Annotated in this window: 58 protein-coding genes (2 of these 58 only partly in view); 28 read left to right on the top strand and 30 right to left on the bottom strand. The window is 57.6% G+C overall.

Going from position 1 to position 55,291, the window contains the following annotated elements:
- Window positions 1-1,895, bottom strand: partial view of an ATP-dependent Clp protease ATP-binding subunit ClpA gene (clpA, locus tag RCI20_RS06960; RefSeq protein ID WP_306603848.1) — the 5' portion only. The gene continues 364 nt to the left of window position 1, outside the view; only the first 1,895 of its 2,259 coding nucleotides appear in the window; it begins with the start codon at window positions 1,893-1,895; the stop codon falls past the left edge of the window.
- A complete protein-coding gene (gene clpS, locus RCI20_RS06955) occupies window positions 1,895-2,203 on the bottom strand; it encodes an ATP-dependent Clp protease adapter ClpS (protein ID WP_306603847.1) in 309 nt (102 codons plus the stop codon). Before clpS ends, clpA begins: the two co-directional genes overlap by 1 nt.
- Window positions 2,204-2,470: 267 nt before the next feature.
- On the opposite strand from clpS, the gene RCI20_RS06950 reads away from it, so the two are divergent.
- A complete protein-coding gene (locus RCI20_RS06950) occupies window positions 2,471-2,674 on the top strand; it encodes a cold-shock protein (RefSeq protein ID WP_306603846.1) in 204 nt (67 codons plus the stop codon).
- Window positions 2,675-2,763: 89 nt separating this feature from the next.
- Here the strand turns inward: RCI20_RS06950 and soxZ are convergent, their stop codons facing one another.
- From soxZ to moaC, 3 genes are read right to left on the bottom strand one after another with little or no spacing between them, the layout of a single operon-like run.
- The gene (soxZ, locus tag RCI20_RS06945; protein WP_306603845.1) at window positions 2,764-3,075 is read right to left on the bottom strand and encodes a thiosulfate oxidation carrier complex protein SoxZ; all 312 of its coding nucleotides are present in this window, start codon (window positions 3,073-3,075) and stop codon (window positions 2,764-2,766) included.
- A gap of 1 nt (window position 3,076) precedes the next feature.
- Window positions 3,077-3,550, bottom strand: a complete 474-nt coding sequence (gene soxY, locus RCI20_RS06940) for a thiosulfate oxidation carrier protein SoxY (RefSeq protein ID WP_306603844.1) — start codon at window positions 3,548-3,550, stop codon at window positions 3,077-3,079.
- A 19-nt stretch (window positions 3,551-3,569) separates the two neighbouring features.
- The gene (moaC, locus tag RCI20_RS06935; protein ID WP_306603843.1) at window positions 3,570-4,052 is read right to left on the bottom strand and encodes a cyclic pyranopterin monophosphate synthase MoaC; all 483 of its coding nucleotides are present in this window, start codon (window positions 4,050-4,052) and stop codon (window positions 3,570-3,572) included.
- Between the two features lie 64 nt (window positions 4,053-4,116).
- Here moaC and RCI20_RS06930 point away from each other — a divergent pair, with 64 nt between their 5' ends.
- The 3 genes from RCI20_RS06930 (at window position 4,117) to pabB (ending at window position 7,586) form a co-directional block, all read left to right on the top strand.
- Complete coding sequence (locus tag RCI20_RS06930) at window positions 4,117-5,577, top strand: M48 family metalloprotease (protein WP_306603842.1); 1,461 nt, start codon at window positions 4,117-4,119, stop codon at window positions 5,575-5,577.
- 45 nt (window positions 5,578-5,622) lie between these two features.
- A complete protein-coding gene (locus RCI20_RS06925) occupies window positions 5,623-5,850 on the top strand; it encodes a sulfurtransferase TusA family protein (RefSeq protein ID WP_306603841.1) in 228 nt (75 codons plus the stop codon).
- Between the two features lie 146 nt (window positions 5,851-5,996).
- Complete coding sequence (gene pabB, locus RCI20_RS06920) at window positions 5,997-7,586, top strand: aminodeoxychorismate synthase component I (RefSeq protein ID WP_306603840.1); 1,590 nt, start codon at window positions 5,997-5,999, stop codon at window positions 7,584-7,586.
- Window positions 7,587-7,619: 33 nt separating this feature from the next.
- Here pabB and RCI20_RS06915 read toward each other — a convergent pair whose 3' ends face one another.
- The 6 genes from RCI20_RS06915 to RCI20_RS06890 form a co-directional block, all read right to left on the bottom strand.
- Window positions 7,620-8,963 (bottom strand): fused MFS/spermidine synthase, encoded by a 1,344-nt coding sequence (locus tag RCI20_RS06915; RefSeq protein ID WP_306603839.1) that lies wholly within the window; start codon window positions 8,961-8,963, stop codon window positions 7,620-7,622.
- Window positions 8,964-9,051: 88 nt separating this feature from the next.
- Window positions 9,052-9,552 (bottom strand): hypothetical protein, encoded by a 501-nt coding sequence (locus tag RCI20_RS06910; protein WP_306603838.1) that lies wholly within the window; start codon window positions 9,550-9,552, stop codon window positions 9,052-9,054.
- 3 nt (window positions 9,553-9,555) lie between these two features.
- Complete coding sequence (locus RCI20_RS06905) at window positions 9,556-12,381, bottom strand: valine--tRNA ligase (protein WP_306603837.1); 2,826 nt, start codon at window positions 12,379-12,381, stop codon at window positions 9,556-9,558.
- Window positions 12,382-12,460: 79 nt separating this feature from the next.
- Window positions 12,461-12,805, bottom strand: a complete 345-nt coding sequence (locus RCI20_RS06900) for a hypothetical protein (protein ID WP_306603836.1) — start codon at window positions 12,803-12,805, stop codon at window positions 12,461-12,463.
- Window positions 12,806-12,815: 10 nt separating this feature from the next.
- Window positions 12,816-13,238 carry a DNA polymerase III subunit chi gene (locus RCI20_RS06895; protein ID WP_306603835.1) on the bottom strand — a complete coding sequence of 141 codons (423 nt, stop codon included), beginning with the start codon at window positions 13,236-13,238 and terminating at the stop codon, window positions 12,816-12,818.
- A complete protein-coding gene (locus RCI20_RS06890) occupies window positions 13,235-14,731 on the bottom strand; it encodes a leucyl aminopeptidase (RefSeq protein WP_306603834.1) in 1,497 nt (498 codons plus the stop codon). Before RCI20_RS06890 ends, RCI20_RS06895 begins: the two co-directional genes overlap by 4 nt.
- Before the next feature lie 71 nt (window positions 14,732-14,802).
- On the opposite strand from RCI20_RS06890, the gene lptF reads away from it, so the two are divergent.
- Window positions 14,803-15,885, top strand: a complete 1,083-nt coding sequence (gene lptF, locus RCI20_RS06885; RefSeq protein ID WP_306603833.1) for an LPS export ABC transporter permease LptF — start codon at window positions 14,803-14,805, stop codon at window positions 15,883-15,885.
- Window positions 15,885-16,970: an LPS export ABC transporter permease LptG gene (gene lptG / locus RCI20_RS06880; RefSeq protein WP_306603832.1), complete on the top strand. Its 1,086-nt coding sequence runs from the start codon at window positions 15,885-15,887 to the stop codon at window positions 16,968-16,970. The genes lptF and lptG overlap by 1 nt, the downstream gene beginning before the upstream one ends.
- On the opposite strand, the gene RCI20_RS06875 is transcribed toward lptG, so the two are convergent.
- The 4 genes from RCI20_RS06875 to RCI20_RS06860 are packed head-to-tail and all read right to left on the bottom strand — an operon-like array spanning window position 16,926 to window position 18,838.
- Window positions 16,926-17,384: an RDD family protein gene (locus tag RCI20_RS06875; RefSeq protein ID WP_306603831.1), complete on the bottom strand. Its 459-nt coding sequence runs from the start codon at window positions 17,382-17,384 to the stop codon at window positions 16,926-16,928. The two genes, lptG and RCI20_RS06875, sit on opposite strands and share 45 nt — an antisense overlap.
- Window positions 17,385-17,400: 16 nt before the next feature.
- Window positions 17,401-17,913, bottom strand: coding sequence for a DUF3106 domain-containing protein (locus tag RCI20_RS06870; protein ID WP_306603830.1), 513 nt, complete (start codon window positions 17,911-17,913; stop codon window positions 17,401-17,403).
- Window positions 17,883-18,284, bottom strand: coding sequence for a DUF3619 family protein (locus RCI20_RS06865; protein WP_306603829.1), 402 nt, complete (start codon window positions 18,282-18,284; stop codon window positions 17,883-17,885). Before RCI20_RS06865 ends, RCI20_RS06870 begins: the two co-directional genes overlap by 31 nt.
- Window positions 18,281-18,838: an RNA polymerase sigma factor gene (locus RCI20_RS06860; RefSeq protein ID WP_306604024.1), complete on the bottom strand. Its 558-nt coding sequence runs from the start codon at window positions 18,836-18,838 to the stop codon at window positions 18,281-18,283. Before RCI20_RS06860 ends, RCI20_RS06865 begins: the two co-directional genes overlap by 4 nt.
- 118 nt (window positions 18,839-18,956) lie before the next feature.
- Between RCI20_RS06860 and ilvB the strand changes: the two genes are divergently transcribed.
- The 5 genes from ilvB (at window position 18,957) to RCI20_RS06835 (ending at window position 24,687) form a co-directional block, all read left to right on the top strand.
- The gene (ilvB, locus tag RCI20_RS06855) at window positions 18,957-20,657 is read left to right on the top strand and encodes a biosynthetic-type acetolactate synthase large subunit (RefSeq protein ID WP_306603828.1); all 1,701 of its coding nucleotides are present in this window, start codon (window positions 18,957-18,959) and stop codon (window positions 20,655-20,657) included.
- A gap of 18 nt (window positions 20,658-20,675) precedes the next feature.
- Window positions 20,676-21,167, top strand: coding sequence for an acetolactate synthase small subunit (gene ilvN, locus RCI20_RS06850; RefSeq protein WP_306603827.1), 492 nt, complete (start codon window positions 20,676-20,678; stop codon window positions 21,165-21,167).
- Between the two features lie 24 nt (window positions 21,168-21,191).
- Window positions 21,192-22,208: a ketol-acid reductoisomerase gene (ilvC, locus tag RCI20_RS06845; protein WP_306603826.1), complete on the top strand. Its 1,017-nt coding sequence runs from the start codon at window positions 21,192-21,194 to the stop codon at window positions 22,206-22,208.
- Window positions 22,209-22,378: 170 nt separating this feature from the next.
- Window positions 22,379-23,128, top strand: a complete 750-nt coding sequence (gene pssA, locus RCI20_RS06840; RefSeq protein ID WP_306604022.1) for a CDP-diacylglycerol--serine O-phosphatidyltransferase — start codon at window positions 22,379-22,381, stop codon at window positions 23,126-23,128.
- A gap of 17 nt (window positions 23,129-23,145) precedes the next feature.
- The gene (locus tag RCI20_RS06835; RefSeq protein ID WP_306603825.1) at window positions 23,146-24,687 is read left to right on the top strand and encodes a 2-isopropylmalate synthase; all 1,542 of its coding nucleotides are present in this window, start codon (window positions 23,146-23,148) and stop codon (window positions 24,685-24,687) included.
- 31 nt (window positions 24,688-24,718) lie between these two features.
- Here RCI20_RS06835 and RCI20_RS06830 read toward each other — a convergent pair whose 3' ends face one another.
- From RCI20_RS06830 to RCI20_RS06820, 3 genes are read right to left on the bottom strand one after another with little or no spacing between them, the layout of a single operon-like run.
- The gene (locus RCI20_RS06830; RefSeq protein WP_306603824.1) at window positions 24,719-25,084 is read right to left on the bottom strand and encodes a DUF2069 domain-containing protein; all 366 of its coding nucleotides are present in this window, start codon (window positions 25,082-25,084) and stop codon (window positions 24,719-24,721) included.
- The gene (gene wrbA / locus RCI20_RS06825) at window positions 25,081-25,677 is read right to left on the bottom strand and encodes an NAD(P)H:quinone oxidoreductase (protein ID WP_306603823.1); all 597 of its coding nucleotides are present in this window, start codon (window positions 25,675-25,677) and stop codon (window positions 25,081-25,083) included. Before wrbA ends, RCI20_RS06830 begins: the two co-directional genes overlap by 4 nt.
- 32 nt (window positions 25,678-25,709) lie before the next feature.
- A complete protein-coding gene (locus tag RCI20_RS06820; protein WP_306603822.1) occupies window positions 25,710-27,227 on the bottom strand; it encodes a hypothetical protein in 1,518 nt (505 codons plus the stop codon).
- A 152-nt stretch (window positions 27,228-27,379) separates the two neighbouring features.
- Between RCI20_RS06820 and rpsP the strand changes: the two genes are divergently transcribed.
- Genes rpsP through rplS form a run of 4 tightly spaced genes read left to right on the top strand, consistent with a single transcriptional unit; the run spans window position 27,380 to window position 29,338 of the window.
- Window positions 27,380-27,634, top strand: a complete 255-nt coding sequence (gene rpsP, locus RCI20_RS06815; protein WP_306603821.1) for a 30S ribosomal protein S16 — start codon at window positions 27,380-27,382, stop codon at window positions 27,632-27,634.
- Window positions 27,635-27,641: 7 nt separating this feature from the next.
- Complete coding sequence (rimM, locus tag RCI20_RS06810; RefSeq protein ID WP_306603820.1) at window positions 27,642-28,160, top strand: ribosome maturation factor RimM; 519 nt, start codon at window positions 27,642-27,644, stop codon at window positions 28,158-28,160.
- A gap of 19 nt (window positions 28,161-28,179) precedes the next feature.
- Window positions 28,180-28,944 (top strand): tRNA (guanosine(37)-N1)-methyltransferase TrmD, encoded by a 765-nt coding sequence (gene trmD / locus RCI20_RS06805; protein ID WP_306604020.1) that lies wholly within the window; start codon window positions 28,180-28,182, stop codon window positions 28,942-28,944.
- Window positions 28,945-28,966: 22 nt separating this feature from the next.
- Complete coding sequence (gene rplS, locus RCI20_RS06800) at window positions 28,967-29,338, top strand: 50S ribosomal protein L19 (RefSeq protein WP_306603819.1); 372 nt, start codon at window positions 28,967-28,969, stop codon at window positions 29,336-29,338.
- A gap of 124 nt (window positions 29,339-29,462) precedes the next feature.
- On the opposite strand, the gene folE2 is transcribed toward rplS, so the two are convergent.
- Genes folE2 through xseB form a run of 4 tightly spaced genes read right to left on the bottom strand, consistent with a single transcriptional unit; the run spans window position 29,463 to window position 33,314 of the window.
- Window positions 29,463-30,260 (bottom strand): GTP cyclohydrolase FolE2, encoded by a 798-nt coding sequence (gene folE2 / locus RCI20_RS06795; RefSeq protein WP_306603818.1) that lies wholly within the window; start codon window positions 30,258-30,260, stop codon window positions 29,463-29,465.
- Window positions 30,257-32,158, bottom strand: coding sequence for a 1-deoxy-D-xylulose-5-phosphate synthase (dxs, locus tag RCI20_RS06790; protein ID WP_306603817.1), 1,902 nt, complete (start codon window positions 32,156-32,158; stop codon window positions 30,257-30,259). Before dxs ends, folE2 begins: the two co-directional genes overlap by 4 nt.
- A gap of 2 nt (window positions 32,159-32,160) precedes the next feature.
- A complete protein-coding gene (locus RCI20_RS06785; protein WP_306604018.1) occupies window positions 32,161-33,027 on the bottom strand; it encodes a polyprenyl synthetase family protein in 867 nt (288 codons plus the stop codon).
- 20 nt (window positions 33,028-33,047) lie between these two features.
- Window positions 33,048-33,314, bottom strand: a complete 267-nt coding sequence (xseB, locus tag RCI20_RS06780) for an exodeoxyribonuclease VII small subunit (protein WP_306603816.1) — start codon at window positions 33,312-33,314, stop codon at window positions 33,048-33,050.
- Between the two features lie 103 nt (window positions 33,315-33,417).
- Between xseB and RCI20_RS06775 the strand changes: the two genes are divergently transcribed.
- The 4 genes from RCI20_RS06775 (at window position 33,418) to RCI20_RS06760 (ending at window position 36,711) form a co-directional block, all read left to right on the top strand.
- Entirely contained in the window at window positions 33,418-34,554 is a 1,137-nt protein-coding gene (locus RCI20_RS06775) for an aromatic ring-hydroxylating dioxygenase subunit alpha (protein WP_306603815.1), read from the top strand.
- A gap of 82 nt (window positions 34,555-34,636) precedes the next feature.
- Window positions 34,637-35,488 carry a DMT family transporter gene (locus RCI20_RS06770; RefSeq protein ID WP_306603814.1) on the top strand — a complete coding sequence of 284 codons (852 nt, stop codon included), beginning with the start codon at window positions 34,637-34,639 and terminating at the stop codon, window positions 35,486-35,488.
- Between the two features lie 30 nt (window positions 35,489-35,518).
- On the top strand, window positions 35,519-35,869 hold the full coding sequence (locus RCI20_RS06765; protein WP_306603813.1) for an STAS/SEC14 domain-containing protein: 351 nt from the start codon (window positions 35,519-35,521) through the stop codon (window positions 35,867-35,869).
- Window positions 35,866-36,711, top strand: a complete 846-nt coding sequence (locus RCI20_RS06760; RefSeq protein WP_306603812.1) for a sulfurtransferase — start codon at window positions 35,866-35,868, stop codon at window positions 36,709-36,711. The genes RCI20_RS06765 and RCI20_RS06760 overlap by 4 nt, the downstream gene beginning before the upstream one ends.
- 42 nt (window positions 36,712-36,753) lie before the next feature.
- Here RCI20_RS06760 and queG read toward each other — a convergent pair whose 3' ends face one another.
- Complete coding sequence (gene queG / locus RCI20_RS06755) at window positions 36,754-37,803, bottom strand: tRNA epoxyqueuosine(34) reductase QueG (RefSeq protein WP_306603811.1); 1,050 nt, start codon at window positions 37,801-37,803, stop codon at window positions 36,754-36,756.
- Here queG and tsaE point away from each other — a divergent pair.
- From tsaE to RCI20_RS06740, 3 genes are all read left to right on the top strand, one after another.
- Window positions 37,798-38,313: a tRNA (adenosine(37)-N6)-threonylcarbamoyltransferase complex ATPase subunit type 1 TsaE gene (gene tsaE, locus RCI20_RS06750; RefSeq protein WP_306603810.1), complete on the top strand. Its 516-nt coding sequence runs from the start codon at window positions 37,798-37,800 to the stop codon at window positions 38,311-38,313. The two genes, queG and tsaE, sit on opposite strands and share 6 nt — an antisense overlap.
- The gene (locus RCI20_RS06745) at window positions 38,247-39,578 is read left to right on the top strand and encodes an N-acetylmuramoyl-L-alanine amidase (protein WP_306603809.1); all 1,332 of its coding nucleotides are present in this window, start codon (window positions 38,247-38,249) and stop codon (window positions 39,576-39,578) included. The genes tsaE and RCI20_RS06745 overlap by 67 nt, the downstream gene beginning before the upstream one ends.
- Before the next feature lie 154 nt (window positions 39,579-39,732).
- On the top strand, window positions 39,733-39,939 hold the full coding sequence (locus RCI20_RS06740) for a hypothetical protein (RefSeq protein ID WP_306603808.1): 207 nt from the start codon (window positions 39,733-39,735) through the stop codon (window positions 39,937-39,939).
- Between the two features lie 111 nt (window positions 39,940-40,050).
- Here the strand turns inward: RCI20_RS06740 and RCI20_RS06735 are convergent, their stop codons facing one another.
- The gene (locus tag RCI20_RS06735) at window positions 40,051-41,094 is read right to left on the bottom strand and encodes a GGDEF domain-containing protein (RefSeq protein ID WP_306603807.1); all 1,044 of its coding nucleotides are present in this window, start codon (window positions 41,092-41,094) and stop codon (window positions 40,051-40,053) included.
- A 144-nt stretch (window positions 41,095-41,238) separates the two neighbouring features.
- On the opposite strand from RCI20_RS06735, the gene RCI20_RS06730 reads away from it, so the two are divergent.
- The 6 genes from RCI20_RS06730 to rpsT all read left to right on the top strand — a co-directional run bounded on the left by RCI20_RS06730 (window position 41,239) and on the right by rpsT (window position 47,161).
- On the top strand, window positions 41,239-42,171 hold the full coding sequence (locus tag RCI20_RS06730) for a bifunctional riboflavin kinase/FAD synthetase (protein ID WP_306603806.1): 933 nt from the start codon (window positions 41,239-41,241) through the stop codon (window positions 42,169-42,171).
- Window positions 42,164-44,962, top strand: a complete 2,799-nt coding sequence (ileS, locus tag RCI20_RS06725; RefSeq protein ID WP_306603805.1) for an isoleucine--tRNA ligase — start codon at window positions 42,164-42,166, stop codon at window positions 44,960-44,962. Before RCI20_RS06730 ends, ileS begins: the two co-directional genes overlap by 8 nt.
- The gene (lspA, locus tag RCI20_RS06720) at window positions 44,931-45,449 is read left to right on the top strand and encodes a signal peptidase II (protein ID WP_373691486.1); all 519 of its coding nucleotides are present in this window, start codon (window positions 44,931-44,933) and stop codon (window positions 45,447-45,449) included. The genes ileS and lspA overlap by 32 nt, the downstream gene beginning before the upstream one ends.
- Window positions 45,446-45,877, top strand: coding sequence for a peptidylprolyl isomerase (locus RCI20_RS06715; protein ID WP_306603803.1), 432 nt, complete (start codon window positions 45,446-45,448; stop codon window positions 45,875-45,877). The genes lspA and RCI20_RS06715 overlap by 4 nt, the downstream gene beginning before the upstream one ends.
- Window positions 45,877-46,800, top strand: coding sequence for a 4-hydroxy-3-methylbut-2-enyl diphosphate reductase (ispH, locus tag RCI20_RS06710; protein ID WP_306603802.1), 924 nt, complete (start codon window positions 45,877-45,879; stop codon window positions 46,798-46,800). Before RCI20_RS06715 ends, ispH begins: the two co-directional genes overlap by 1 nt.
- 85 nt (window positions 46,801-46,885) lie before the next feature.
- On the top strand, window positions 46,886-47,161 hold the full coding sequence (gene rpsT / locus RCI20_RS06705) for a 30S ribosomal protein S20 (RefSeq protein ID WP_306603801.1): 276 nt from the start codon (window positions 46,886-46,888) through the stop codon (window positions 47,159-47,161).
- A gap of 120 nt (window positions 47,162-47,281) precedes the next feature.
- Here the strand turns inward: rpsT and RCI20_RS06700 are convergent, their stop codons facing one another.
- The 6 genes from RCI20_RS06700 to RCI20_RS06675 form a co-directional block, all read right to left on the bottom strand.
- Entirely contained in the window at window positions 47,282-47,581 is a 300-nt protein-coding gene (locus RCI20_RS06700) for a DUF3579 domain-containing protein (RefSeq protein WP_306603800.1), read from the bottom strand.
- Between the two features lie 237 nt (window positions 47,582-47,818).
- A complete protein-coding gene (locus RCI20_RS06695; protein WP_306603799.1) occupies window positions 47,819-50,716 on the bottom strand; it encodes an adenosylcobalamin-dependent ribonucleoside-diphosphate reductase in 2,898 nt (965 codons plus the stop codon).
- Between the two features lie 323 nt (window positions 50,717-51,039).
- Entirely contained in the window at window positions 51,040-52,512 is a 1,473-nt protein-coding gene (locus RCI20_RS06690; protein ID WP_306603798.1) for an AAA family ATPase, read from the bottom strand.
- 115 nt (window positions 52,513-52,627) lie between these two features.
- Window positions 52,628-53,809, bottom strand: coding sequence for an acetate/propionate family kinase (locus tag RCI20_RS06685; protein WP_306603797.1), 1,182 nt, complete (start codon window positions 53,807-53,809; stop codon window positions 52,628-52,630).
- A gap of 2 nt (window positions 53,810-53,811) precedes the next feature.
- Window positions 53,812-55,230 carry a bifunctional enoyl-CoA hydratase/phosphate acetyltransferase gene (locus tag RCI20_RS06680; protein WP_306603796.1) on the bottom strand — a complete coding sequence of 473 codons (1,419 nt, stop codon included), beginning with the start codon at window positions 55,228-55,230 and terminating at the stop codon, window positions 53,812-53,814.
- 30 nt (window positions 55,231-55,260) lie between these two features.
- A protein-coding gene (locus RCI20_RS06675; protein WP_306603795.1) for a hypothetical protein crosses the window boundary here: on the bottom strand, window positions 55,261-55,291 show its 3' end. 452 nt of this gene lie beyond the right edge of the window; the window shows 31 of its 483 coding nt (coding positions 453-483); its start codon lies off the right edge, out of view; its stop codon occupies window positions 55,261-55,263.

Genomic DNA, 55,291 nt, shown 5'->3' with positions numbered 1-55,291 from the left:
CGCTTGATTTCGGCCATTTCGTCGCCGGCTTCCTTGCTCGATGTAAAGCCCATGCTGGATTTCTGCAGATCGGCAGCGCCGGCATTGGTCGTCATGATGATCATCACGTTGCGGAAATCCGCCTTGCGTCCGTTGTTGTCGGTCAGCGTGCCATGGTCCATGACCTGCAGCAGGATGTTGAAGATATCCGGATGCGCTTTCTCGATTTCATCGAGCAGCAATACGCAATACGGCTTCTTGGTGATTGCTTCGGTCAACAGGCCGCCTTGGTCAAATCCGACGTAGCCCGGCGGCGCGCCGATCAGGCGTGAAACGGCGTGGCGTTCCATGTATTCGGACATGTCGAAACGTTGCAGTTCGATGCCCAGGCAGTAGGCCAGTTGCTTGGCGACCTCGGTCTTGCCAACGCCGGTCGGGCCGCTGAACAGGAAGGAGCCAATCGGCTTGCCCGGATTGCCGAGGCCGGAGCGGGCCATCTTGATGGCGCGGGCCAATGCATCGATGGCCTTGTCCTGACCAAAGACCACGGCTTTCAGGTCGCGGTCGAGATTTTTCAGTGCACCACGGTCATCGAGCGATACGTGTTGCGATGGGATGCGGGCAATCTTGGCGACAATTTCTTCAATGTCGGTCTTGTTGATGACCTTTTTCTGCTTCGATTTGGGCAGGATGCGTTGGGCCGCACCCGCTTCGTCGATCACGTCAATGGCCTTGTCCGGCAGGTGACGGTCGGTGATGTAGCGCACCGCCAGCTCAACGGCCGAGGAGATTGCCGTGGCTGAGTACTTGATGCCGTGGTGTGCCTCGAAACGGGATTTCAGACCTTTCAGGATTTCTACGGTTTCGGCAACCGACGGTTCATTCACGTCGATTTTCTGGAAGCGACGGGAGAGCGCGCTGTCTTTTTCGAAAATGCCGCGGAATTCGGTATAAGTCGTCGCCCCGATGCACTTCAACTGGCCGGAAGAGAGTGCCGGCTTGAGCAGATTGGAAGCATCCAGCGTGCCGCCCGATGCCGAGCCGGCACCGATCAAGGTATGAATTTCGTCGATGAACAGAATGGCGTTCGGGTTGTCCTGCAAGGCTTTCAGTACACCTTTCAGGCGTTGTTCAAAGTCGCCACGATATTTAGTGCCAGCCAGCAAGGAACCCATATCCAGCGCATAGACATTGGCTTTGGCCAAGATTTCCGGCACTTCGCCTTCAACGACCTTGCGCGCCAGACCTTCGGCTATTGCCGTCTTGCCGACACCGGCTTCGCCGACCAATAGCGGATTGTTCTTCCGGCGACGGCACAAGGTCTGGATGACACGCTCCAGTTCTTTGTCGCGGCCAATCAATGGGTCAATTTTTCCCTGCAGTGCCAAGGCGTTCAGATTGATGGTGTATTGCTCAAGCGGCCCCGCTTCGGCTTTTTCACCCTCTGTTTCAGCTTCGCCTTCCGGTGTGGCCTTTTGCTGTGGCACCTTGCTGATGCCGTGCGAAATGTAATTGACCACATCGAGTCGGGTGACGCCCTGCTTTTGCAGGAAATACACCGCATGCGAGTCCTTTTCGCCGTAAATTGCGATCAGTACGTTGGCACCATTCACTTCTTTTTTGCCGGAAGACTGGACATGCAGGATGGCGCGCTGGATGACGCGCTGGAAGCCCAGAGTCGGCTGCGTATCGATATCGTCTTCACCGGATACCGTGGGCGTGTGTTCGTTGATGAAATTGGTCAGATCCTTGCGCAGCGCATCGGGTTTCGCGCCACAGGCGCGCAGCGCATCAGCGGCCGATGGATTGTCGATTAACGCGAGCAGCAAATGCTCGACGGTAATGAACTCGTGGCGTTTCTGGCGCGCCTCGACAAAAGCCATGTGCAGGCTGACTTCGAGTTCCTGGGCAATCATCAGTTTTCCTCCATGATGCAAGCAAGCGGGTGTTGATGCTGGAGGGCGTATGCACCCACCTGTTCAACCTTGGTTGCCGCGATATCCCGCGGAAAAATTCCGCAGACACCACGACCTTCGTTGTGAACTTTGAGCATGATTCGTGTTGCTTGTTCAGTATCCAACGAAAAAAAACGTTGCAAAACGGTGATGACGAATTCCATCGGCGTGTAATCGTCGTTCAACAACATTACCTTGTACATCCTGGGCGGCTGCAATTTACTGCGTAACGCCTCAAGCTGTCTGTCTTCCTGAATCTTCGTAGCCATGCGTTCGATTCTATACAGTCCGTTTCAATCTGCAACAAATGCGGGAGAAAGTGCCAAACTCAAGTCATGGATAAGCAATTCTCTTGCCCGCGGCTTGCTGCGGTGCGTCATTAAAATTTGTTGACGCAATAATCCAACCGGCGTAAAAAAACACTGTGTTTGGATTTAAATTGCATCGATGGCGCAATGCGTGCCGGGGCGTTGGGTTCAAACAGGGACTCGGGGAGACCCGGAAATTTGTAAGTTTTTTGTAAGAAAGTATTAAATATGGCATTAGGTACTGTCAAGTGGTTCAATGATTCCAAGGGCTTTGGTTTTATTACGCCCGATGATGGCAGCGAAGACCTCTTCGCTCATTTTTCCGCCATCAACATGAGTGGTTTCAAGACCCTGAAGGAAGGCGACAAAGTCTCCTTCGACGTAGTGCAAGGCCCAAAGGGCAAGCAGGCTTCCAATATCCAGCGTCCCTGACTCCCGGATAGATGAAAGACAAAAAGCCCGCCTTGAATGAGGCGGGCTTTTTTACGTCTGAGCAGGCTGCTGCCTGCTGACAAAGCAACTCAGGTGAGCGTGATTTCATCCTGGCGCTGGGCGCCGGTGTTGTCGGTCCAATGAACTGCCAGCTTGTCGCCAGGCCGGATGCCTTTCGATTTGAAGGCGAACAACGGGTTCCGCGAAATCGATGTGTTCAACTGACCGTCGACGATGATCTGGCCGTTGTGTTTCACCGTAAATACCTGAATAAAGTGGGTCGGCAATGACTTGCCATTTTCATCCCGCCGCTGTCCGGTTTCCATCGGATGCTGCATCAGGATGCGTATGTCGGTAATTTCGCCCTGAATTTGTGCGCGTATCTTGATTGCTTCAGTCATGTCAGCCTCCGCACCCGCCAAGGGTGACCTTGATTTCCCGATAGGCAACATGTGATTTGCCGTCGGCCGTTTTGGCAATGGCGCGAACGCGCATGGTTTCTGCCATTTTCAGTTGTACTTTGGCGTAGGGCAGGGCGGCGCCTGAAAAGTCAAGGTCGGCGCATAGTGGCATCGGATTCTTGTCGGCAAATACAAGGAGACGGCGCGTATTGGCCAGGTTGCTGGTGATTTCCAGTTCGACCTTGGCGCCATTTTCGGCAATTTCCGGGGCATTGATTACGATGTCGCGGGATTCGATTGGTGATGTGATCCCGGCCAGTTTCATTGCATCGCTGGCATTGCGTGCGCTGAACGCATCACGCTTCCAGTCTGCGGCAAGAACGCGGGTCGGGGCCAGTAGTCCTGTGCCGAGCAGGGGGGCAAGCAGGGCAAGTGAGGTGCCGCCTTTCAGTAGTTTTCTGCGAAATTCCATCATTGTCGTTCGGGGTTCCGGTTTATTGGCCTAGCCAGTGGCCAGATTTTCCGCCCACTTTTTCGATCAGGCGGACGTTGTCAATGCGCATTCCACGGTCTACAGCCTTGCACATGTCGTAAATGGTCAGCAGGCCGGTCGTGGTGGCTGTCAATGCTTCCATTTCGACACCGGTCCGGCCAAAACATTCCGTTGTGACGGTGCAATGTACGGCGTGATTGGCCTGGTCGATGGTGAATTCGGCCGCGACGCGGGTCAAGGCAATGGGGTGGCAGAGCGGGATCAGATCGCCGGTCCGTTTGGCTGCCTGGATGGCGGCAATACGTGCAATACCAAGGACGTCGCCTTTTTTGGAGGAGCCTTCGCAGATCAGGGCAAGGGTCTCCGGTTGCATGAAAATGCTGCCGGCGGCTCGGGCCATGCGGGCTGTTTCGGTTTTTGCGCCGACGTCGACCATATGGGCCTGGCCGGCGTTATCGAAATGGGTCAGGGGGGAGTCGGTCACGATAGCTAACTTTTGGTTACGAAGTGCCCGGTGGGCGGTCAAATGACTGCGCTATCATAGCACCATGCCTTTTTTCAGACGTTTTAGCCAACGCTCCCTTGCCCTTCTGCTGGCTTGTTTGCTGGCCGCGCCGCCTGTTGCCGCGCAGAATCTGCCGGAACTCGGTGAAGTGTCGAGCGACGATTTTTCGATTACGACAGAGAAAAAAATCGGCCAGCAGATCATGCGCCAGATTCGCCAGCGCGAGGCGAGCTATCTCGATGACTATGACGTCGAATTCTATCTCAATCAGTTGGGCGGACGTTTGGGCGGTGTGAGCAGTGACCCGGGTTATGGCCTGGAGTTTTTTGCGCTCAATGATCCGAGTATCAATGCGTTTGCGATGCCTGGCGGTTATATCGGCGTGCATAGCGGGCTCATTCTGGCGGCTCAGAGTGAGTCGGAGTTGGCTGGTGTGCTGGCGCATGAGGTATCACATGTAACGCAGCGGCACATTGCCCGTCAGTTATTCCAATCGAAGCGCATCGGGATTGCTTCGATGGTGGCGATGGGGCTGGGCTTGCTGGCCGCGCGCTCGAGTCCGCAGGCCGCCAGCGCGGCGATTGCAACCTCCCAGGCGGGGGCGATTTCGGCGCAACTGGCTTATTCGCGTGACTTCGAACGCGAGTCGGATCGATTGGGTTTCGAGATGCTCGGGCGGGCGGGCTTTGACGAGCACGGCATGGCCAAGTTTTTCGTACGGCTGCAACAAGCCGTGCGGTTATACGAAAACAATGCCACGGCCTATTTGCGTACCCATCCGCTGAGCGGTGAGCGTATGGCGGACATGCAGAATCGCGAACGTGGCTTGTCTTACAAACAGGTGCCTGACAGCCTGGAGTTTCATTTGGTACGGGCCAAATTGCGTGCCATGCTGGGACGACCGGTTGAGGCCATCAAGGATTTCACGACCTTGCTGAACGAACGCAAATTCGTTTCGGAGGCAGCCATTCGTTATGGTTTGGCTCAGGCCTATTATCGTGACCGGAACTGGCCGGCGGCGCAGCGTGAGATCGATGCCGCGCGCACCTTGGGGCAATCGTCGGTGATCCTGGATCGCATGGCCGCAGATGTCCGGATCGTCCAAGGCAAGACCGATGCAGGTTTGCGTATTTACCAAGATGCCATGTTGCGCTACCCACTCAACCTGGCCCTGATCTACGGTTACGGTGGTGCGCTGATCGAAGCGCGCCAGTTTGGCGAGGCTTTGCGTTTTGCCGAGTTGCAGTTGCAAAGCCGTTCCGAGGATTTGCGCATTCACCGGATGCGTGCAGAAAGCTACGCTGGTTTGGGGCAGCGGGCGATGCAGCATCGTGCGCTGGCCGAAGTCTTTGCCTTGCAAAATATGACAGCGGGGGCCATCGAGCAGTTGTTGCTGGCGCAAAAAGCGGGGGATGCCAATTTTTACGAGATGTCTGCTATCGATGCGCGCTTGCGCGAACTCAAACTCCTCAGACTCGAAGAACTCAAGGAGCGGCGCAATTGAGGTTAGAATCCTCGGCTTGACTCCTGACTTCATTGCCAAACGACCATGGAATTTGATCGCGAACTCGACGTTAAAGGGCTGAATTGCCCGTTGCCCATCCTGCGGACCAAGAAGACGCTGGCTGAAATGGAATCTGGCCAAGTACTGCGCGTGCAGGCGACCGATCCGGGCTCCCTGAAGGACTTCCCCGCATTTGCCAAGCAGACCGGTAACGAATTGCTGCAGCAGCAGGAAGAAAACAAGGTTTTCGAGTACTACCTGAAACGCAAATAAACCCGGATTTCATCGCTTTTTTTGAAGATCGGCGGGCGCTTCCGGGCGAACCCGCCGCTTGGTATTTTCAGGATTTTCAGGATTGCCTGACGGTATTCGACCGTCCAGGTCTGGATGCCGCGCTGGCCCGCCTGGCGAATGCGTCGTTGTGGACCGTCGTTGCCATCGATTATGAATTGGGCTATTTGCTGGAAGCGAAGTCGGCGCCTGCCGGCTGGCAGCCTGGTGAACGCCCGCTGGCGCGTTTCTGGCAATTTGCGACCCGCGTTGATCTGAGTGCCGACGAGGCGCAAACGTGGCTGGCGCAGCAAGCTTCCGGGCATATTGCCGGCATTGGTGGCGTGCGCAGTGCAATCGATGAAAAAGACTATCTTTCTGCGGTCGACCGCATCAAAACGCTGATTTCTGCCGGCGATTGCTATCAGGTCAATTTCACCTTTCCGCTCGAATTCACTTGTTACGGCTCGCCGCTGGATCTTTATCTCCGACTGCGTGAGCGTCAACCGGTACGTTACGGTGGCTTCGTTGGCGATACCCGGCAGGGCATTGTTTCCCTGTCGCCGGAACTGTTCATCGAGCGTTCCGGTGATCGTCTGACCACACGTCCGATGAAGGGCACCGCACCGCGCTCACTAGCCCCCGCCGTGCTGGCCGAATCGGCGAAGGACCGGGCCGAGAATCTGATGATCGTTGATCTGCTGCGCAACGATCTCGGACGGGTGAGCGAAACCGGTAGCGTTGAAGTCGGTCGATTGTTCGCGATCGAGGATTATCCGACGGTCTGGCAGATGGTGTCCGAGGTGTCGGCCCGCGTTCCCGGCCGCAGTTTCGGCGAATTATTGTCGGCCCTGTTTCCCTGCGGTTCGATCACCGGTGCGCCAAAAATTCGCGCCATGCAGATCATTGGCGAACTGGAGGGGCAGGCCCGCGGTTTGTACACTGGTGCCTTCGGCTACCTGGCGCCAAATGGCGATTTTCGTCTGAACGTGCCGATCCGTACCCTGGAAATTGCGCCGGATGGACAAGGCCGGATGGGTATCGGCAGCGGAGTGGTTGCCGATTCGAGCGGGCCGGACGAGTGGCAGGAATGCCTGGCCAAGGCACGTTTCCTGACCCAGGCTGATCCCGGCATCCAGTTGATCGAGACTTTGCGCCGTGAGAACGGCTCTTATCCAAGGCTGGACGGTCATCTGGCGCGTTTGCGCCATTCCGCGGCCTGGCTGGGGTTTTCCCTTGATGAGGCGGCGGTACTGGCTGCGCTGGCGGCTCAACCAGAGGTCGGGTTATGGCGCGTGCGTCTGGCTTTGGCGCATGACGGCACGTTTGTCGTGCAGGCGTTTCCCTTGTCGGATGAAGCCGCAACGCACCGTCTGGCGCGTCTGGCCGATACGCCTGTCGATTTCCGCCACCCGCTGCGCGGCCACAAGACGACGGATAGAGCCATCTACGATGCGGCGCTGCAAACCTTGGCTGACGTCCCCGCCGTTTTTGATGTGGTTTTCTTCAACGAGCGTGGGGAAGTGGCCGAAGGCGCACGCAGCAACGTGTTTGTCGAGCGCGACGGACTCCTGCTGACGCCGCCCTTGAGCAGCGGTGCCTTGCCGGGCGTGTTGCGCGCCGAGTTGATCAAGACTGGGCGGGCGCGTGAGGCAATTCTGCGGTCAACCGACCTGCAGGGTGGTTTTTTCGTCGGTAATGCGCTGCGTGGCTTGATTCCCGTCAGATTGACCGATTAATTGGTCGTTTAAGCAGCCGAGTCGACGCTGCGCTCAGCGCGAGCGTGCCAGATCGAGATCGGCCGGATTTTTCTCATCACGATAGATTTGTGTCGGACCGGCGATGCTGCTGGCGAAGCAGGTCAGTTCGACATTGGCCAGCGGCTTGCCCTTGTGCAGGACTTCGATGGCGCAGCGGCCGTAGACGCTCTCGATGCTGGCCAGCATGTTGCGGGCGTAGGGCGTTTCCAGGCGACCATCGAGAATCAGGTTGATCAGCAACACGCCGTCGGCTTTCAGCGTGCGTCGGGTGTCGGTCCAGAATTCGCGGGTCACCAGATGACCGGGAATGGCGGTGTGCGAACTGAAGACATCGACCACCACGGCATCGAATCGGCGTGTCGTGCTGGCGACGAAACGGCGGGCATCGTCGACGATGAATTCGCTGTGAACTGCTTCTTTCAGGAAATGTTTTTCCGCGATCTCGCGAATCGCCGGGTCGATGTCCACGTAGGTGTAGCGATTCAGTGTTTCGCGATGCGACAACGTGAAGCCGCCGGCGCCGAGCACCAGGATGTCCTTGTCGCGAAAGTCCAGTTCATCGAGCAGAATCCGTCGCAGATGCTTGATGTAACGGGTGTAGTTCGGTGGTTCGCTGTCGTCGATCAGCGAGGCCGTCGATTTGTTGACCCAGAAGGCTCGCGGATTGTCTTGTCCCGCCAGTTCGACCGGGCCGACAATGTATTCGGCGTAAGCGGTGTCGGCAACGGCGTCATGCTGCAGGTTGGTTGCGATGCCGAGTACGGCAACCGCCAGGCTGCCAGCCAGCGCATAGGGTTTTTTGCCGTGCAGCAACAGCGTGCCGAGCAGCAAGCCCAGCGCACAAATCATCACGGCGGCAGAAACCCCCAGCCATTGCATGACGAGCAGCGACAGGCTGATCGAGCCGAGAAACGACCCCAGTGTCGACCAGTACAGGGCGGTGCCACTCGCTTCCCCGGTGCGCTCGTGTTTCATCAGATTGGTCAGGATCGGCACGGTCTGGCCGAGCAGCCAGGCAATCGGGCAGAGCACGCCGCCGATGAATACGCAGTAGGCGATGAGCGTCGGTTGCAAATGGGCGAACAGCCAGTCGACGGTGATGCCGGCCAGGCCGCAGGCAACGAGCAGGGCGGCGATCAGGAAGTTGCGCGCCACGATGGCCGGGTAATTGGTTGCAACGCGCCCGCCGGAAGCGTAGCCCAGCGCCAGTGCCAGCAGGAACAAGGCGATGGTCGGGGCAGTGACGACGATCGAGCTGCCGATGTGTGGCAGCAGTCGGCGCAGGGCGATGATTTCTGCGCCGAGCGAGCAGAAACCCTCGATGAAGACGATGCAGTAAATCAGGAAGCGGGGCATTGCTTCATGCTGTGCGCAAAGCCAGCCCCGTGGCGCAAGCCATTACCCTTACGCTCGCTCCCTGAAAAACTTGGCATTGTTTGCCGTCTTATTTGCGCAACTTGCGCAAATACAAACCGATCATGGTGAATATCGCGGCCGCCAGCGCGTAGTACAACTGATTCGCACCGACTTCCTGGTATTCCAGCAGCACCGGGACCGCATTGGCCCCTTCGCCTTCGATGCGGTAGCGCACGGTGTTCTGCATGCTCCAGTTTGATACGCGCGTCTGAATGACGCCGTTGTCCCGGAGCGACCAGCGCAGCAGCGTGTCGGGTTCCATCAGTTCGCTCTCGCCGGTGGCGTCGGGTTTCAGCAGTTGTGCCTTGCCTGCCGCCCGCGCTGCCGCCAGATCGCCGTAATTGATGCCACAGGGCTGCTGCTCGGCGCAAACCGCGATCAGTCGGAAGTGCGGCTGCCAGACGTCGGTTTTGCTATAGGGCCAGCCGATGATGAAGGCGACGGTCCACATCCAGACGAGGATGCAAAACGACATCATCCCGCCGAAAACGCGCATGAACGAGAAGATGCGTTGATTCAGATCGTTCATCGTTTAACCCAGTTTGGCCAGTTGCGGTTTCAATTGCTCAAGTGTTGCCGTGAAATCGGCTACCCGCTGTTTTTCCTGGTCGATCACGGCGGCTGGCGCGCGAGCGACGAAGCCCTCGTTGTTCAGCTTGCCCTGGGCAATCGAAATCTGCTTTTCCAGTTTTTCGATTTCCTTGGCCAGACGAATTTTCTCCGCGGCAACATCGATTTCGACCTTGAGCATCAGGCGGGTTTCGCCGACCACGGCGACCGGCGCCATCGCATCGGCCGGCATGTCGTCAACGATCTGGACTTCGGATAGTTTGGCCAATGCTTGCAGGATGGGGGCGAACTCGGCGATCTCGTCACCACCGCCAGCGACCAGCAGCGGCATGCGCAGGGCTGGCGAGACGTTCATTTCGCCGCGCAGGTTGCGGCAGGCGTAAGCCAGCGCCTTCAGGCGTTCGACCTTGGCCTCGCTGGCGGCATCGATCTTGAATTCTTCAGCGCGCGGGTAGGCAGCGAGCATGATCGAGTCGTGCGTCTTGCGCCCGGCAATCGGCGCCACCGTCTGCCACAGTTCTTCGGTAACGAAGGGAATCAGCGGATGGGCGAGACGCAGGATGGCTTCCAGCGTGCGGATCAGCGTGCGGCGGGCGCCACGCTGCTGCGCGTCGTTACCGGTCTGGATTTCGACCTTGGCGATTTCCAGATACCAGTCACAGAACTCGTCCCAGACGAACTTGTAGATGGCCTGGGCGATCAGGTCGAAACGGTAGTCGGTGAAATGGCGCTCGACTTCCTGTTCGACGCGTTGCAACTGGCTGACGATCCAGCGGTCGGCGAAGGAGAATTCGAGTGGGGCAGAGCCGCCGCAGGTTGCGCCGTTCTGCTGGTGGTTGAGCGCCAGGTCATGGCCTTCAACGTTCATCAGCACGAAGCGCGTAGCGTTCCACAGCTTGTTGCAGAAATTGCGGTAACCGTCGCAGCGGTTCAGGTCGAACTTGATGTCGCGGCCGGGCGAAGCGAGCGAGGCGAAGGTGAAGCGCAGCGCGTCGGTGCCGAAAGCGGCAATGCCTTCCGGGAATTCCTTCTTCGTCTTCTTGGCGATGCTTTCCGCCTGTTTCGGGTTCATCAGGCCGGTGGTGCGCTTTTCGACCAGCGCGTCGAGGCCGATGCCGTCGATCAGGTCGATCGGGTCGAGTACGTTGCCCTTCGATTTCGACATCTTCTGGCCTTCGCCGTCGCGGATCAGGCCGTGCACATAGACGTGCTTGAACGGAATCTTGCCGGTGATCTGCTTGGTCATCATGACCATGCGGGCGACCCAGAAGAAGATGATGTCGAAGCCGGTGACCAGTACTGACGACGGCAAATATTGCTGCAACAGCGGGTTGACCGCATCAATCGCCTCGTCGCCGGTCCAGTCCAGCGTCGAGAACGGCCACAGCGCCGACGAGAACCAGGTGTCGAGGACATCTTCGTCACGGCTCAGCGCGCCGGTGTAGCCCTGTTTGGCAGCTTCAGCTTTGGCTTCTTCTTCGCTGTGGGCGACGAAAATTTCGCCGTTGTCGCCGTACCAGGCTGGAATCTGGTGGCCCCACCATAGCTGACGGGAAATACACCAGTCCTGGATGTTGTTCAGCCACTGGTTGTAGGTATTGACCCAGTTTTCCGGATAGAACTTGATCTCGCCGGAATGCACGACGTCGAGCGCCTTTTCCGTGATCGACTTGCCGTCGTCGCCCGGCTTGCTCATCGCGACGAACCACTGGTCGGTGAGCATCGGCTCGATGACGACATTGGTCCGGTCGCCTCGCGGCACTTTGAGTTTGTGCTTGTCGGTTTTTTCCAGGATGCCGAGGGTTTCGAGGTCGGCGACGACGGCCTTGCGTGCGTCGAAACGGTCCAGCCCGCGATATTTTTCCGGCGCGTTTTCGTTGATCTTCGCATCCAGCGTCAGGATCGAAATCATCGGCAGTTTGTGGCGCTGGCCGACCGCATAGTCGTTGAAGTCATGCGCTGGCGTGACCTTGACGCAGCCGGTGCCGAATTCGAGATCGACGTAGCTGTCGGCGATGATCGGGATTTCGCGCCCGGTCAGCGGCAGCTTCACCATCTTGCCGATCATGTGCTTGTAGCGTTCGTCTTCCGGATGGACCATCACGGCGGTGTCGCCAAGCATGGTTTCCGGACGCGTCGTGGCGACCACCAGGCTATCGCTGCCATCGGCCAGCGGGTAGCGGATGTGCCACATGAAGCCGTCTTCTTCTTCCTGTACCACTTCGAGGTCGGAAACAGCCGTGTGTAGCTTCGGATCCCAGTTCACCAGGCGCTTGCCGCGGTAAATCAGGCCTTCCTTGAACAGGCGGACGAAGGTTTCGGTAACGACCTTGTTGAGGCCGGCATCCATCGTGAAGCGTTCGCGCGTCCAGTCCGGGCTGGTGCCCATGCGGCGCATCTGCTTGGTGATGGTATTGCCGGAGTATTCCTTCCATTCCCAGACTTTTTCCAGGAACTTCTCGCGGCCTAAATCGTGGCGCGAGATGCCTTGTGCATCGAGCTGGCGCTCGACGACGATCTGCGTCGCGATGCCAGCGTGGTCGGTGCCCGGTTGCCACAGCGTGTTGTGGCCGCGCATCCGGTAATAGCGGGTGAGCGCGTCCATGATCGTCTGGTTGAAACCGTGGCCCATGTGCAGCGTGCCGGTGACGTTGGGCGGCGGCAGCTGGATGCAGAAATTATCCGTTTTGCTGCGGTCGACCCCGGCCGCGAAGTAATTTTGCGCTTCCCACTCGGGATACCAGCGGCGTTCGATGTCGGCGGGTTCAAAGGCTTTGGCGAGTTCCATGGGCTTGTCGGAAAAGGGGAAAACCGGCAATTATACCGGAGCGCCGATGCCGGCGTGCCGTCCATGGATAGTCGTGATCTCAGTCTGGCGGGAGGCGGGCCGGGTTTTCTCGCTCGGCCAGCAATTCGCGTACGGTCGACGCGATGATTTGCGGGATTTCTGCCTGCAGGCGTTGTTCGACTCGACGCGCCAGTTCGTTGAGTAATTGTTCGGAGAGCTCGGCGGAGGGGGGCGGTGTCTGATTAGCTGGCGCGATGCTTTCCTGCGGCATTGCTGCATCAGCAATTTCCATGTCAACGAGCAGTGGGATGTCATCGTCGATGTCGATGGCATCTGTCAGTACCGGCACCTCTTCAGGGTCGTTGCCGCTCAGGTGGCGTCGTTGCATCAAGGCATCGGCGCGGGCAAGAATCGGGCTGGGCATGGCGCTATTCCTAACGGTCGTTCAGGTCGAAGTAGCGCACGTCACAGCCTTGTTCCTTGTACTGGCGGACGCGCTCGCGAGCGGCCAGTCGCTCATCTTCGGCCTGACCGACGACTTCGATCAGGCTTTGGAAGCGGGAATAGCCGGGAGGGATTTCATTCGACAGATTCATCAGGCGTTCGCTTTGCGTGATTTCTGTCAGGCGGTCCGCGATCAGAATGGGGGTTTCTGCCGCCAACGGAGAGTCGGCGCGACAATGCGGAATGAAACTGAGTTGGGCATTGGTCCAAAGTATGCGGTCAACGCTGTCGGCAATCGGTTTTTCCGGCGCATAGACCAATAGGGGTTTGCGTTTGGTCCACGCGCCGCTGATCAAGGCGCAGGCGGCAGCAATTTTGTCCGACGCGCCGTGGTAGAAAAATACCTGCGTCAATCTATTTTTCCGGCGTGTTGCAGCAGATAGTGGGTTAGTAGCGGGATCGGTCGCCCTGTTGCACCTTTGTCCGCACCCGATTTCCAGGCAGTTCCGGCAATGTCGATGTGTGCCCAGTCGAATTTTTTGCTGAAGCGGGAGAGGAAACAGGCTGCCGTAATGGCACCGCCCCAGCGTCCCCCGATATTCCCCATGTCGGCGAACGGGCTTTTCAGCAGTTCCTGGTATTCATCCCAGAGCGGCATGTGCCAGGCACGGTCGCCTGACTCCTCGCCTGCTTCGATGAGATCGCGGGCCAAGCCATCCTTGTTGGCAAACAGGCCACTGGCAACGTGACCCAGTGCAACAACGCAGGCGCCAGTCAATGTCGCGACATCAATGACTCTTTCCGGCTGGAAACGCTCGGCATAGGTCAGCGCATCGCAGAGAATCAATCGCCCTTCGGCATCGGTATTGAGGATTTCAATGGTCTGACCCGACATTGATTCAACGATGTCTCCAGGTCGGGTGGCATTACCATCCGGCATGTTTTCAGTGGCCGGTACAATGATTGTCAGATTGATCGGCAGCGCCATGCGTGCGACAGCCTTCATGGTACCTAGCACTGCGGCAGCGCCACACATGTCGTATTTCATCTCATCCATTTCGGCCGCCGGCTTCAGCGAAATGCCACCGGTGTCAAAAGTGACGCCTTTGCCGATCAGGACGACGGGTTTGGCGGAATTTTTTCCGCCCTTGTAGTGCAGGACGACCAACTTCGGGGGTTGATGTGCGCCTCTGGCAACGGCAAGCAGGGCATTCATGCCCAGTTTTTCCATGTCGGCGCGTTCGAGAATCTCGCATTCCAGCTTGAATTCGGTTGCCAGTTCGCGGGCCTGTTGGGCGAGGTATTCCGGATGGCAGATGTTCGGCGGCAAATTGCCCAAGTCGCGCGCCAGTGTGCAGCCCTCGGCGATGGCAATACCTTGCTGCAGGGCTTCTTCTGCGATGGACAATTCGTTGCGCCGCTCGACGATCAGGGTCAGTTTGCGCAGGGGGCGTCGCAATTCGTCCTGCTTGGTCTTGTAGTGATCGAAGCGATAGCTTGCATCGATGGCAGCAATGGCCGATTGGCGAATGCGCCAGGCGGTGTCACGTTTACGTACCGCAAGCTCGGTGATGAACAGGGTCGCGTCCTGCGTCCCCGTTTCAGCCAGTGCCTTGACGGAAAGACGGATCGCGGCGCAGAAATCTTTTTCGCGGAAATCCTTTTCCTTGCCTAGCCCGACTAAAAGAACTCGCTCGGATGAGGTGCCCGGTACGTTGTGCAAAAGCAACGACGTACCGGATTTTCCGTTCATGTCGCCGCGGCGAACAATTTCGCTGACAAATCCACTGGATGCGTTGTCGAGCAATTCCGCCGGCAGGGTCAGGCGTCGGTTTTCGAATATGCCGACGACGACGCAACCACTACGCTGTTTTTCCGGGCTTCCACTTTTTATGCTAAATTCCACGCGCTGCTCCTGAACAAGGAAATATCGGCATCCGGTGGATTATCCACGTATTTTTTCGGTTTCGTCAAAGCATGATATTCGAGCGCGCCGCCCGGCGCGAATTTGCTCAGGCAGCTGCCGGCATCAGCGTTGTGCTGCTGGCTATTCTGACCTCCATACAATTGATTCGGCTGCTCAAGGATGCGGCTGGCGGTCGAATTGCGCCTGAAGGTGTGCTAGCGCTACTAGGCTTTGCCGCTGTCAAGTTTCTGCCGATGCTTCTGACGTTGACGCTGTTTGTCGCCGTTCTGCTGGCACTTTCTCGTATGTACCGCGATTCGGAAATGGTCGTCTGGCTTTCCAGCGGCCTGCCGCTGACCGCCTGGGTTCGACCAGTCATGCGGTTTGCGTTGCCCATTGTGCTGGCGGTTGGCGTGTTGTCGCTGGTTCTTTCCCCGTGGGCCAATCAGGCACAGAGCAATTTCCAGGCAGCCCTTTCCGCACGTTCCGAGCTTTCCTCTGTCTCTCCCGGCGCATTCAAGGAGGTAAGAAAGGGGCGTCAGGTTTACTTTATTGAACGCATGGATGGCGATACCGGGAAGATCGGCAATGTTTTTGTCGCTTCAATTCAGGATGGCAAGCTGGGTGTCGTGATGTCTGATTCCGGTGGTCAACAGACCATGGAGAACGGCGACCGTTTTCTGGTGCTTGAGCACGGCCGGCGTTACGAGGTTGAGCCGGGAACGGCAGCTTTTCGGGTGATGGCGTTCGAGCGCTATCTGGTCCGTACCGAGGATGGAGAGGTAAAGCAGAGTGGAGCCTCGCCGCGCAAGACGTCGACCGTTGATTTGCTGCGCGAAGGGGGTAATAACATGCTTTCGGAATTGCTCTGGCGGATCGCTATGCCGGTTTCGGCTGTGGTTCTGGCGTTGCTTGCCATCCCGCTCTCTTATGTCAATCCACGGGCGGGGCGATCGGCCAATATGTTGATTGCCATTATTTTGTATGCGATTTACAGCAATTTCATTTCCATTGCCCAAGCTTGGGTGGCGAGTGGCGTGATCCATTTCAGCCTTGGCTTGTTTCTGCCACACCTGCTAATGCTATTGCCCATGCTTTTTTTGTTTCATAAGCGGATGTCGGTGTTTGGTATTTGGCAAAGGCGAGGTGATTGATGCGGCTTAAAATGGTGTATCAGCGTTATCTGGTGCGCGAAACACTGGCTGCGGTACTGCTCGTCCTGCTGGCATTTATTGCTTTGTTCAGTTTCTTCGACTTTGTCGATGAAATGCGCCGGGTTGGGCAGGAAAATTATAGTGCGGGCTATGCATTCGTAGTGGTATTGCTCAGTCTGCCTGGTTTGGTCTACGAATTGATTCCGGTGGCTGCTTTGATTGGCACGCTTTACGCTCTCGCGACACTGGCGCGTCATTCTGAAATTACCGTGTTGCGTGCATCGGGTTTGGCGACTGGGCAGTTATTGATGACGCTATATCGGGTAGCGGCAATGCTGGCGATTGCAACCTTTGTGCTAGGGGAGGTTCTGGTGCCTGTTTCGGATCGTCTGGCCCAAGAGGTCAAGGCTGAAGCAATGAACAAGTCATTTGCTCAGCAAGGCTTTCTGAGTGGTATCTGGGTCAAGGATGGCAGGGATTTTATCAATATCCGTAATGCAGTCAGTGACAGTTACCTGGAAGGTGTGCGGATTTACAGCTTCGATTCTGCGAATGCGCTGCGTTCGGTGACTGAGGCGGCGAGTGCATCCTTTGCGGCGCCGCAAGGGTGGTTGATGCGCGATGTACAGAGAACAAATTTGCTCGGTGAAGAGGCCCGTGTCACCCATCTTGATGGGGATGTCTGGCAATCTTCCATTACCCCGGATTTGCTTTCTGCGCTCATGGTTTCCCCGGAGAGAATGTCGCTTTATGATTTGTTCGGCTACACCAAGCACCTTTCGGATAACCGGCAAAATACAGAACGCTACGAAATCGCGATCTGGAAGAAGATCCTTTATCCCATGGCTTCCCTGGTCATGGTGACGCTTGCCTTACCGTTCGGTTACTCCCACGACAGAGTCGGTGGAGTGAGCTTGAAGATTTTTGCCGGTGTCATGTTGGGTATTGCATTTTATGCACTCAACGGCTTGTTTTCCAATCTTGGGGTGATCAATGCTTGGCCGCCTCTGGCTAGTGCTGCGGCCCCCTCGGCGTTATTTTTATTGGCGGCCGGTGTCATGATCTGGTGGGTTGAGCGGCGGTGAAGCGAGCTCCGTGATAATCCTTGTGCCGGCAATTCTGTCGTGCAGAAATTGGCCGTCACGATCAAATAGCGCCCAGAAGATGCCGACGCCGAAGAGCAGTGTGCTTGGCCATGCTGCAAAATAACGCAATATGGCTTGCATTGGACGTGGTGGCAACCCGCTTTGATCGACTAGTTTCAGTTTCCATGTTTTCATCGGGAGCGTTTGGCCGCCGTGTAACCAAAACCAGACAAAATAGGCCATGAGCACGACAAACAAGTGAAGCCACATGGCTTTCCCGCTCAGGCTCATGCCAAAGCCGGAAAGGACGATTTGTGGAAACATGAATCCGACAAGCAGGATGGCGAAAACAACAAGGCTTTCATAGAGCATGGCGCCTAAGCGGCGACCAATGCTGGACGGGTCGTGAATCATGAGTTTTATTGCCGGTTTACTGATTGACGGAGCTTGGCGCTTCGTTCGTCGATTCTTCCGGCGAGGGTGGCGGGGCGAGAAGAATAGCTGATTTGTGCTTTTCCCGAACCCCTTGCTTTTCTTCTTCTGGCAAATTTGCGTAAGCCGACCACTTTTTCTTGATCAAATCTTTTTGGTCATTGGGGAGTTGGTTGATGTTGCGATAGTTGTCGCGTGCTTTTGCGCGTTGTTCCGGGCTGAGTTTTGCCCAGTCTTGCATGCGCTTTTGCACCCGTTCTTTTTCGGTTTCGCTCATTGCTGGATAGCGTTCGGCGGTACTGAGCCACTGTTTTCGGCGAATGTTTTCCATGCCGTTCCAGTCTTTGGCGAGCGGTGCCAGTGTTTTTTTCTGGCTTGCAGATAATGCGGTCCACTCCGGTTGGGGTGGTGTTCCCAGAATTGCGGTGGTAGGCGGTGTGGCTTGTGCAGTGATTGCGCAGGCCAGTACCAATACGATTGCTACTCCTCCGATGTGTCGTCTTTTAGCCATTCGAGAAATTCGGTATCCAGAAAAACATCGGGTGGCAGGTCGTCGGTCAGCAATGCGCTATCGACGGCTTCTACTTCGGCAACATATTGGTCGCTGTGCCAATTGAAGGATAGCCACATGCCAAAAAGCAGGGCGCAAATGGCCAGTATTTGTTTGAATCCAGAATTCTGCTTGCCGTTGCTTCCCCGCGAGATTATCTGGGTCTCCATGCTGCCAAATCCGGCGATGCTCAGTATGGCTGTCGGTGCCTTCTGGCGCGAGAGAGCCATGTGGCGCGCGGCTTCCATGCGGCGTATTGAGGTCCTGGATATATCTTGCAGGCCGTAATTGAGCAATTGCCGGATTCGATACGCTTGTCTTTCTTCGTTCATAGCGAAATTCCTTTGGCCAAAAGCGCGGATGCCAGTGTGTGCGTTGCGCGAGAACAATGCGTTTTTACGCTTCCTTCGGAGCAGCCCATAGCGTTTGCGGTTTCAGCGACATCCATATCTTCCCAATAACGCATGATGAAAGCTTCCCGTTGACGTGCGGGGAGTTTTTTTATTTCGTTCTCGATGATTGTTAGCGTCTGGCTGGTCTGAAGTTCGCTCTCGGGCGCGCTGGAGCCTTCGTGTGTTTGCAAGGACTGCAGCATTTCCAGCGGGTCCTGATCTTCCTCTGAGGAAAATGCCGAGAGCAGCGTTGTCCACATTGAACGTACCTTGCTGCGTCGATAGTAGTCACGGATGGTGTTTTGCAGGATGCGTTGGAATAGCATCGGAAATTCTTCTTCCGGACGATCGCCGTATTTCTCGGCGAGTTTCATCATCGAGTCCTGAACGATATCAAGTGCAGCATCTTCGTCGCGTACTGCATACATGGCCTGCTTGAAGGCACGGCGTTCGACGTTTTCGAGAAATGTGGAGAGCTGACGCGGCGAGGACAGGATAATTCTTTCAGCTTGAGACTCGAGTCAATTGCGTTTTGCGCGTAGAAACCTTGACCGCTCCGATGGTGTCGATTAAGGTTACGCCCTTTAGGCTAACAGCTTTTTAGGCTCGAGTATGATGATCAGCGGTGCGGAAATTGTAATCAGGTGTCTGCAAGAAGAAAAGGTCGATTGTGTGTTCGGATACCCCGGCGGTTCCGTATTGCACATTTACGATGCCCTTTTCAAGCAGGATCAGGTAAAGCACATTCTGGTCCGCCATGAGCAGGCTGCTGTGCATGCAGCGGATGCTTATTCCCGTTCTTCGCAGCGGGTCGGCGTGGCACTTGTGACTTCGGGGCCTGGCGTGACCAATACGGTGACGGGTATTGCAACGGCGTATATGGATTCCATCCCCATGGTCGTGCTGACTGGGCAGGTGCCAACCCAATATATCGGTCAGGACGCATTCCAGGAGTGTGATACGGTCGGCATTACCCGGCCCTGTGTCAAACACAATTTCCTGGTCAAGGATGTCAAGGATCTTGCCCTGACAATCAAAAAAGCCTTCCATATTGCAGCGACCGGCCGCCCAGGCCCGGTTGTGGTTGATATCCCGAAGGACATAACCGCACAAATGTGCGAGTTCGACTATCCAAAGTCGATCCAGATGCGTTCGTACAATCCTGTAGTCAAGGGACATCTTGGACAAATCAAGAAGGCCGTGCAGATACTTCAGGAAGCCAAGCGCCCGATTATTTACGCCGGTGGTGGCGTGATCTTGTCGGACGCGGCCGAGAAGCTTACCGAATTGGCGCGTAAGCTCAATTTCCCGGTAACCAATACCCTGATGGGCTTGGGTGGCTATCCGGCAACTGATGCTCAGTCCGTCGGCATGCTCGGTATGCACGGTACCTTCGAAGCCAATAACGCGATGCACTATGCCGATGTGATTTTGGCCGTTGGTGCGCGCTTTGATGACCGGGTAATCGGCAATCCGGAGCATTTCAGTAGCGAGAAGCGTCGCGTTATTCATATCGATATCGACCCATCGTCGATTTCCAAACGCGTCAAGGTTGATGTGCCGATTGTTGGCAATGTCCTTGATGTCATTGATGAAATGCTCAAACTGCTAGACGGTGGTTTCACTACCGATCCGGAAGTTGCCGACTGGTGGAAGCAGATCGATGAGTGGCGTGGCCGCAAGTCGCTGGCCTATCGCCAGAGCGACCACATCATGCCGCAGTTTGTCGTCGAAAAGCTCTATGAAGTGACTGGCGGTGATGCCTTCATTACTTCCGATGTCGGCCAGCACCAGATGTTTGCTGCGCAGTACTACAAGTTCGACAAGCCGCGTCGCTGGATCAATTCCGGCGGTTTGGGCACGATGGGTGTTGGTCTCCCCTATGGGATGGGTGTATTGATGGCTAACCCCGGGGCGCAGGTTGCCTGTGTGACTGGCGAAGGCTCTATCCAGATGTGCATCCAGGAAATGTCGACCTGCAAACAGTACGGCCTGCCGATCAAGATCATCAACCTGAACAACGGTATGCTCGGCATGGTGCGTCAGTGGCAGGAGATGTTCTACTCCAAGCGCTACTCGCAGTCTTATGTCACCTCGCTGCCCGATTTTGTCAAATTGGCGGAGGCTTATGGTCACGTCGGCATGCGTATCGAAAAGCCTGAAGATGTTGAGCCAGCATTACGCAAGGCCTTCACCGAGCACAAGGATGATCTGGTCTTCATGGACTTCATCATTGACCCGGGTGCCAATGTCTTTCCGATGGTGGCGGCAGGCAAGGGCCTGACCGAAATGATCCTCGCTGAAGAACTGTAAGCGGGGAAGGAAAATACTATGCGACATATCATTTCCATCCTGATCGAAAACGAATCGGGTGCCTTGTCCCGTGTAGCCGGCCTGTTTTCCGCGCGTGGCTACAATATTGAATCGCTGACCGTGGCACCGACGGAAGATCCCTCGTTGTCCCGGATGACCATCCTGACCTCGGGCTCGGACGACGTGCTCGAGCAGATCACCAAGCAGCTCAACAAGCTGGTTGATGTGGTCAAGGTGGTCGATCTCTCCGAGGCTGCGCATGTTGAGCGCGAACTGATGTTGATCAAGGTTCGGGCGACCGGCAAGGATCGTGAAGAGATGAAGCGGATGGCCGATATTTTCCGTGGCCGTATCATCGACGTGACGGAATCGACCTATGTAATCGAGTTGACCGGCGCAAGTTCAAAGCTCGACTCCTTTATTGCCGCACTTGATGCGGGCCTGATTCTGGAAACCGTTCGCACCGGCGTTTGTGGCATCGGTCGCGGTGATCGTATTCTTAAAGTTTAACTAATTGTTTATAAAGAGGATTTCATGAAAGTTTATTACGACAAGGACGCCGACCTCTCCCTGATCAAGGGCAAGAATGTCACCATCGTTGGCTACGGCTCGCAAGGCCATGCTCACGCCCAGAACCTGCGCGACTCCGGCGTCAACGTCACAGTCGGTCTGCGCAAGAGCGGTGCTTCCTGGTCCAAGGCCGAAGGTGCTGGCCTGAAGGTTGCAGAAGTCAAGGATGCCGTCGCAGCCGCCGATCTGGTCATGATCCTGTTGCCGGACGAAAACATTCCAGAAGTTTACAAGAATGACATTGAACCGAACATCAAGCAGGGTGCAACCCTGGCTTTCGCTCACGGCTTCAACGTGCATTACAACCAGGTCGTTCCGCGTGCTGACCTCGACGTGATCATGGTCGCGCCGAAGGGCCCGGGCCACACCGTGCGTTCCGAGTACCTGAAGGGTGGCGGCGTGCCGTCGCTGATCGCCATCTATCAAGACAAGTCTGGCAAGGCCAAGGACATCGCACTGTCCTACGCTGCTGCTAATGGCGGCACCAAGGGTGGTGTCATCGAGACCAACTTCCGCGAAGAAACCGAAACCGACCTGTTCGGTGAGCAGGCTGTTCTGTGCGGCGGTGCTGTCGAACTGGTCAAGATGGGTTTCGAAACCTTGACCGAAGCCGGCTATGCGCCGGAAATGGCCTACTTCGAGTGCCTGCACGAACTGAAGCTGATCGTCGACCTGATGTACGAAGGTGGCATCGCCAACATGAACTACTCGATCTCGAACAACGCCGAGTACGGCGAGTACGTGACCGGTCCGGAAGTCATCAACGAGCAGTCGCGCGAAGCTATGCGCAATGCCCTGAAGCGTATCCAGACTGGCGAATACGCCAAGATGTTCATCCTCGAAGGCCGTACCAACTATCCTTCGATGACGGCTCGCCGTCGCTTGAACGCCGTGCATCCGATTGAGACGGTCGGTGGCCAGCTGCGTGACATGATGCCCTGGATCAAGAAGAACAAGCTGGTCGATCAGACCAAGAACTAATTGGTGCTTCGTTGGCTCGGTAATGCGTGCTTGTCTGCACTCTGCTGGTGCAAGATCAGCTAGCGTTACCTTCGCTTCGGGCGGTGTAGGAAACTGCACCGCCCTTGTTGTTTGTGGATTTTGCTGGTGCCGGGTGTATCCTTTTCCGGTTACCTATTTCATTGCGACTCATGACCGAACTCAAGCCTCGTAAAGCCCTTTTCAATCCCGAATTGAAACGGCGTGGTATTTATTTGTTACCTAATTTATTTACCACAGCAGCATTGTTTGCCGGATTTTTTGCCATCGTTCAGGCGATGCAGGGGGATTTCGAGCGTGCGGCGATGGCGATTTTTATTGCGATGGTGCTGGACGGGCTGGATGGTCGAGTGGCTCGTCTGACCAATACTCAGTCGGCTTTTGGTGCAGAGTACGATTCCTTGTCCGATATGGTCAGTTTCGGTGCTGCACCTGCCTTGGTGATGTACGAGTGGGCTTTGCAGGATCTCGGTCGCCTGGGGTGGATTGCAGCTTTTATCTATTGTGCCGGCGCAGCATTGCGGCTGGCCCGGTTCAATACAACCCTTGAAGTGACCGACAAGCGCTTTTTCCAAGGCTTGCCTTCCCCTGCCGCTGCTGCACTGGTTGCTGGCTTGGTCTGGGTGATGATTGTGGCAGGTGTTCCCGGTAGCGATGTTCCCTGGCTGGCTTGTGTATTGACCATCTTTGCCGGTGTGACGATGGTGTCGAATATTCGGTATTACAGTTTCAAGGACGTTAACCTGAAGAAAAGCGTGCCTTTCTTTGCCATTGCGGCGATTGCCCTGGGTTTTGCACTGGTCGCCTATAGTCCGGAAATTGCACTCTTCGGCTTTTTTGTCCTCTACGGCTTATCGGGTTATGTGCTGGCAACTGTCGCGCTGATCAAGCGCCGGGCCTAGTATTTTTGGAGCAAAACATGAAAGATCATCTGGTTATTTTTGATACCACCTTGCGCGATGGAGAGCAGAGTCCTGGCGCATCGATGACTAAAGAAGAAAAAATTCGCGTTGCCCGACAACTGGAAAAAATGCGGGTAGACGTGATTGAAGCAGGTTTTGCTGCTGCTTCTCCTGGCGATTTCGACTCGATCAATGCTATTGCACAGGCTATCAAGGACTCCACCGTTTGTTCGCTGGCGCGCGCTAGCGAGAACGATATCGCCCGTTCCGGCGAGGCGATCCGTCCGGCCAAATCAGGGCGGATTCACACTTTTATTGCGACCAGCCCGATTCACATGGAGAAGAAGTTGCGTATGACGCCCGATCAGGTCGTCGAGCAGGCGGTCAAAGCGATTGGCTGGGCGCGGCAGTACACCGATGATGTCGAGTTTTCGGCCGAAGATGCCGGACGCTCGGAAATTGATTTCCTTTGCCGGATTTTCGAGGCCGTGATCAAGGCTGGTGCAAAGACTATCAACGTTCCTGATACTGTCGGCTATAACATTCCGTCACAGTATGCGGAAACCATGCGCCAGTTGATTGAGCGCGTGCCGAATTCAGACAAGGTCATCTGGTCGGTACATTGCCATAACGACCTCGGTTTGGCTGTCTCCAATTCACTGGCAGCGGTACTTGCCGGTGCGCGTCAAGTCGAGTGCACGATCAATGGTCTTGGTGAGCGAGCTGGCAATGCCGCGCTTGAGGAAATCGTCATGGCCGTACGCACGCGTGCCGACGTTTTTCCGGTTGAGACGCGCATCGATACGACGCAGATCGTTTCAGCGTCGAAGCTGGTCTCGCAGATTACCGGGTATCCGGTACAGCCGAACAAGGCAGTGGTTGGTGCCAACGCTTTTGCTCATGAGTCTGGTATCCATCAGGACGGCGTGCTCAAGCATCGCGAGACCTACGAGATCATGCGTGCCCAGGATGTGGGTTGGTCGCAGAACAAGCTGGTCCTTGGCAAGCATTCCGGACGCAATGCCTTCAAGAGCCGTTTGCAGGAGCTGGGGATTGAACTTGATAGCGACGAATCGTTGAATGCCGCTTTTGCCCGCTTCAAAGAACTGGCAGACAAAAAGCATGAGATTTTTGACGAAGACCTGCACGCGTTGGTCTCCGATGAACTGGTTACACCCGAGCATGAGCATTACAAACTGGTGTACTCACGTGTTTGTTCGGAAACTGGTGAGATGCCACGGGCATCGGTCATTCTGAATGTGGGCGGTGTGGAGCATAAAGCCGAAGCCAATGGTGGTGGTCCTGTAGATGCAACTTTCAAGGCAATCGAAAGCATCGTCGGTAGTGGGGCGGAACTGCTGCTCTACTCGGTCAATGCGATCACGACGGGGACTGATGCCCAGGGAGAGGTGACGACGCGCTTGACCAAGGGCGGGCGTATTGTCAATGGTAACGGGGCGGATACCGATATCGTGATTGCCTCAGCCCGTTCCTATTTGAATGCGCTGAACAAGCTGCATTCCACGCTGGAAAAGGTTCGCGCTCAAGGCGATATCTGATTACGGCAGTTGGTTGCATAAAAAAACCGCGTCAATCCGACGCGGGTTTTTTTATGGCCGACACGCGTGTCGACCGCAGAAACAGGACTGTTCCAATGAAAACGAGTAAGGCGAGAATGGTTTCTCCGGTAGCCAGCCATTGCGAGAGGCCTTGGTCACTGGTGGCGCGGGTAAGTCCTTCCAGCAGGTAAAACTGGATGAATAGCGATAACCACTTGTAGGTGTAGCGCTTGCCACGCAGAATGCCAAATAGTGGTGCCAGCAGAAAAACGGCTTTCAGGGTCATCCATGAGCCGCCGGGGCGTAGCGGGGCCAGCCATGCCTCCCAGGCAAGACACAAAAAGATCAAGGCAATCAACGCCGTGCTGGTGAGATTCTGAAATAAGCGCGTGTTCACGGTCGCCCCAGTTTTTGTACGATATTTGCTAAGCGCTGACCCTGCGCAAATGCTAGGCGATTTTCTGCGTCGGAGAGCAGTGGATTGCCGGATGCGCCAGCGATATGGCTGGCTCCGTAAGGTGTGCCACCACTCGTCGTGGTGGAAAGTTCATGTTCCGTATAAGGTAGCCCCATCAGTAACATGCCATGATGTAGTAGTGGCAACATCATGCTGATCAGCGTGGTTTCGTTGCCACCATGCTGGCTGCTGCTGGAGGTGAAGACGCAGGCAGGTTTGCCAGCGAGTGTGCCATTTTGCCAAGCCGCAATGGTGCCGTCCCAAAAATATTTCATCGGTGCTGCCATGTTGCCAAAGCGTACGGGGCTGCCTAGTGCCAAACCTGAGCATGAGTCAATGTCTGACGCTTCGACGTAAGGGGCGCCAGCCTCGGGGATGTCGGCTTCCGTTGCTTCGCAAATTGTGGATACGCGTGGCACGGTGCGCAGCTTGGCTTGGACGCCATGGATCGACTCGACGCCACGCGCCATGCGTTCCGCCAGTGCTCGGACGGAGCCGCGGTGACTGTAGTACAGAATGAGTATTTCTTGCATGGGGCAGGATTATACGTCCTGCCACTCTCTGGCTATTCGTCCTCGTTTTCTGGACGAATGGAGAAAATCTCGAGTGAGCCCGTCTGCTCATCCAGTTGAGAGGTCTGGATTTCGCGTATCGACAAATTGCCCTGTTCGACGAGTGCAACGATTCCGCGTGTGTTTTCTTTGAGAAAACCGGGCGGGGCGACCAGAGATTGCGTAGTTCGCAAGGGAGGGGTTTCGGGCAAGATCAGGGCGTCTGCGGCGCCAGCTGCCGGATTGTCCGAATAGGCGATTTTGGTTGGAATGGCCCTGGATGCCAATAATTGAAGTCCGATCTCTACATGTTCCGGATTTTCCGAAATTGCCCAGCGTAGCATGCACAAAAGCCAGGCATCGTTGCGCTGGTTTTGTTCGTCCAGTATCTGCATTGCGACGAGATCGCCAACTTTCAGTTGGGTGGTGTTGCCTGTCATGTGCATCAAGGCAAATCCATCAGGGCTCTCGTTGGTAACCATCCATTCGCTGAATTCTTCTGTGCATTCCCCGTCGCCTAGCAGGCGGTGTAGTGTATCCAGTCCGGAGCAAAGGCGGGTGCGATGAGATTGCCGTCGGCGGGGGAATTTTCGTTTCGCGGGTTGTCCCCATAGTTTTTCCAGTCGCCGAAGTACGCCTTGCCCGCTTGGGGTGCTGGCAAAGTTCGGTAGTGCTAATACTTCCGGTGACTTTCCGCTGCCGAGTGTCTGCCGAACAGTGGCGACATGTTGCGCCATCTCGGCGCAGGAGAAGTAAAGCGGCTCGATATCGTTGCCGGGTGTGCGCCTGACTAGTGCGTGCGCGGGAAAGTCACGATCCGGGTCAATCCAGAAAGTGCTGCCAACTGGTTCAATGACCTGCTTGTCGGGCGATATCTCGCAATTTGATTGCTCAACCAGTGTGTTGATGAACTCCAGTTCGCCTGAAGAAAAGGAAGCTGGCTGGGCAATGCCAATCAACAGCGTGTTTGTGTAAAGGCGCTGGATGCTGGGCGTGTCGCGAGGGCCGGCTTGTTGATCTATTTCAAGTCGGCGTGCCGTCCGAAATGCGGCATGGAGTTGCTGCCATAACCCTTGGCGCGGCGGGGCTGAAATCAGGTGATAAATTCGTATTTGCCAAGCAATCGACAAGATTGCCCGCCGGAGCGCGGTTTGCGGTGTGTGCGTGGCTGTTGTGTCGTCCGGGTCGAACAGGATGGCCAGTGTGTTGAAATAATCTTGGGTCAGTGTTTCCAGTAATTCCAGCAGGCGCTTCATGCGCTGTCGGGTTTTACGGGGAATGGGTAGTGATAGTTCTTTTAGCTGCTGCAGTTCGAGGCGGACAATGCCTTCCGTGTGGACGTAGAGCAGGTCAAGAAGTTTGATGCGTTGTGCAGTTGAAACCGGTGCGTCTCTCAAATAGAGAGCATTCCGCAATAGTTCCTCGGCGTCTTCTGGTGTTGTCCGTCCATGTGCCAAGGCCAGCCACTCAAGAATTCCTTTGATGCCACCTTCCGGAGCTTGTGGGGTGTCGTGTTGCGGAGTTTTGACCATAGTCTGGAAAGCATAGCAAAAAAAAGCCTTCCTCCCTATTGTCGGGGCATCAAGGCCCGTGGGGGGATAATTTAGCCGTGGTAAGTGGCTTGTTTTTTATCGTTTTAACGATATAATCTTGCGTCTTTTTCCCAGCTAACGAAAGTATCCCAATGGTTGTTATCCGTCTTGCCCGTGGTGGCGCCAAGAAGCGTCCGTTCTACAACATGGTTGTTACCGATTCCCGTAACCGTCGTGACGGCCGTTTCGTTGAGCGCATCGGTTTCTACAATCCGGTTGCCTCCGGCAATGCCGAAGCCCTGCGTGTTTCCGTGGATCGTCTGACCTACTGGCAGCAGAATGGTGCTCAGATGTCCCCGACCGTTGCTCGCCTGGTCAAGCAGCACGCTGCCCAGCAAGCCGCTTGAGTCGTTTTTGGCTTTGACCGCTAACGATATCGTTGTTTTGGGTCGGTTAACCGACCCTTACGGGATACAAGGCTGGATCAAGCTTCGTCCTTACGGGGACGATCCCTTGGCTTGGGCTGAAATGCCTACTTGGTGGATCTGTCAGGAAGGTGGTCCGTGGCGTGAAATCAAGCTGAAAGGCTTGAAAACTCATGGTAACGGTGTCGTTATGCTGCTTGATGGCGTTGCCGATCGGACTGCTGCCGAGTCGCTCAAAGGGATGTTGGTCGGTGCGCCGCATGACATGTTGCCGGCGACCGACGACGATGAATTTTATTGGGGCGATCTGATCGGCCTTGCTGTCGTCAATGGCACTGAGGAAAAACTCGGTGTGGTGGCGAGCCTGATCGAAACCGGTGCCAACGACGTTTTGCGCGTTGTGGCCGACGATGGGGTTGAACGCCTTCTGCCTTTTGTCGATGCGGTTGTTCTGGCAGTTGACAAAGACGCCGGTGTGATTCGCGTGGCGTGGGAGAGTGACTGGTGAGTTGCAGGGGCAGCGGCCGGTGATCCGGTTTGACTGCATAACCCTCTTCCCCGAGATGTTTGCCGCTGTCACGCAATGCGGTATTACCCGTCGAGCCTTGGAAGAGGGGCGCTGGGCTTGGCAGGGCTGGAATCCCCGTGATTTCGCCGAGAATGCCTGGCGGCGAGTTGATGATCGACCGTTTGGCGGCGGACCTGGCATGGTGATGCAGCCGGGGCCGCTGGAAAAGGCGATCGCTTTGGCAAAGGCCGGGCAGCGCGAAGCCGGCATGCTGGCGACTCGGGTGATTTACCTTTCGCCGCAAGGCGCGCCATTGACCCATGAGCGGGTCATGCAGTTGGCGACAGGGGAGGTAGGATTGATCCTGCTCTGTGGTCGCTATGAAGGAATTGACGAGCGTTTGATCGAGCGCTGTGTCGATGAAGAAATTTCGATCGGTGATTTTGTTCTGTCCGGTGGCGAGTTGCCGGCGATGGCCTTGATTGATGCCGTTGTCCGCCAGTTGCCGGGCGTGCTTGGTGATGCCGCCTCGGCAGTAGAAGATTCGTTTGTCGGTGGTTTGCTGGATTGTCCGCACTACACGCGACCCGAGGTTTACGCGGGGGTGGCAGTGCCGGATGTGTTGTTGTCCGGTGACCATAAAAGAATTCGTCGCTGGCGGCTGAAACAGTCGTTGGCACGAACCCGGAAGCGCCGGCCGGATTTGCTGGCGCACCGCGGGTTGACCGCGGAAGAAGCGCAACTCCTCACGGAAATTTCCGGAGAGGAGCAATGCGGTGAGTAATGTTTTATAAAAAGGATCTCACATGAACCTGATTCAACAGCTGGAACAAGAAGAAATTGCCCGTCTGGGCAAGACCATTCCCGACTTCGCACCGGGCGACACCATTGTCGTTCAGGTCAAGGTCAAGGAAGGTAATCGCGAGCGTCTGCAGGCTTACGAAGGCGTCGTTATCGCCAAGCGTAACCGTGGTCTGAACTCCGGTTTCACCGTCCGCAAGATTTCTTCCGGTGAAGGCGTCGAGCGTACGTTCCAGACCTATTCCCCGCTGGTGGTTTCGATCGAAGTCAAGCGTCGCGGTGATGTGCGTCGTGCCAAGCTGTACTACCTGCGCGAACGTTCAGGCAAGTCGGCACGCATCAAGGAAAAGCTGCCAGCCAAGAAGACTGCTGCCTGATCAGCAGTTTCTTGCGGTGCATGAAAAGGGGCTTCGGCCCCTTTTTTTGCGCCTAAAAAATTTGGTAAAAATAAAAAAGAGGCCGCAGCCTCTTTTTGATGAATTCCAGCGTCGACCGCAATAATCAGCCGTTTTTCTTGTCCCGTTCAATCAGCGCATAGGCTGAATGGTTGTGGATGGACTCGAAGTTCTCGGATTCGACAACGTAAGCATCGATGCGTGCTTCGGCATTGAGGCGGGCAGCGACGTCGCGCACCATGTCTTCGACGAATTTCGGATTGTCGTAGGCGCGTTCGGTGACGTATTTTTCGTCCGGGCGTTTCAAGAGGCCGAACAACTCGCAGGAAGCCTCGGCTTCGACCAGTTGCACCAGTTCTTCGATCCACATGAAGTCGTTGGTGCGGGCCGTCACGGTGACGTGTGAGCGCTGGTTGTGGGCGCCGCGTTCGGAAATCTTCTTTGAGCAGGGGCACAGGCTGGTGACCGGGACGACCACTTTGGTAGCGGTGACGATTTCGCCGTTGCTGATGTCACCGATCAGGGTGACGTCGTAATCCATCAGGCTCTGCACGCCGGAGACCGGGGCCGTTTTGTTGATGAAATACGGAAAGTTCATCTCGATGTGGCCGGTTTCGGCTTCGAGCTTGACCAGCATGTCGCGCAACATGACCGGAAAGTTTTCGACGGAAATTTCACGTTCGTGGCTGTTCAGTATCTCCACGAAGCGGGACATGTGCGTGCCCTTGAAGTTGTGCGGCAGGCCGACGTACATGTTGAACATGGCGACCGTGTGCTGCACGCCGGTCGATTTGTCCTGCACCTTGATCGGGTGGCGAATGGATTTGATGCCGACCTTGTTGATGGCGATCTGGCGGGTGTCGGCCGAGCTCTGGACGTCGGCGATGGGGGTTGTGGCTGTCATTGGCTGTTCTGTCGTGTTATTTGGTTAGCGAGGCGTTCACGTACGCTGCGCACGATACCATCCTTGTCTAGGCCAAGCTCGGCGAGGAGCTGCCCCTGTTCTCCGTGATCGACAAAGCGATCCGGCAGGCCGAGACGCAGCACGGCCACGTTCAACCCGCGTTCGGCCAGCACCCGCTCGATTTCCGAGCCGGCACCGCCAATCACGGCATTCTCTTCGATGCTGACCAGCAGGGAATGGTTCCCGGCAAGTTCAATTATCAGGTCGACATCCAGCGGTTTGATGAAGCGCATGTTGACGACGCTTGCATCCAGTTCATTGCCGGCCGCCTCGGCGGCTGCGACCAGACTGCCGAAAGCCAGCAGTGCGACGCCCTGCCCACGCCGGCGGATTTCTGCCTTGCCGACCGGCAGGGTATCGAGTTGCGTATTCGGGATTACACCGTTGCCGCCGCCGCGCGGGTAGCGCACCATGCTTGGACCATCCAGGCTGTAAGCGGTGGACAGCATGCGCCGGCATTCGGCTTCGTCGGCCGGTGCCATGACCACCATGTTCGGGATGCAGGCGGTAAACGACAGGTCAAAGGTGCCGTGATGCGTCGGACCGTCGGCGCCGACCAGACCGCCGCGGTCGACCGCAAAAATCACCGGTAAATTCTGCAGCGCGACGTCGTGGATCAGCTGATCGTAGGCGCGCTGCAGGAAGGTCGAGTAGATCGCGACCACCGGCTTCAGGCCTTCGCAGGCAAGGCCCGCGGCAAAGGTCACGGCGTGTTGTTCGGCGATGCCGACATCGTAGTAGCGGTCGGCGTGTTCGTTGGCAAAGCGGACCATGCCGGAGCCTTCGCGCATGGCCGGGGTAATCCCGATCAGCCGATCATCCGCTTTGGCCATGTCGCATAGCCAGTCGCCAAAGACCTGCGTGTAAGTCAGCTTGCCCGGCCCCTTGGCTGCCAGGATGCCTTCACCGGGGGCGAATTTAGCGACGCCGTGGTAAAGAATGGGGTCGGCTTCGGCCAGCTTGTAACCCTGGCCCTTCTTGGTAATGACGTGGAGAAACTTCGGGCCTTTCAGGCCGCGCAGGTTTTCCAGGGTCGGGATCAGGGCGTCGAGATTGTGTCCGTCGATCGGGCCGTAATAGTGAAAGCCGAATTCCTCGAACAGGGTGCCGGGGGCGATCATGCCCTTGACGTGCTCTTCGGCACGGCGGGCCAGCTCAAGCAGTGGCGGGGCAAAACCGAGCATGTGCCGGCCGGCTTCGCGGGCCACGTTGAAGGTCTTGCCCGACATCAATCGGGTCAGGATGTTGTTCAGCGCGCCGACCGGCGGCGAGATCGACATCTCGTTGTCGTTCAGGATGACCAGCATGTCGGCATCGGCGACGCCGGCATTGTTCAGGGCTTCGAAAGCCATGCCGGCCGACATCGCGCCGTCGCCGATCACCGCAATCGCCTTGCGTGCCTCGCCCTTGTGCTTGGCAGCCAGGGCCATGCCCAGCGCGGCCGAGATCGAGGTCGATGAATGGCCGACGCCAAAGGTGTCGTATTCGCTTTCGCAACGCTTGGGAAAACCGGCGATGCCACCGCGCATGCGCAAGCGGTCCATGCCTTCACGCCGCCCGGTCAGTACCTTGTGCGGATAGCATTGGTGGCCAACGTCCCAGACCAGCCGGTCTTCCGGGGTGTTGAACACGTAATGCAGCGCGATGGTCAGTTCGACGGTGCCCAGATTGGACGACAGGTGGCCGCCCGTCTGCGAGACAGAGTTAATCAGGAAGCTGCGCAGTTCGCTGGCCAGTTGGGCCAGTTGTTTGCGTTCCAGGGCGCGCAAGTCAGCGGGGCTGTTGATGCTTTCCAGCAGGTCGAGTGGATTTGCTGCATTCATTTTCACTGCGTTCATTTTCAGAATTGCCGGTGACAAATGAAATCGGCCAGTTGGGTCAGTCGCCCGGCGCGTTGGCCGAAGATGGACAGCGCCGCGAGGGCATCGGTTCGCAATTCTTCGGCGTATTCGCGGGCTGCCTCGAGGCCGAGCAGCGCCACATAGGTCGGTTTGTCGGCGGCTTCGTCCTTGCCGGCCGTCTTGCCGAGGGTTGCCGTGCTGGCGGTGCAGTCGAGAATGTCGTCGACTACTTGAAAAAGCAGACCGGCGCGCTTGGCGAAACGGTCAAGGCCGCTTCTTTCCTCGGCAGACAGCGGGGAGCCAGCCAGTGCGCCAAGCAATACGGCAGCCCGAATCAGTGCGCCGGTTTTCAGCGCGTGCATCAGTTCCAGCTCGAGCTGTTCGAGTGGTTTGCCAACTGACGCCAGGTCGATGGCCTGACCGCCGGCCATGCCGCGCGAACCGCTGGCGTGGGCGAGCAAGGTGATCATTTCGAGTTGTTGTCTGGGGTCACCCAGCGGCTGGCCAGCAAGCAGTTCGAAGGCCAGCGTCTGCAGGCTGTCGCCGACCAATAATGCAGTCGGTTCGTCGTATTCGACGTGACAGGTCGGTCGACCGCGCCGCAGCACGTCGTCGTCCATGCAAGGCAGGTCGTCGTGTACCAGCGAGTAAGCGTGGATCAGTTCGACCGCGCAGGCGACCGTATCCAGTTGTTCGGCGTTGGCGCCGGTCAGTTCGCCAGCGGCGAAGGCGAGCAGCGGACGGACGCGCTTGCCGCCGCCCAGCGTGGCGTAGCGCATTGCATCGTGCAGGCGGTGGGGAATGCAGTCACTGCCCGGTAGATGGCGGGCGAGGGCGGCTTCGACGCGAGCTTGCGTGGCGGCCATCCAATCGGCAAAGGGAATGCTCACTGACTCTCCTGAGGTTTGCCCATCGGCGGGGCTTCTTGCAGGGCACGGTCCACGTATTTGAATTCGCCGTTTTCGAGGATGCGAATCTGCTCCTCGGCCTTGTCGAGCTGCATCTGGCAGTGCTGCATCAGCGCCGTACCGCGCTGGTAGGCCGCGATTGATGCCTCTAGTTCCAGCTGGCCATTTTCCATGCCGCCAACAATGGCCTCAAGTTCGGCCAAGGCTGTCTCGAATTTCATGTCGGCAATTGGCGTCGGATCCATGGCAGGCGGGGTCGGGGAAACGCGTGAAAATACTCCATCAGGGGTCTTTCGGTCAAATTGAGGGTAAAATCCCCGGTCTTTTAACCCCCGCTGGAGGCTTGGAATGTCCGACATGGCGACGTCGTCCCGGTTGGCACCTGCAGTTTCCCAACTGCCTGTGGACTGGTATTTCGATGAACGGATTCATGCGCTGGAGAAGAAACTCATCTTCGATGCCGGTCCGGGCTATGTAGGCCACCAGTTGATGGTGCCGGAAGCGGGCGATTACCGTTCGCTGGAATGGAAGGATCACGGCCAGATGCTGCTCAACGGCGGCAGCGTCGGCAAGAATGCCGGCATCTGGCAGATGTCCAACGTCTGCCGGCATCGCCAGGCGATCATGCTGCAGGGTTCGGGCAAGCTCGAAGGGCCGGTGGTCTGCCCGATTCATCGGTGGACTTACGAGCAGTCGGGTGAGCTGATCGGCGCGCCGCACTTCCCGCAGAATCCCTGTCTGAATCTCGACAAGGTCAAGCTGGAAAACTGGAACGGCCTGCTCTTCAAGGGCCCGCGCTCGGCCAATGGCGACCTTGGTGGCATGAACGTCGCGCGTGATCTCGATTTCACCGGCTACAAGCTCGACCATGTCGAGATGCACGAGTGCAATTACAACTGGAAGACCTTCATCGAGGTCTACCTGGAGGATTACCACGTTGTGCCTTACCACCCGGGCCTCGGCAACTTCGTCACCTGTGACGACCTGACCTGGCAGTTCGGCGACTGGTACTCGGTGCAGAAGGTCGGCATCACTTCGCTGATGAAGGAATCCTCCTCTGCCACCTACAACCGCTGGCAGAAGGTCGTCCGCGAGTACTACGGTGATCGCGGGCAGACGCCGCCGCAAGGCGCGATCTGGCTGACCTACTACCCGAACATCATGGTTGAGTGGTATCCGCACGTGCTGGTCGTGTCGACGCTGATTCCGCAAGGGCCGGACAAGACGATGAATGTCGTCGAGTTCTACTACCCCGAGGAGATTGTCGATTTCGAGCGCGAATTCATTGAGGCCGAGCGCGCGGCCTACATGGAAACGGCGATTGAGGACGACGATATCGGCGAACGCATGGACCGCGGCCGCAAGGCGCTGCTGGCCGAAGGCAAGAACGAGGTCGGCCCGTACCAGAGCCCGATGGAAGACGGCATGCAGCACTTCCACGAGTTCTACCGCCGGATCATGCAGAAGGATATTGAGGCGCGCTGAGCGTTTTTGGCCAATTTCTGCGGTCGACCGGGGCGTCGGGGTAAAATCCGCCGCCCTTTGTTTTTTCCTTCTTGAGCCCTGCATGCAATCCTTGTGGATGATCGCCGCCAGCTTTCTTTTTGCCTGCATGGGCGTCTGCGTCAAGCTGGCTGCCGCGACGCACTCGGCGGTTGAAATCACCTTCTATCGCAGCTTCATTGCCTTGATTCTGATGTTCGGTCTGGTACGCCTGCGCGGCGTCAGCCTGAAAACCGCGCATTGGCAGTGGCAGATCACCCGCGGCGTGGTCGGTTTTTCCGCCCTGTTTGCTTATTTTTATGCAATTACCCTGTTGCCGCTGGCGACTGCCGTCACGCTCAATTACACCTCGGCGATATTTCTTGCCTTGTACCTGGCTTTGGCTGGCTGGCGCTTGCGCATCGGCATGCTGGGTGCGCTGTGCATTGGTCTGGCTGGCGTCGCGCTGTTGCTCAAGCCCAGCCTGCAGGCGGATCAATTGCTGCCCGGCTTGATCGGCCTCGGCTCCGGCGCGATGGCTGGCATGGCTTATTTCAGCGTGCGGGAGTTGGGGGCGCGTGGCGAGTCCGAAACCCGGACCGTTTTCTATTTTTCCCTGGTCGCTACCGTCTGTTCGCTGCTCTGGCTGGGTTTTGGTGAAATTCATCCGGTCGACCGCGAAAGCGGCCTGATTTTGTTCGGCGTCGGCGGTTTTGCCACCTTGGCCCAGCTCGCCATGACTCGTGCATTTACGCGGGGTAAAACCTTGATGTCGGCATCACTGGCCTACAGCACGGTGATTTTTTCCAGCCTGTTCGGCATGTTGTTCTGGGGCGAGGTGCTTAGTGCATCGGCCTGGATGGCGATCGGGCTGATCATCCTGTCGGGCATTGTGGCCACGCACTTTTCGCGTGCCAGCCCGGTAGAGCAGGATTAAACTGGCAATAAATAACAAAGGAGAAAAGTCATGATTGTCATCGACCACCAACCCAATCGCGTCAATGTGTCTGTTTTCGGTGAATTTACGCTGGCGGATTACAAGGAGTTCGAGGAAGTCGTCAATTACAAGGTCAAGTTTGAAGGGCCGGTTAACCTGTTCTTCGACTTGTCGCAAATGGCTGGCCTGACACTCGATGTGGCTTGGGAGGAAGTGAAGTTCTCCCGTGCCCACGCCAACGATTTCAATCGGGTTGCCGTGGTCACCGACAGCCAATGGGTGACTTGGAGTGCCTGGGTTTCGCAGACTTTCGTCAATGCCGATGTCGAAGTTTTCGACGATGCGCTTGAGGCAAAAGGCTGGCTGGAGGCGGCGGCTTGAATTTCACGACACTCATTGACGCCGGCTTGTTGCAAGCGCATCTCGGCGATCCGGACTGTGTGGTGATCGATGTCCGCCACCAGCTGGCCGATGTCGGTTATGGCGAACGCGCGTATGCCGAAGCGCACATTCCCGGCGCGCATTTTCTGCATTGCGACCGCGATCTGTCCGGTCCGCTGACCGGTAGCAATGGCCGCCATCCGTTGCCTGATCCGCAGCGTCTGGCCGGGCGGCTGGTCGAAATCGGTGTCAATAAACCAGCAACTCAAGTCGTGGTCTACGACGATGCGCAGGGCATGATTGCCGGCCGCTTGTGGTGGCTGTTGCGTTGGTTGGGGCATGATCGGGTGGCCGTGCTCGACGGTGGCTGGCAAGCCTGGTGCGAGGCAGGCGGGGATGTGTCAAATGAACTGCCGATGGTTCGTACTGGCAGTTTCACGCCTGTTCAGCGTTCTTTTGCGGTCGACGCGCTTTTTGTCGGGAAAATGCTCAAATCGCCGGCCATGCGCCTGATCGACGGACGGGCCGAAGATCGTTTCCGTGGCGAAAATGAAACCATCGATCCGGTCGGTGGCCATATTCCCGGGGCGACCAACCGTTTCTTTCGCGACAACCTGCAGGCCGACGGCCGCTTCAAGCCGGCGCGTGATTTGTCGGCCGAGTGGCAAGGCGTGCTGGCCGGTAATTCGGCCGAGCAGGTAGTGCATTACTGCGGTTCCGGTGTTTCGGCCTGCCACAACATTCTGGCCATGGAAATCGCCGGCCTGCCGGGATCGCGTCTGTACGGCGGCTCGTGGAGCGAGTGGTGTGCCGATCCGCAGCGGCCGATGATTACTTATTGATTCCGGCAGCTTGATCCGAAAGTTCCGAGCGATGGTACGTGGTCATTCTGCCCGATGGGTAGCCAGCGCCCAGGCCACATGTTCGCGGACCAGCGGGGATGAATCGCCGGCCCGGTTTTCCAGTGCGGCTCGCGATTCTGTCGTGGTCGGGCCGTTGCCTAGCGCGACGGCGATATTTCTCAGCCAGCGTTCGTGACCGATGCGCCGGATCGGGCTGCCGGCCAGTCGGTCATTGAACTGCTGTTCGCTCCATGCAAACAATTCGACCAGACTGGCTGAGTCCAGTCCCTGGCGCGGTGCAAATGCCGGGTCGCCGATACGGGCAAAGCGGTTCCACGGGCAGCACAACTGGCAGTCGTCGCAGCCGTATATCCGGTTGCCGATTAGTGGCCGGAACTCCTCAGGGATGGCGCCGGCCAGTTCGATGGTCAGGTAGGAAATGCAGCGCCTTGCATCGACCTTGTATGGCGCGACGATGGCGGCGGTCGGGCAGGCGGTTATGCAGGCGGTACAGGTGCCGCAATGCGGCTCGCTTGGCGTATCGGGCGGCAGCGGCAGGTCGCAGTAAATTTCGCCGAGAAAGCGCCAGGAACCTTGCTTCGACAGCAGTAGCGTATGTTTGCCGCGCCAGCCCAGGCCGGCCTGGCTGGCGAACTCGACTTCCATGACCGGGGCCGAATCGGAAAAAACGCGGTAGCCGAAAGGCCCGGCCAGTTCGCTGATTGCATCGGCCAGTTTCTGCAGCCGGGTGCGCACGATCTTGTGGTAATCGCGTCCCTGGGCATAGCGGGAAATCGCAGCTTGCGCTGGCGTATCGTCGGTTTTGTCGTGTGGCAGGTAGTCGACCGCAGCAGAGATGACGGTGATGGTGCCCGGCTGGAGTTGCTGCGGTTGGGCGCGCAGTTCGGCGTGGCGCGCCATATAATCCATCTCCCCGTGCATGCCCTCGGCCAGCCATGCACGCAGGCCGGCGACGGCAGCGCCCGGTTCGGCGCGGGCGACGCCGATTTCGGCAAAGCCCAGTGTGCGGCCAATCTCGCGGATGCTCGCCTTGAGTGCCGCACCGTTCATCGTGGAGTCATCATCATGCATAGCCCGGATGTTACCGCTGTTTTTGATTTGCCCGATGAGGCCGCTACCCAGCGCCTGGGCGAAAAACTGGCAACTGCCCTGCAGCCGGGGTTGGTGATTTTTCTCGACGGCGATCTCGGCGCCGGCAAGACGACGCTGGCACGGGCACTGATTCGCGCACTCGGTCACAACGGTCCGGTGAAAAGTCCGACCTATGCTTTGGTTGAAGTTTACGTAGTTTCGAGTTTATACTTGTATCACTTTGATTTTTATCGCTTCGAGTCACCAGAGGAGTTCCTCGATGCGGGGTTTGGCGAATACTTCAACGATGCGTCCGTCTGTCTGGTCGAGTGGCCGGAGAAGGCGGCTGGCTGCGTCCCTTTGCCGGATCTCCGTGTGCACTTGCAGCACTCAGGCGCCGCACGTGTCGCGGAACTCCTGGCTTCTTCTGAAAGGGGGGCGTCATGCATAAAGACACTCACCTCGACCATCGGCGCCGGCATTTCCTGCGCTACGCCGGGTCGACCCTAGTTCTCTCGGTCACGCCGCTGGCGGGTCTGGCGGCCAGCGCACCGGCTATTCTGGCGGTCCGTATCTGGCCGGCCGAGGATTACACCCGGGTGACGCTGGAGCACAACATCCCCCTGAAATTCAAACATTTCACGGTGGAAAATCCGGATCGGCTGGTGGTCGATATCGAAGGCGTCGAATTCAACGGCGTACTCGACAGTCTGGCCGGCAAGGTGGCCGATAACGATCCCTATATCAAACTCGTCCGTGCCGGTCGCTTCAAGCCGGGAGTTGTGCGTCTGGTCATGGAACTGAAGACCCGTGTCGTACCCCAGGTGTTTTCGCTGGCCCCGGTGGCGGAATACGGACATCGACTGGTGCTGGACGTTTATCCGCAAAATCCGGTCGATCCGCTGATGGCGCTGCTTGAAGGTCGTCAGGATGCAGTCGAGCCGCTGAAAACCGAACCGGAAGCGGCGGCAAGCGAAAAGAAACCGCAGCCCCAGCCACACTCTCAGCCCCAGGAACAACAAATTGCCCGGCGTCCGGGCAAGGCGATTGTCGATCGCCTGGTGACCATCATGCTCGATGCCGGTCATGGCGGCGAAGATCCTGGCGCTGTCGGCAAACGCGGGACTTACGAGAAGGATGTCACGCTGGGTGTGGCACGCCGCCTGAAGGCACGGATTGATGCCGAGCCGAACATGCGGGCCGTGATGACCCGCGATGGCGATTTCTTCGTACCGCTGAATGTACGCGTCCAGAAAGCCCGGCGTATCCAGGCCGACTTGTTCCTGTCGATCCACGCCGATGCGTGGATCAAGCCGGATGCGCGTGGCTCGTCGGTGTTCGTCTTGTCGGAAAAAGGGGCGAGTAGCACGCAGGCCCGTTTGCTGGCCCAGAAAGAGAATGATGCCGACTTGATCGGCGGGGTGAATATCAGCGCTACCAAGGATATGTTTCTGGCGCGTACGCTGCTTGACCTATCGCAGACTGCAACGATCAACGACAGCCTGAAACTGGGTAAGTATTTGTTGGGTGAGCTTGGGACGATCAATCGTTTGCACAAGGCCAACGTTGAACAGGCTGGGTTCGCCGTGCTGAAAGCACCGGATATCCCTTCGGCCTTGATCGAGACTGCCTTCATTTCCAATCCGGAAGAGGAATTGCGTCTGAAGGACGAGGCCTATCAGGATCAGTTGGCCGACGCCATGATGCGTGGTATCCGCCAGTTCTTCACCAAGCACCCGCCGGGGCCGAAAGCACGGATGGCCCGCCTGGGCTGATCGGTGAATTCAACAGAATCCTGGTTTGTGTGTCGTAGCGCAGGTTCAGAAAACTTCGGTTTAATCGAATAAATACATCAGCTATGTTTGTGTGATGTATTGAAATATTTCTGTAGGATGAGCTTTCGGCTGACACCACAGGAGGCTTTGGCAAATGAAAGTAACGACTTCGATTAAGCATGGTGCTGAATATTTGTGTACCAAGTTCGGCGACGTGGTCACTGCGGTTCAGCAGGTAGCTGTGGTCAAAGGATTGCCGATGTGGGAGGTTGAACGAAAAATCGGTCCGGGCATCAGCAGAAGGCTCATCGTTTCCGCCCGTTCGTTGATGCCTGTTCAGTCAGGTGTGGCCAGTACTTAGCCACTACGTTGTTCGGTACATTGCATGCTTGAGGCAAATCAGGGCTGCCGCCCGTCGGTCTTGATTTGCTTTATTGATCAGGCATCTGGCTTGATCGCTCAGTACCTTTCCTCAAAATAGCTCAACTTCGCCCTTGGCGATTTCCCTGGCCGTCAGTTTCTGGTCGGCAATTAGCTGTTCGTAGTTTTCCACCCGGTTCCGGCCGCTGCGTTTGGCGTAATACAGTGCTTCGTCCGCCCGGTCGATGACATCAGTCGGTGTGTCGTTGCTCAGCAATTGACTGAACCCGATACTGACCGTGACGTGGCCGACACGGCTGAAGGTGGTGGCTTCGACGTCGCTACGGAAACGTTCCAATGTGGCCAGGGCTCGTTCGCGACTCGTTGGTTGCAGCAAGGCAACAAACTCCTCGCCGCCAAAACGGAATAGCTGATCGTCGAAGCGGAAAGAGTGCCGCATGACTTGGGATAGCATGATCAGTACTTCGTCGCCAATCAGGTGGCCGAAATTGTCATTGATCTGCTTGAAGTGGTCTACGTCGCAAACGGCAAGCCAGTGATTGCCGTTGGGGGATAGTGTGCGCCGGGCGAATTGTGGATTCTGGCTTGCCGTATCGTCGGTGCTTGCTTGGCCTAGCAGTTCGAACAGATGTTTGTCGAAGGTTTTACGGCTAAGCAGTCCGGTCAGGGTGTCCGTTTCGCCATAATCGAGTAGCGTGATGTGATTGCCGAAATACTCGATCAGGCCGGTGAGCGCGATGCGTTTGTCGGGGGAAAACTCATCCGACAGTTCCAGATCAATGAAATAAATTGTTTCGTCCCGGCGCAGTACCGGGAAGGCGATTCGGTGTGAGCCATCCTCATGGCATTCGATAACGGCGCTGAGTTCTTTCTGGCTGCGCTTGAGCAATGGATCGCGATCAAGAGGCTTGCACAGGCGTTGTTCCGGCAGATAGGCATTACGCAGGAATTTCCCTTGAGGGCCATAGCCGGCACACGGGAAAATAACGGTTTTTCGCTTGCCTGCGTAGCAACGGTAGATCGTCAGCTTTTGCGGGGCAAAAAGATCCATCAGTGCATCGACCATGGCCGCATTGATTTCGGTACGGTCGCGCCGCGCCGAAATTCTGACGACATGGTTGATCAGGTCAAGCATTGGCTTCCAGAGTCTGTCGGATAACCCTGCGATTATAACGACAGGTCAGCGTGGCAAGAGGCTGTTTTTGTGTGGATTTGCCCGTGATGTCGCCGTTATGTCGATTGGCCTCGGTATAATCGCGCTTTTTTGCGGCTCCGTTTCATGCGCGTCTTTCGCGGTTATTCTCGTTCAGTTCCTGCTCCGGTTGCGTTGGCCATTGGTAATTTCGATGGCGTGCATCTGGGGCATGCTGCGCTGATTGGTCGATTGACCGATGTTGCACGGCAGCATGGACTGACGCCTGCCGTGCTGAGTTTCGAGCCGCATCCGCGCGAATTCTTCAAGCCCGCTTCGGCGCCGGCCCGCTTGAGTACCCTGCGGGAAAAGCTCGAATTGCTGTCTGATAGCGGCGTCACGCAGGCGATGATTTGTCCGTTCAATCAGGCATTTGCTGCGCTGACGGCAGAGCAATTTGTTGAACGGGTGCTGGTCCGCGCACTGCAGGTTCGTCATCTGGTCATTGGCGATGATTTTCGTTTTGGCCAAGGGCGGGTGGGTGATTTTGCGTTGTTGCAGGATGCCGGCAAACGTCACGGTTTCGTTGTCGAAGCGATGGGCAGTGTTACGGTCGACGGTGAGCGGGTATCCAGTTCCGGGGTGCGGCGAGCGCTGGCTGTTGGTGATATGGAACTTGCCGCCCGTCTGCTGGGGCGTCCCTACATGATTGATGGCCAGGTGTCGCATGGCCAGAAACTGGGCCGTCAGTTGGGCTTTGCCACGGCCAATCTGCGCATCAAGCACAATCCCTTGCCGATGGCCGGTGTGTTTGCCGTCGAGGTTGCCGGATTGGCTGACAAGCCTTTGCCCGGCGTAGCGAATCTCGGTATCCGGCCAACCGTCGGCGGCACGCGGCCGCTGCTTGAAGTGCATCTGTTCGATTTCGATCGCGACATTTACGGTGCACATATCTCGGTGCGCTTCGTGCATAAATTGCGCGATGAGCAACGTTTTCCCAATTTCGACGCCCTCAAGGCGCAGATCGCGGCCGATGCCGCGGCGGCGCGGGCCTTCTTCGTGAGCACGCAAAATGGCTGATTACAAAGACACGCTGAATCTTCCCGATACCGCTTTTCCGATGCGCGGCGACCTGCCCAAGCGCGAGCCGCAATGGGTCGGTCAGTGGCAGCAGAAAAAGCTCTATCAGAAGATTCGCGAAATCAGCGCCGGCCGCCCGCGCTTTGTGCTGCATGACGGCCCGCCGTATGCCAACGGCGACATCCACATCGGTCATGCGGTCAACAAGGTTTTGAAGGACATTATCGTCCGCTCGAAGACGCTGTCCGGTTTCGATGCGCCCTACGTGCCGGGTTGGGACTGTCATGGCCTGCCGATCGAGCACCAGATCGAGAAGCTGCACGGCAAGAACATCCCGGCCGACAAGGTCCGCGAACTGTGCCGTGCCTACGCCGCCGAGCAGGTCGAACGCCAGAAGAAGGATTTCATCCGCCTGGGCGTGCTGGGCGATTGGGACAATCCTTACCTGACGATGAATTTCAAGGCCGAGGCCGAAGAAATTCGCGCGCTGGGCAAAATCCTTGAGCAAGGCTACCTGTACCAGGGGCTGAAGCCGGTGAACTGGTGTCTGGATTGCGGCTCGGCACTGGCTGAAGCCGAGGTTGAATACGAGGACAAGACGTCGCCGGCCATCGATGTGGCTTTCGAAGTCCATGAAAACCACGCCGAGAAACTGGCGCACGCTTTCGGTCTGACCCATCTGCGCGGCCCGGCCTTTGCCGTGATCTGGACGACCACGCCATGGACGCTGCCAGCCAACGAGGCGGTCAGCGTGCATCCGGAACTGACTTACGACCTGATCGAAACCGAAAAGGGCGCGCTGATCCTGGTTCGCGAACTGGCCGAAGCTGCGCTCAAGCGCTATGAACTGACCGGCACGGTGGTTGCCTCGACGACTGGCGACAAGCTCGACCAGATCCTGCTCAAACACCCGTTCCAGCCGCGCGATGTGGCGATCATCTGCGGCAAGCATGTGACGACCGAAGCCGGTACCGGCCTGGTGCATACCGCGCCGGCGCATGGTGTGGATGACTACAACGTCGGCCGCCAGTATGGCCTGCCGGTGAACAACCCGGTCGGTAACGACGGCAAGTTCATTTCTACCGTTCCCGCGCTGTCGACCGGAGAACTGGCCGGCAAGAGCGTGTGGGAAGCCAATCCGCTGGTGCTGGCCGAACTGGCCGCGCGCGGTCGACTGCTTTTCGAAGAGAAAATCCGCCACAGCTACCCGCATTGCTGGCGGCACAAGACGCCGATCATCTTCCGCGCAACGACGCAGTGGTTCATTGGCATGGAGAATCGCAAGTCCGAGAGTGAGCCGACGCTGCGCTGGATCGCCGAGCGTGCGGTCGACGAAACGCAATTTTTCCCGGCTTGGGGCCGTGCCCGTCTGGAAGGCATGATGAAGACCCGGCCGGACTGGTGCGTCTCGCGCCAGCGCAACTGGGGCGTGCCGATTCCGTTTTTCCTGCACAAGGAAACCGGCCAGCCGCATCCGCGTACCGCCGAATTGGTCGAACTGGTCGCCCAGCGTGTTGAAAAGGCCGGTATCGAAGCCTGGTTCAGCCTGGATGCCGCCGAGTTGCTCGGTGCCGAGGCCGAACAGTACGTCAAGATGAAAGACACGCTGGATGTCTGGTTCGATTCCGGGACGACGCACTGGCACGTGCTGCGCGGTTCGCACGCCGAAGTTTCGGCTTACCCGGCCGATCTGTATCTGGAAGGCTCCGACCAGCACCGCGGCTGGTTCCAGTCCTCCCTGCTGTCCGGTTGTGCCATCGACGGCCGCGCCCCGTACAAGGCGCTGCTGACGCATGGCTTCGTGGTCGATGGCAAGGGCCACAAGATGTCGAAGTCGAAGGGCAACGTCATCGCGCCGCAACAGGTTTCCGACAAGATGGGCGCCGATATCCTGCGCCTGTGGACGGCATCGACCGATTACTCGGGTGAGCTGACCATTTCTGACGAAATCCTCAAGCGCGTGGTCGAAGGCTATCGCCGCATCCGCAATACCCTGCGTTTCCTGTTGGCCAATATTTCCGATTTCGACGCGTCGACCGCAATGTTGCCGGTGGAAGACTGGCTGGAAATCGACCGCTACGCGCTGGCGCTGACCCGCGAGTTGCAGGAAGGCTGTCGTGCCGATTTCGACAAGTACGAATTCCACCGCGTCGTCCAGGCGCTGCAGACCTTCTGCTCGGAAGACCTCGGCGGTTTCTACCTCGATATCCTGAAGGACCGTCTGTACACCACGGCACCGCAGTCGGTGGCCCGTCGTTCAGCGCAATCGGCGTTGTGGCACATCACGCAAAGTTTCGTCCGCCTGCTGGCGCCGATCACCGCCTTTACGGCGGAAGAGGTTTGGGCGGTACTCAGTGGCAATGCTGACGATTCGATCATGTTCCAGCAATGGCATGAACTGCCGAAGCCGGCCGATGAGTCGGCCTTGCTCGCCAAATGGGCGCTGGTGCGCACGGCGCGGGCCGATGTCACCAAGGCGCTGGAAGAACAGCGCGAAGCCGGGAAAATCGGTTCGGCACTGCAGGCCACAGTGGAAATTCATTGCGCCGGCGAGAAATACGACGCGCTGGCTTCCTTGGGTGACGACCTGAAATTTGTCTTCATTTGTTCGTCGACCGCACTCATCAGCAATGAAACCGAGCAGGTCGTTGCGACGCCGCTCGCTCACGCCAAGTGCGAACGTTGCTGGCATGTGCGCGAGGACGTTGGTGCGCATGCTGAACATCCGGGCCTGTGCGGTCGTTGTGTGAGCAACCTGCATGGCGCCGGCGAGGCGCGCACCTGTGCCTGAGCGCCATTTGCAGCCGCGGCAGTGGTATGCGCTGGCGGCGCTGGTCATCGTTCTCGATCAGTTGAGCAAGTGGGTGGTGTTGCAGAACATCGCTTACGGCGAGGTGATTTATGTCGCGCCGTTCTGGAACTGGGTGCTGACCTTCAATCCAGGCGCCGCATTCAGTTTTCTGGCCGATCAGCCGGGCTGGCAGCGCTGGTTCTTCAGCGTGCTGGCGCTGGGTGTTTCCGGCTGGATCGCGCTGGAATTGAAAAAACATCCGGAACAAAAACTGATGTCGCTGGCTCTGACGCTGGTCATGGGCGGCGCGCTGGGTAACGTGATCGATCGCGTGCGCTTTGGCGCGGTTGTCGATTTCATCCAGTGGCATGCCGCCGGGTTTTACTGGCCAGCCTTCAATATCGCCGATTCGGCCATCAGCATTGGCGCGGTTTTACTGATTTTTGCCTCGTTGACCGCAAAAAACACGAAAGAAGATCAAGCATGAGCACGACGGTTCGCCCCGACAGTTATCTGACCCTGCATTACCGAATTTCCACGCTGGATGGCGAGGAGTTCCTGTCGACTTTCGACATGAGTCCGGCCACCCTGCAGATGGGTAGTGGTCAGCTGGCGGAAAATCTGGAAAGCGTTCTGGTCGGCTTGCCGGCGATGGAGCATTTCGTCTTCGAACTGGAGCCGGCGCAGGCCTTCGGCATGCATAACGAACGCCTGGTCGAACGTATTGCCCGGGCCGGCTTGCCAGCCGAGATGGAACTCAAGGAAAACTCCGTGGTGGAATTCACTGCGCCGAATGGCGGCACCTTTGCCGGTTTCCTGCGCGAACTGGATGCCACACACGCCTTGTTCGACTTCAATCATCCGATGGCCGGCAAGACCATCCGGTTTGAAGTCAAAATCATCGGAATCATGTAATGGAAATCCTTCTCGCCAACCCGCGTGGTTTCTGCGCCGGCGTCGAGCGCGCCATCACGATTGTCGAGCGCGCCCTGGAGAAGTTTGGCGCGCCGATTTACGTGCGCCACGAAGTGGTACACAACAAGTTTGTCTGTGATGATCTGCGGGCCAAGGGGGCGATTTTCATCGAGGAGCTGGCTGATGTGCCGGCCGGCAGCACGGTGATTTTCAGTGCGCATGGCGTATCGAAAGCCGTTCGTACGGAAGCCGAGCAGCGTGGCCTGAAAGTCTTCGATGCAACTTGTCCGCTGGTCACCAAGGTGCATGTCGAAGTCGACAAGATGCGCAAACAGACGCGTGAAGTCGTCATGATCGGCCACAAAGGGCATCCGGAGGTCGAAGGAACGATGGGGCAGAGCGAGGGCGGAATGTATCTGGTTGAGACTGTCGCCGATGTTGCCAGTCTCGAGGTGAAATTCCCCGGTCAACTTTCCTTTGTGACCCAAACCACGCTGTCGGTGGACGATGCGACTGTGGTGATTGACGCACTCAGAGTGCGTTTTCCGGAGATACAGGGCCCCAAGAAAGATGATATTTGCTATGCCACGCAGAATCGTCAGGATGCCGTCAAGGCGTTGGCCGGGCAATGTGATCTGGTGATTGTGGTCGGTAGCCCCAACAGCTCCAATTCCCGTCGCCTCAAGGAAGTGGCCGCTGGCTTGGGTATCGAGGCTTATTTGATCGATAGTGCCGATGAAATCCGGGAAGCCTGGCTGACTGACAAGGCGCGTATTGGCGTAACGGCCGGTGCGTCGGCGCCGGAGATTCTGGTGCGGCGGGTGGTTGACCGTCTGAAGGCGTCTTCTGGTGCCGAGGTTGGTCAGCTTCAGGGCGTTGAGGAAGGGGTTTCGTTTGCCTTGCCCAAGGAGCTGGTTAACTGATTTTTGCGTAAAGTATTGTTGATTGCCAGCTTGGTTCTGGTGTAGAATCCTGCGCTTCCGTAAGAACATTTTCTGAGAGTATTTAATGGCCAACAGTGCACAAGCCCGCAAGCGCGCCCGTCAAGCTGACGGACAGCGTGCCCATAACGCAAGCCTGCGTTCGACCCTGCGTACCGCAATCAAGAGCGTTCGCAAAGCAATCGTCGCCGGTGACAAAGCCGCCGCACAGAGCGTGTTTCAGACCTCCGTTGCAGTGATCGACCGTATCGCTGACAAGAAGATCGTACACAAGAATGCTGTGGCTCGTACCAAGAGCCGTCTGTCTGCCCAGATCAAGGCACTGGGTGTTGCTGCCGCCTAAGCTGGCAGGCATCAACCCGTAAAAATGGCGCCTGCGGGCGCCTTTTTTGTTTTATGCTTTTTGTGTTGCTGCTTTGATCCCGGAAAAAATGCTGGTGCTAGGGTCGACCGCAGAATTTGCTTATTTCTTGTCTTCCAGCAGGCAGACGCCATCAATGATCTGCAGATCATTGTCTTGAGCGAAGTTGAGCATGAAACGATAGGCCATCGGTTCAATTTCTCCGAGACGGCCATCGACGAATACCGCCTTGTCACCGTTGTGGTCGCCAGGCCCGACGTATGGCGAATATTTCATCTTGCGTTCGGCACCAAAGGCCGACATGACGCCACAGAGGCGTTCGGCCCAGTCGCTGGGGCGAAATTTTTTACCTTCCTTGGTAACGCCGATAATGATGAATGTGGTCGATTCTTGAGTTGTCATTTTTTACTCTGCATTTATGGGCGATGCGACCTTGCGTATCCAGCATTCTAGCAGAATGAGGTGGTCTTACCAGCATTGAGAACCAAGCTTCTTGGGCTGATGCGGGCTCCACAAGCCAGAGTGTGATGTTTTCCAGTCTTGGCTTTTAGCATAAATGAAAGCCCGCCAACCGTTCAGTTGGCGGGCTTGTATCGGCTATTTGCGCCGATCAGTTTGGGCTTGGTGGCTTAGTCGGGATCAGCCGCAGGTTCCCACGGCGCCGCAGGCGGTGCAGAAGTCGCAACCATCCTTGCGAATCATCGTATGGTTGCCGCATTCCGGGCATAACTTACCTTGGGTCGGCAGCACCTTGTTGCTGGTGGTATCTTCCGGCGCTTCGAGGATGCCCATCTGCTGCAGCGGGAAGCCGGCTTCGTCGAGGATGCCGAGCATGGCGTAGCGGTGGATGATCAGCTGGGCGATGTAGGCGACCGTCGACGGGTAGGTCTGCTGCTTGCGCGAACCCGGGACGAAGGCCATGAAGTCGCCGAACGGCTCGGAGTAGTCGAGCAGCTTGCGCAACTTCATGCCGATCCAGGCCGGATCGACGACGCGCATGTCGAGGGAAAGCAGCTTGCACAGGCCGTCGAGGGCACGCGGGTAGTTGCCGGCGAGCCACATCGAGTAGGGGCGGGTGACGCCGTCGGGCAGCGTGATTTCCTTCAGGCCGAGGACGAAGTCTTCGCCGGTCGAGGCGTTGTTGATGTCCACCGTCCAGGACAGCGTGCCGTCGGTGCCGGTCTTCGGCTCCTTGGTGCTGAACAGGGCGTCCTTGACCGGGGTCGGGCCGTCGTGCGAGAGGGCGCCGAGCTGTTCGACGCGCCAGCTGATGACCTGGGCCATGGCCGAGACGACGGATGGCATGCGCTTCTTTTCGCCATGCGGCGGCATGTGCATTTCGAAGGCATCGCCCGGGGTCTTGGACAGGGCTTCGAGCTTCATTTCCAGCCAGGCGTGGTCGTTGGCGCGCATGTCCATCGACAGCGTCTTGGCAACGGCGCCAAGGCCGCGCGGTTCGGCCGGGCCGTTGGCCCAGACTTCGAACGGCCAGGCATGGCCTTCCTGCTCGACGTGGCCGACGAACAGCGCGAACTTGCCGATCGGCGAGTCGACCATGTAGGTCCAGCACAGGTTGCCTTCCGGCAGGTTCGGACGGCCCGGCCAGCGCAGGCTGGAGAGCACCGGCGCCGGCAGGTTCTTGATCGACAGGCGGCGGTTGGCATCGGTGACGAAATCCTGCGGCGACTTGGCGTCGTCGGCGGTTTCCTTGGCCGGTTCGTTCGAGGTGACCGAGAGCACGGAGCCCAGCACGCTGTTCGGGCGGTAGGTGGCCAGACCTTTCAGGCCGGCCTTCCAGGCTTGCATGTAGAGATCCTGGAAGTCTTCATACGGATAGTCGCCGGGGACGTTGACCGTCTTCGAGATCGAGGTGTCGACGAAGGGGGCAACGGCAGCGACCATGTCGGCGTGGGCTTTGGCCGAGATTTCCAGGGCGGTGACGAAGTAGTCCGGCAGCTTGCTGACATCGCCGCCCTGATGCTTGTACAGGCGCCAGGCGTAGTCCTCGACCGAATATTCCTTGATCGTGCCGTCCTGCATCCGCTTCTTGCGGTTGTAGGTCCAGGAGAACGGCGGTTCGATGCCGTTCGAGGCATTGTCGGCGAAGGCCAGCGAGATCGTGCCGGTCGGCGCGATCGACAGCAGGTGCGAGTTGCGCAGGCCGTGCTTGCGGATTTCGGCCTTGACGTCAGCGGGCAGACGCGAGGCGAAATTGCCGCCGGAGAGATACAGTTCGGCGTTGAACAGCGGGAAGGCGCCGCGTTCCTTGGCCATGTCGACCGAGTACAGGTAGGCGGTATCGCGCATGAATTCGCTGATGCGGGCGGCCATGGCGCGGGCTTCGGCCTTGTCGTAGCGCAGGCGCAGCATGGCCAGCGCATCCCCGAGGCCGGTGAAGCCGAGGCCGACGCGGCGCTTGTTGGCGGCTTCCTGCTGCTGGCGTTCGAGCGGCCAGTGGGTGGCGTCGAGCACGTTGTCGAGCATGCGGGTGGAGATGCGGCAAACTTCGGCAAACTCGTCAAAGTTGAATTCTGCCTTGTCGGAGAAGGCATCGCTCACGAACAAAGTCAGATTGATCGAACCCAGGCAGCAGCATCCGTAGGGTGGCAAGGGCTGTTCGGCGCACGGGTTGGTTGCCTCGATAACTTCGCAGTAATTGAGGTTGTTGTCCTTGTTCATCCGGTCAAGGAATAGGATGCCGGGTTCTGCGTGGTCATAGGTGGACTTCATGACCTGATCCCACAGATCACGAGCGCGTACTTTGCGGTAAACCCAGATACCGTCGTCGCGCTGGTAGGCGCCGGCATCGCGCATCTCGCTATTCGGTTCGGCGCGGTGCGCCAGTTCGACATCGCCATCGGCATCGACAGCTTCCATGAAAGCGTCGGTGACGCCGATGGAAATATTGAAATTGGTCAGGTCGCCCTTGTCCTTGGCATGGATGAATTCTTCGATGTCCGGATGGTCGCAGCGCAGCACGCCCATCTGGGCACCGCGACGGGCGCCGGCGGATTCGACGGTTTCGCAGGAGCGGTCGAAAACGCGCATGTACGACACCGGGCCGGAGGCACGCGATTGCGTACCCTTGACGCGGGCGCCTTGCGGCCGGATGGAGGAGAAATCGTAGCCGACGCCACCGCCGCGGCGCATGGTTTCAGCGGCCTGGGCGAGGGCGGTGTAGATGCCGGGCTTGCCGTCGGTATTCTCGACGATGGAGTCGCCGACCGGCTGGACGAAGCAGTTGATCAGCGTTGCCTGCAGGTCGGTGCCGGCGGCGGAGTTGATGCGGCCGGCCGGGATGAAACCGTTTTCCTGAGCCCACAGGAATTTTGCTTCCCAGTGAGCGCGATCAGCTTCCTTTTCTACTTGAGCCAGTGCATAAGCCACCCGTTTGCGGACGTCATGAACGTTGGTTTCCTTACCCTTGGCGTATTTTTCAATGAGCACTTCGCCGGAAATTTCCTGTTTCGGCAATGGTGCGAATTGCGGGGGGGCGGGAATGTCGGTCAGTGACAGCTGCTCGGCGACTTTGCTCATTGATGGCTCCTCTTGGCTTGTTTCTGTCTGTATTCAAGGGGTGGTAATCTACTATATATAGTGGTTCGGTGGAAGGCGTTGACTACATGCAGTGTTTTGTGAATGTGCCCGATGTGGATTTTTCATGGGCTGTAAACCCTTAAAAAAACAAGGCTCCGCTACTTTTTGGTAGCGGAGCCAGATGGGGAAAATTTTTTTCAGAGGGTGGGAGGTGTCGGTGCGTGATGCGCCATCATCAGTGTTTCATTGCCTGGCACGCGCGATATATCGACGCTGCTATTTTCGGTAAAAATCCTTGCAGCATTGGGTGTTGATTTCGTCTTTCAGTTGGCCGGCACTGTCCGGCTACTGGCCCAAGCGCGCAAGGCTGCAATTTGTTCCGCCATGACCACCGATAATGGCTGCGTGCTGGTAATGGCGTTTTCGACATCCGGCTGCGTCAAGGGGCGTCTATCCGCGTGGGCAGCGTAGCCTGCCGCGACGATGGCCTGCTCGATTTCGGCTCCGGAATAATCGCTTGCCAGTTCGGCCAGGCGGCCAAGGTCAAAAAGACCTGGTTCGAGTTCGCGTTTGCCCAAATGGATGGAAAAAATCTGGCGGCGAGCTGCATCGTCGGGCAGATCGACAAAGAAAATTTCGTCAAACCGTCCCTTGCGCAGTAACTCAGGCGGTAGCGAGGCGATGTCGTTGGCGGTCGCGACGATGAATACGGGTTCTTCGCGCTCGTTCATCCAGGTCAGCAGGGTTGCGAGCATGCGGCGTGATACGCCGCCGTCGCCATCGCCGCTATCGGTAGCCAGTCCTTTCTCGATTTCATCCATCCACAATACGCAGGGAGCAATCGTCCGCGCAATGTTGAGTGCGTTGCGGAGATTGGCCTCGCTCTCGCCGTGAAATTTGCCATACAGCTGCCCAAAGTCGAGGCGGAACAAGGGTAAGCGCCATGAGCCGGCAACGCATTTTGCGGCCAGACTCTTGCCGGCCCCCTGAACGCCAAGTAGCAGGACGCCTTTTGGTGGGGGCAGGCCGGGCGAGTTTTTCGGATCGATGAAAACCTCGCGGCGAATGCGGAGCCATTGTTTGAGGCGGTTCAAACCGCCAATTTCCTCCAGTTCAGGGACATCCGTCTCCAGCGTGAGGAGTTCCGCGGATTCCATCATCTGGTGCTTGTGGCGCAGAACACTGTTGATATCCCCTGCCGTTACCGCACCATCATCATGGATCGATATCCGGCACAGCTTGCGTACGTCGCTCTCTGTCAGGCCGCTGAGATGCTGAATCAGCAAGCTGATCGATTCGCGCGATGCGGAAACTTTTTGCCCGGAGTGGTCGGCCCATTTCGCGGCCTCTTCCTTGAGAATCTGAAAAATCCGTTCCTTGCCGGGCAAGCTTGGTTCCAGAAGTATGGCGATCTTCCGCAGATCAATAGGCAATTCGAATTCGGGTGCGATCATCACCAGCATGCGCCCGGAGTCCGTTGTCTGAAGGTCTTTCAGCAAGCGAATGACAATGGGGTCGCCGAGGAAGTGATGTGCATCGAAAAACACATAAATCGAATTTTCTGGTGACTTCAGGATGTGCCTGAGTGCATCAGGAATTTCGTCGGTGTTGTAGACCGGTTTGCGCGCACTGCCTTCGCGGAGCCCACTTGTGACACTCCAGGTGGTCACATAGCGACTGTTGAGCAGGGCAAAGCGCTCCAGCAGCGAAAGAATGCGTTGTTCTTCGTGGGTGTTGATGACTACCAGTCCCTGCTTTTGCAGTAGCAGTTCTTCCAGCCTGGCGAGATCGTCCATGCGCAATCGGTCCTGATTCAAAAGGGAATGGCGCACTCTAGCGCAAGCGAATTCACTATGTCATCAAGTGACAAAGCCCCGCCGACTTTCGCCGGCGGGGCCGTTGGAAAAATGCTTAGAGCGCCAGCAGCGTTTGTGCGTGGTGCGCCATCATCCATTCCTCGTTGGTCGGAATGACCAGTACGTCGACCGGACTGTTTCCTGCGCTGATCACGATGTCGTGGCGGGCGTTGGCTTCCGGGTTGAGGCGGATGCCCAGCCATTCGGATTGCAGGCAGACGCGGCGACGGACTTCCGCTGCATGCTCGCCGATCCCGCCGGTGAACACCACGGCATCGACACCGCCAGCCGCAGCGGCCAGCGAGCCGAGCTCGCGGGCAATGCGGTAACAGAACAGCTCGACCGCTTCGCGGGCTTCCGGCTTGTTGCTGGAGAGCAAGGTGCGCATGTCCTGGCTGATGCCGGAAACGCCGAGCAAGCCGGATTCCTTGTACAGGATGCGGGTCATGTCCTTGACCGTCAGCCCCTTGGTTTCCATCAAGTGCAGGATCACGCCGGGGTCGAGGTTGCCGCAGCGGGTGCCCATCATCAGGCCGTCGATGGTCGAGAAGCCGAGCGTCGTGCCGACGCATTTGCGATTGACCATCGCCGCCATGCTGGCGCCGTTGCCCAAGTGGGCGACGATGACACGGCCGTCGGCACGGTGCGAGTGCTGCGGCAGCGTGCGGGCGATGTATTCATAGGACAAGCCGTGGAAACCGTAGCGTTTGATGCCTTCTGCGGTCAACGCGCGCGGCAGGCCAAAAAGCTGGGCCACATCCGGCTGGCTGCGGTGGAAGGCTGTGTCGAAGCAAGCGACCTGTGGCACGTTGGGCAACAGGGTTTGCAAGGCCTTGATCCCGGCAACGTTATGTGGTTCATGCAAAGGGGCGAGCGGGATGAAACCGGTCAGGTGTTCCAGCACCTGGGCATCGACCACGGTCGGTTGCGAGTACAGGTCGCCACCATGAACGACGCGGTGGCCGACGACGACGATTTCCCAGTTGCGCTGGCTGGCCAGGAACCACTGGAGCAGGGCGTCAAATGCCTGGTCGTGGCTGACCGCTTCCCCAGCGATCAACTGGTCGGCAATGCGCTCGCCAGCCCGGTCTTTGGCGACCAGTCGGGTGGCGTTGGTGCCAATCCCGTCGATCTGGCCGGAAACCTCGGCATCCGGTGAGATTGGATGGGCGAGTGGAAAAAGGGCGAACTTGATCGAGGACGATCCAGCGTTGATCGTCAAAATACCTTGTTTCATGTTTAGACAGTTCCGTTCTTGCGGTTGGCGTGAGCGACCAGAGCGGCGATCACGCAGGAGGCGGTGCGGGTTTCGGCCGTGTCGGCGCGGCTGGTCAGCACGATGGGGACTTTGGTGCCGAGGACGATGCCGGCAGTCAGTGCATTGGCCAGATATTCAAGTTGTTTGGCTACCATGTTGCCGGATTCCAGATCGGGGACGACGAGGATTTCAGCATGGCCGGCGACCGCCGAATTGATCCCCTTGGTCTTCGCCGCGATGATCGAAACGGCATTGTCGAAAGCCAGCGGGCCGTCGAGGATGCCGCCCTTGATCTGGCCTCGGTCGGCCATCTTGCACAGCGCTGCAGCATCGAGGGTGGACTGGATCTTCGGATTGACCGTCTCGACGGCGGACAGGATCGCCACCTTCGGTTCGGGAATGCCGATGATGTGCGCCAGATCAATGGCGTTGCGGATGATGTCGGCTTTTTCTTCCAGTGTCGGTGCGATGTTGATCGCCGCGTCGGTGATCAGCAGTGGCCGATGGTAGGTCGGTACATCCATCAGGAAAACGTGGCTGATGCGCCGGCTGGTGCGCAGGCCGTTGGCCCGGGCAACGACTTCGGCCATCAGTTCGTCGGTGTGCAGGCTGCCCTTCATCAAGGCCTCGGCATCGCCGGTACGGACCAGCGAAACGGCCATCGCCGCCGAGTCATGGCTGTGTGCCGCATTGACGATGCGGACGCCGTGCAGGTCGATGCCAAATTCTTCGGCCAGCGAGCGGATCTTGTTTTCCGGGCCGACCAGGATGGGTTCAATGATGCCGGCCTGGAACGCCATGATCGGACCGCGCAGTGATTCCTGATCGCAGGGGTGGGCGACCGCGGTCGGAATGGGTTCGAGGCCTTTGACCCGGGAAAGCAGCTGGGTATAGCGCGCGTGCTTGTCGTCGATGTGGATTTCCGGCGTGTGGCTATCCTGCAGCCGGGAAATTTTTTCGCTCGGCGCCAGTACCTCGGCGGTGCCGCGCACGACTTGAAGCCCTTCCTGATTGACGCAGACGCAGTCGAAAATCACATGCTTGTTATGTTCGAACTTCTGCTTGACGGTCACGGTGATGACGATGCGATCGCCGATGGTGACCGGTCGGGCGAAATGCAGCGACTGGTCGATCAGGATCGTGCCCGGTCCGGGGAACTGGGTGGCCAGCACGGTCGAGATCAGCGAACCGCTCCACATGCCGTGGGCGATGGCTTCGCGGAACATGCCGCTTTCCGAGTAATTCGGGTCGTTGGTTGCCGGGTTGACGTCGCCGGTCAGGATGGCAAAAAGTTTGACATCTTCCGGCATCAGCGTGCGGGTCAGGCTGGCAGTATCGCCAACGGCGATTTCGTCATAAGTCTTGTTGATGAGATATCGCTGTTCGCTTTTCTCACGCATGGTCAGGCTCCGGTGAAGAAGGGGTAGTGTTCAGGCGCGAATCGCCGTCCGCCGGTCGCGG

Origin of the sequence: Azonexus sp., from assembly GCF_030824335.1 — a bacterium.
Lineage (GTDB): Bacteria > Pseudomonadota > Gammaproteobacteria > Burkholderiales > Rhodocyclaceae > Azonexus.
Note: the sequence above shows the minus strand (reverse complement) of the source record. Positions and strands in the feature narration are given on the sequence as shown.

Bases quoted from the DNA above. Each gene is read 5' to 3' on its own strand.
- RCI20_RS06715 (WP_306603803.1), top strand. From the start codon at position 45,446: ATGAGCACGACGGTTCGCCCCGACAGTTATCTGACCCTGCATTACCGA.
- rpsP (WP_306603821.1), top strand. From the start codon at position 27,380: ATGGTTGTTATCCGTCTTGCCCGTGGTGGCGCCAAGAAGCGTCCGTTC.
- RCI20_RS06740 (WP_306603808.1), top strand. From the start codon at position 39,733: ATGAAAGTAACGACTTCGATTAAGCATGGTGCTGAATATTTGTGTACC.
- RCI20_RS06735 (WP_306603807.1), bottom strand. From the start codon at position 41,094: ATGCTTGACCTGATCAACCATGTCGTCAGAATTTCGGCGCGGCGCGAC.
- RCI20_RS06700 (WP_306603800.1), bottom strand. From the start codon at position 47,581: ATGACAACTCAAGAATCGACCACATTCATCATTATCGGCGTTACCAAG.
- RCI20_RS06875 (WP_306603831.1), bottom strand. From the start codon at position 17,384: ATGATTCACGACCCGTCCAGCATTGGTCGCCGCTTAGGCGCCATGCTC.
- RCI20_RS06905 (WP_306603837.1), bottom strand. From the start codon at position 12,381: ATGGAACTCGCCAAAGCCTTTGAACCCGCCGACATCGAACGCCGCTGG.
- RCI20_RS06695 (WP_306603799.1), bottom strand. From the start codon at position 50,716: ATGAGCAAAGTCGCCGAGCAGCTGTCACTGACCGACATTCCCGCCCCC.
- RCI20_RS06680 (WP_306603796.1), bottom strand. From the start codon at position 55,230: ATGCGTGAGAAAAGCGAACAGCGATATCTCATCAACAAGACTTATGAC.
- RCI20_RS06930 (WP_306603842.1), top strand. From the start codon at position 4,117: ATGCCTTTTTTCAGACGTTTTAGCCAACGCTCCCTTGCCCTTCTGCTG.
- ilvN (WP_306603827.1), top strand. From the start codon at position 20,676: ATGCGACATATCATTTCCATCCTGATCGAAAACGAATCGGGTGCCTTG.
- RCI20_RS06730 (WP_306603806.1), top strand. From the start codon at position 41,239: ATGCGCGTCTTTCGCGGTTATTCTCGTTCAGTTCCTGCTCCGGTTGCG.
- rplS (WP_306603819.1), top strand. From the start codon at position 28,967: ATGAACCTGATTCAACAGCTGGAACAAGAAGAAATTGCCCGTCTGGGC.
- RCI20_RS06785 (WP_306604018.1), bottom strand. From the start codon at position 33,027: ATGGCCGCCACGCAAGCTCGCGTCGAAGCCGCCCTCGCCCGCCATCTA.
- RCI20_RS06745 (WP_306603809.1), top strand. From the start codon at position 38,247: ATGCATAAAGACACTCACCTCGACCATCGGCGCCGGCATTTCCTGCGC.
- lptG (WP_306603832.1), top strand. From the start codon at position 15,885: ATGCGGCTTAAAATGGTGTATCAGCGTTATCTGGTGCGCGAAACACTG.
- dxs (WP_306603817.1), bottom strand. From the start codon at position 32,158: ATGAACGCAGTGAAAATGAATGCAGCAAATCCACTCGACCTGCTGGAA.
- ilvB (WP_306603828.1), top strand. From the start codon at position 18,957: ATGATGATCAGCGGTGCGGAAATTGTAATCAGGTGTCTGCAAGAAGAA.
- RCI20_RS06870 (WP_306603830.1), bottom strand. From the start codon at position 17,913: ATGGCTAAAAGACGACACATCGGAGGAGTAGCAATCGTATTGGTACTG.
- RCI20_RS06865 (WP_306603829.1), bottom strand. From the start codon at position 18,284: ATGAACGAAGAAAGACAAGCGTATCGAATCCGGCAATTGCTCAATTAC.
- soxZ (WP_306603845.1), bottom strand. From the start codon at position 3,075: ATGACTGAAGCAATCAAGATACGCGCACAAATTCAGGGCGAAATTACC.
- clpS (WP_306603847.1), bottom strand. From the start codon at position 2,203: ATGGCTACGAAGATTCAGGAAGACAGACAGCTTGAGGCGTTACGCAGT.
- queG (WP_306603811.1), bottom strand. From the start codon at position 37,803: ATGCATGATGATGACTCCACGATGAACGGTGCGGCACTCAAGGCGAGC.
- folE2 (WP_306603818.1), bottom strand. From the start codon at position 30,260: ATGACAGCCACAACCCCCATCGCCGACGTCCAGAGCTCGGCCGACACC.
- ispH (WP_306603802.1), top strand. From the start codon at position 45,877: ATGGAAATCCTTCTCGCCAACCCGCGTGGTTTCTGCGCCGGCGTCGAG.
- RCI20_RS06915 (WP_306603839.1), bottom strand. From the start codon at position 8,963: ATGCCCCGCTTCCTGATTTACTGCATCGTCTTCATCGAGGGTTTCTGC.
- soxY (WP_306603844.1), bottom strand. From the start codon at position 3,550: ATGATGGAATTTCGCAGAAAACTACTGAAAGGCGGCACCTCACTTGCC.
- xseB (WP_306603816.1), bottom strand. From the start codon at position 33,314: ATGGATCCGACGCCAATTGCCGACATGAAATTCGAGACAGCCTTGGCC.
- lspA (WP_373691486.1), top strand. From the start codon at position 44,931: ATGGCGCCGGCGAGGCGCGCACCTGTGCCTGAGCGCCATTTGCAGCCG.
- RCI20_RS06690 (WP_306603798.1), bottom strand. From the start codon at position 52,512: ATGGACGATCTCGCCAGGCTGGAAGAACTGCTACTGCAAAAGCAGGGA.
- RCI20_RS06765 (WP_306603813.1), top strand. From the start codon at position 35,519: ATGATTGTCATCGACCACCAACCCAATCGCGTCAATGTGTCTGTTTTC.
- RCI20_RS06770 (WP_306603814.1), top strand. From the start codon at position 34,637: ATGCAATCCTTGTGGATGATCGCCGCCAGCTTTCTTTTTGCCTGCATG.
- wrbA (WP_306603823.1), bottom strand. From the start codon at position 25,677: ATGCAAGAAATACTCATTCTGTACTACAGTCACCGCGGCTCCGTCCGA.
- RCI20_RS06910 (WP_306603838.1), bottom strand. From the start codon at position 9,552: ATGAACGATCTGAATCAACGCATCTTCTCGTTCATGCGCGTTTTCGGC.
- RCI20_RS06900 (WP_306603836.1), bottom strand. From the start codon at position 12,805: ATGCCCAGCCCGATTCTTGCCCGCGCCGATGCCTTGATGCAACGACGC.
- RCI20_RS06775 (WP_306603815.1), top strand. From the start codon at position 33,418: ATGTCCGACATGGCGACGTCGTCCCGGTTGGCACCTGCAGTTTCCCAA.
- tsaE (WP_306603810.1), top strand. From the start codon at position 37,798: ATGCATAGCCCGGATGTTACCGCTGTTTTTGATTTGCCCGATGAGGCC.
- RCI20_RS06950 (WP_306603846.1), top strand. From the start codon at position 2,471: ATGGCATTAGGTACTGTCAAGTGGTTCAATGATTCCAAGGGCTTTGGT.
- rpsT (WP_306603801.1), top strand. From the start codon at position 46,886: ATGGCCAACAGTGCACAAGCCCGCAAGCGCGCCCGTCAAGCTGACGGA.
- RCI20_RS06820 (WP_306603822.1), bottom strand. From the start codon at position 27,227: ATGGTCAAAACTCCGCAACACGACACCCCACAAGCTCCGGAAGGTGGC.
- ileS (WP_306603805.1), top strand. From the start codon at position 42,164: ATGGCTGATTACAAAGACACGCTGAATCTTCCCGATACCGCTTTTCCG.
- ilvC (WP_306603826.1), top strand. From the start codon at position 21,192: ATGAAAGTTTATTACGACAAGGACGCCGACCTCTCCCTGATCAAGGGC.
- pssA (WP_306604022.1), top strand. From the start codon at position 22,379: ATGACCGAACTCAAGCCTCGTAAAGCCCTTTTCAATCCCGAATTGAAA.
- RCI20_RS06685 (WP_306603797.1), bottom strand. From the start codon at position 53,809: ATGAAACAAGGTATTTTGACGATCAACGCTGGATCGTCCTCGATCAAG.
- RCI20_RS06835 (WP_306603825.1), top strand. From the start codon at position 23,146: ATGAAAGATCATCTGGTTATTTTTGATACCACCTTGCGCGATGGAGAG.
- lptF (WP_306603833.1), top strand. From the start codon at position 14,803: ATGATATTCGAGCGCGCCGCCCGGCGCGAATTTGCTCAGGCAGCTGCC.
- RCI20_RS06925 (WP_306603841.1), top strand. From the start codon at position 5,623: ATGGAATTTGATCGCGAACTCGACGTTAAAGGGCTGAATTGCCCGTTG.